The sequence below is a fragment of the Shewanella nanhaiensis genome (assembly GCF_019457885.1).
GTDB classification, from domain to species: domain Bacteria; phylum Pseudomonadota; class Gammaproteobacteria; order Enterobacterales; family Shewanellaceae; genus Shewanella; species Shewanella nanhaiensis.
This window is the reverse complement of the sequence record NZ_JAHZST010000022.1, coordinates 1-57671: the sequence shown is the minus strand read 5'-3', so window position 1 is coordinate 57671 and position 57671 is coordinate 1. Positions and strand designations below refer to the sequence as shown.

Annotated in this window: 47 protein-coding genes, 1 other RNA gene and 2 pseudogenes; 16 read left to right on the top strand and 34 right to left on the bottom strand. The window is 41.4% G+C overall.

Annotated features, from left to right (window positions below; all coding sequences use genetic code 11):
* Positions 1-163 precede the first annotated feature (163 nt).
* The gene (locus tag K0625_RS21690) at positions 164-559 is read right to left on the bottom strand and encodes a GFA family protein (RefSeq protein ID WP_220111543.1); all 396 of its coding nucleotides are present in this window, start codon (positions 557-559) and stop codon (positions 164-166) included.
* 314 nt (positions 560-873) lie between these two features.
* Here K0625_RS21690 and K0625_RS21685 point away from each other — a divergent pair, with 314 nt between their 5' ends.
* Positions 874-1569, top strand: coding sequence for a class I SAM-dependent DNA methyltransferase (locus tag K0625_RS21685; protein WP_220111549.1), 696 nt, complete (start codon positions 874-876; stop codon positions 1567-1569).
* Positions 1570-1623: 54 nt separating this feature from the next.
* Here K0625_RS21685 and der read toward each other — a convergent pair whose 3' ends face one another.
* The 8 genes from der to rlmN all read right to left on the bottom strand — a co-directional run bounded on the left by der (position 1624) and on the right by rlmN (position 10633).
* Positions 1624-3090 carry a ribosome biogenesis GTPase Der gene (der, locus tag K0625_RS21680; RefSeq protein WP_012324182.1) on the bottom strand — a complete coding sequence of 489 codons (1467 nt, stop codon included), beginning with the start codon at positions 3088-3090 and terminating at the stop codon, positions 1624-1626.
* A gap of 117 nt (positions 3091-3207) precedes the next feature.
* Positions 3208-4395 (bottom strand): outer membrane protein assembly factor BamB, encoded by a 1188-nt coding sequence (gene bamB / locus K0625_RS21675; RefSeq protein ID WP_220111542.1) that lies wholly within the window; start codon positions 4393-4395, stop codon positions 3208-3210.
* Between the two features lie 10 nt (positions 4396-4405).
* Positions 4406-5026: a tetratricopeptide repeat protein gene (locus K0625_RS21670; RefSeq protein WP_012324180.1), complete on the bottom strand. Its 621-nt coding sequence runs from the start codon at positions 5024-5026 to the stop codon at positions 4406-4408.
* A gap of 12 nt (positions 5027-5038) precedes the next feature.
* Complete coding sequence (gene hisS, locus K0625_RS21665) at positions 5039-6313, bottom strand: histidine--tRNA ligase (RefSeq protein WP_220111541.1); 1275 nt, start codon at positions 6311-6313, stop codon at positions 5039-5041.
* A 174-nt stretch (positions 6314-6487) separates the two neighbouring features.
* Positions 6488-7603: a flavodoxin-dependent (E)-4-hydroxy-3-methylbut-2-enyl-diphosphate synthase gene (gene ispG / locus K0625_RS21660; protein ID WP_012324178.1), complete on the bottom strand. Its 1116-nt coding sequence runs from the start codon at positions 7601-7603 to the stop codon at positions 6488-6490.
* Between the two features lie 79 nt (positions 7604-7682).
* Positions 7683-8690: a RodZ domain-containing protein gene (locus tag K0625_RS21655; RefSeq protein ID WP_220111540.1), complete on the bottom strand. Its 1008-nt coding sequence runs from the start codon at positions 8688-8690 to the stop codon at positions 7683-7685.
* Positions 8690-9478 carry a type IV pilus biogenesis/stability protein PilW gene (gene pilW, locus K0625_RS21650; RefSeq protein ID WP_220111539.1) on the bottom strand — a complete coding sequence of 263 codons (789 nt, stop codon included), beginning with the start codon at positions 9476-9478 and terminating at the stop codon, positions 8690-8692. Before pilW ends, K0625_RS21655 begins: the two co-directional genes overlap by 1 nt.
* Before the next feature lie 33 nt (positions 9479-9511).
* Positions 9512-10633 (bottom strand): dual-specificity RNA methyltransferase RlmN, encoded by a 1122-nt coding sequence (gene rlmN / locus K0625_RS21645; RefSeq protein ID WP_220111538.1) that lies wholly within the window; start codon positions 10631-10633, stop codon positions 9512-9514.
* A gap of 230 nt (positions 10634-10863) precedes the next feature.
* Here rlmN and K0625_RS21640 point away from each other — a divergent pair, with 230 nt between their 5' ends.
* Both K0625_RS21640 and K0625_RS21635 read left to right on the top strand, forming a co-directional pair.
* A complete protein-coding gene (locus K0625_RS21640) occupies positions 10864-11952 on the top strand; it encodes a CNNM domain-containing protein (RefSeq protein WP_220111537.1) in 1089 nt (362 codons plus the stop codon).
* A 484-nt stretch (positions 11953-12436) separates the two neighbouring features.
* On the top strand, positions 12437-14170 hold the full coding sequence (locus tag K0625_RS21635) for a bifunctional metallophosphatase/5'-nucleotidase (RefSeq protein ID WP_220111536.1): 1734 nt from the start codon (positions 12437-12439) through the stop codon (positions 14168-14170).
* A gap of 46 nt (positions 14171-14216) precedes the next feature.
* Here K0625_RS21635 and K0625_RS21630 read toward each other — a convergent pair whose 3' ends face one another.
* The 3 genes from K0625_RS21630 to K0625_RS21620 all read right to left on the bottom strand — a co-directional run bounded on the left by K0625_RS21630 (position 14217) and on the right by K0625_RS21620 (position 15530).
* Positions 14217-14714 (bottom strand): GNAT family N-acetyltransferase, encoded by a 498-nt coding sequence (locus K0625_RS21630; RefSeq protein WP_220111535.1) that lies wholly within the window; start codon positions 14712-14714, stop codon positions 14217-14219.
* Between the two features lie 146 nt (positions 14715-14860).
* A complete protein-coding gene (locus K0625_RS21625) occupies positions 14861-15163 on the bottom strand; it encodes an NrfJ (protein ID WP_220111534.1) in 303 nt (100 codons plus the stop codon).
* Between the two features lie 142 nt (positions 15164-15305).
* On the bottom strand, positions 15306-15530 hold the full coding sequence (locus K0625_RS21620; RefSeq protein WP_012324170.1) for a DUF3820 family protein: 225 nt from the start codon (positions 15528-15530) through the stop codon (positions 15306-15308).
* Between the two features lie 447 nt (positions 15531-15977).
* On the opposite strand from K0625_RS21620, the gene K0625_RS21615 reads away from it, so the two are divergent.
* The 6 genes from K0625_RS21615 (at position 15978) to K0625_RS21590 (ending at position 21978) form a co-directional block, all read left to right on the top strand.
* Entirely contained in the window at positions 15978-16721 is a 744-nt protein-coding gene (locus tag K0625_RS21615) for an AAA family ATPase (protein ID WP_012324169.1), read from the top strand.
* Positions 16681-17112: a CopG family transcriptional regulator gene (locus tag K0625_RS21610; protein ID WP_220111533.1), complete on the top strand. Its 432-nt coding sequence runs from the start codon at positions 16681-16683 to the stop codon at positions 17110-17112. The genes K0625_RS21615 and K0625_RS21610 overlap by 41 nt, the downstream gene beginning before the upstream one ends.
* Before the next feature lie 216 nt (positions 17113-17328).
* Entirely contained in the window at positions 17329-18756 is a 1428-nt protein-coding gene (locus K0625_RS21605) for an extracellular solute-binding protein (protein WP_232847233.1), read from the top strand.
* Complete coding sequence (locus K0625_RS21600) at positions 18753-20498, top strand: GGDEF domain-containing protein (protein ID WP_220111532.1); 1746 nt, start codon at positions 18753-18755, stop codon at positions 20496-20498. Before K0625_RS21605 ends, K0625_RS21600 begins: the two co-directional genes overlap by 4 nt.
* Positions 20499-20564: 66 nt before the next feature.
* The gene (locus K0625_RS21595) at positions 20565-21389 is read left to right on the top strand and encodes a M90 family metallopeptidase (protein WP_220111531.1); all 825 of its coding nucleotides are present in this window, start codon (positions 20565-20567) and stop codon (positions 21387-21389) included.
* A 52-nt stretch (positions 21390-21441) separates the two neighbouring features.
* Positions 21442-21978: a nuclear transport factor 2 family protein gene (locus tag K0625_RS21590; RefSeq protein WP_232847232.1), complete on the top strand. Its 537-nt coding sequence runs from the start codon at positions 21442-21444 to the stop codon at positions 21976-21978.
* A gap of 23 nt (positions 21979-22001) precedes the next feature.
* Here the strand turns inward: K0625_RS21590 and K0625_RS21585 are convergent, their stop codons facing one another.
* From K0625_RS21585 to K0625_RS21560, 6 genes and pseudogenes are all read right to left on the bottom strand, one after another.
* Complete coding sequence (locus K0625_RS21585; protein WP_232847235.1) at positions 22002-23405, bottom strand: HDOD domain-containing protein; 1404 nt, start codon at positions 23403-23405, stop codon at positions 22002-22004.
* 432 nt (positions 23406-23837) lie between these two features.
* Positions 23838-25112: pseudogene (locus K0625_RS21580) on the bottom strand (malate synthase); the annotation flags it as partial.
* An 877-nt stretch (positions 25113-25989) separates the two neighbouring features.
* Positions 25990-27891, bottom strand: a complete 1902-nt coding sequence (locus K0625_RS21575; RefSeq protein ID WP_232847231.1) for a tetratricopeptide repeat-containing diguanylate cyclase — start codon at positions 27889-27891, stop codon at positions 25990-25992.
* 125 nt (positions 27892-28016) lie between these two features.
* Positions 28017-29885 carry a GGDEF domain-containing protein gene (locus K0625_RS21570; RefSeq protein ID WP_220111528.1) on the bottom strand — a complete coding sequence of 623 codons (1869 nt, stop codon included), beginning with the start codon at positions 29883-29885 and terminating at the stop codon, positions 28017-28019.
* A gap of 72 nt (positions 29886-29957) precedes the next feature.
* On the bottom strand, positions 29958-30170 hold the full coding sequence (locus K0625_RS21565) for a hypothetical protein (protein ID WP_012324159.1): 213 nt from the start codon (positions 30168-30170) through the stop codon (positions 29958-29960).
* An 89-nt stretch (positions 30171-30259) separates the two neighbouring features.
* Positions 30260-31117 (bottom strand): SAM-dependent methyltransferase, encoded by an 858-nt coding sequence (locus tag K0625_RS21560; RefSeq protein ID WP_232847230.1) that lies wholly within the window; start codon positions 31115-31117, stop codon positions 30260-30262.
* A gap of 516 nt (positions 31118-31633) precedes the next feature.
* Here K0625_RS21560 and K0625_RS21555 point away from each other — a divergent pair.
* Positions 31634-32137 (top strand): outer membrane protein assembly factor BamE, encoded by a 504-nt coding sequence (locus K0625_RS21555; protein ID WP_220111526.1) that lies wholly within the window; start codon positions 31634-31636, stop codon positions 32135-32137.
* Positions 32138-32209: 72 nt separating this feature from the next.
* Here K0625_RS21555 and K0625_RS21550 read toward each other — a convergent pair whose 3' ends face one another.
* Both K0625_RS21550 and K0625_RS21545 read right to left on the bottom strand, forming a co-directional pair.
* Positions 32210-32542, bottom strand: coding sequence for an RnfH family protein (locus tag K0625_RS21550; protein WP_220111525.1), 333 nt, complete (start codon positions 32540-32542; stop codon positions 32210-32212).
* A 16-nt stretch (positions 32543-32558) separates the two neighbouring features.
* Entirely contained in the window at positions 32559-32996 is a 438-nt protein-coding gene (locus K0625_RS21545) for an SRPBCC family protein (protein WP_064791873.1), read from the bottom strand.
* Between the two features lie 223 nt (positions 32997-33219).
* Here K0625_RS21545 and smpB point away from each other — a divergent pair, with 223 nt between their 5' ends.
* From smpB to K0625_RS21525, 4 genes are all read left to right on the top strand, one after another.
* Entirely contained in the window at positions 33220-33714 is a 495-nt protein-coding gene (gene smpB / locus K0625_RS21540; protein ID WP_012324154.1) for an SsrA-binding protein SmpB, read from the top strand.
* A 110-nt stretch (positions 33715-33824) separates the two neighbouring features.
* Positions 33825-34180: a transfer-messenger RNA gene (gene ssrA / locus K0625_RS21535) on the top strand.
* 165 nt (positions 34181-34345) lie between these two features.
* Positions 34346-35539: an integrase domain-containing protein gene (locus K0625_RS21530; protein WP_220111524.1), complete on the top strand. Its 1194-nt coding sequence runs from the start codon at positions 34346-34348 to the stop codon at positions 35537-35539.
* Between the two features lie 250 nt (positions 35540-35789).
* A complete protein-coding gene (locus tag K0625_RS21525; RefSeq protein ID WP_220111523.1) occupies positions 35790-37100 on the top strand; it encodes a hypothetical protein in 1311 nt (436 codons plus the stop codon).
* Positions 37101-37234: 134 nt separating this feature from the next.
* Here the strand turns inward: K0625_RS21525 and K0625_RS21520 are convergent, their stop codons facing one another.
* From K0625_RS21520 to K0625_RS21455, 14 genes and pseudogenes are all read right to left on the bottom strand, one after another.
* Positions 37235-38602, bottom strand: coding sequence for an McrC family protein (locus K0625_RS21520; RefSeq protein WP_220111522.1), 1368 nt, complete (start codon positions 38600-38602; stop codon positions 37235-37237).
* Positions 38592-41147 (bottom strand): McrB family protein, encoded by a 2556-nt coding sequence (locus tag K0625_RS21515; protein WP_232847229.1) that lies wholly within the window; start codon positions 41145-41147, stop codon positions 38592-38594. The genes K0625_RS21520 and K0625_RS21515 overlap by 11 nt, the downstream gene beginning before the upstream one ends.
* 3 nt (positions 41148-41150) lie before the next feature.
* Positions 41151-41438, bottom strand: a pseudogene (locus tag K0625_RS21510) (type I restriction enzyme endonuclease domain-containing protein); the annotation flags it as partial.
* 118 nt (positions 41439-41556) lie between these two features.
* A complete protein-coding gene (locus K0625_RS21505) occupies positions 41557-43515 on the bottom strand; it encodes an ATP-binding protein (RefSeq protein WP_220111521.1) in 1959 nt (652 codons plus the stop codon).
* Positions 43515-44789, bottom strand: a complete 1275-nt coding sequence (locus K0625_RS21500) for an SIR2 family protein (protein WP_220111520.1) — start codon at positions 44787-44789, stop codon at positions 43515-43517. Before K0625_RS21500 ends, K0625_RS21505 begins: the two co-directional genes overlap by 1 nt.
* 33 nt (positions 44790-44822) lie before the next feature.
* Positions 44823-45389 (bottom strand): SLATT domain-containing protein, encoded by a 567-nt coding sequence (locus tag K0625_RS21495; protein ID WP_220111519.1) that lies wholly within the window; start codon positions 45387-45389, stop codon positions 44823-44825.
* A gap of 510 nt (positions 45390-45899) precedes the next feature.
* Positions 45900-46814, bottom strand: coding sequence for a toll/interleukin-1 receptor domain-containing protein (locus K0625_RS21490; protein ID WP_220111518.1), 915 nt, complete (start codon positions 46812-46814; stop codon positions 45900-45902).
* Between the two features lie 236 nt (positions 46815-47050).
* Positions 47051-47617, bottom strand: a complete 567-nt coding sequence (locus K0625_RS21485) for a recombinase family protein (RefSeq protein WP_220111517.1) — start codon at positions 47615-47617, stop codon at positions 47051-47053.
* A gap of 163 nt (positions 47618-47780) precedes the next feature.
* Positions 47781-48884 (bottom strand): tyrosine-type recombinase/integrase, encoded by a 1104-nt coding sequence (locus K0625_RS21480; protein WP_220111516.1) that lies wholly within the window; start codon positions 48882-48884, stop codon positions 47781-47783.
* Positions 48868-49359, bottom strand: a complete 492-nt coding sequence (locus tag K0625_RS21475) for a helix-turn-helix domain-containing protein (RefSeq protein WP_220111515.1) — start codon at positions 49357-49359, stop codon at positions 48868-48870. The genes K0625_RS21480 and K0625_RS21475 overlap by 17 nt, the downstream gene beginning before the upstream one ends.
* Complete coding sequence (locus K0625_RS21470; protein ID WP_220111514.1) at positions 49352-49552, bottom strand: helix-turn-helix transcriptional regulator; 201 nt, start codon at positions 49550-49552, stop codon at positions 49352-49354. Before K0625_RS21470 ends, K0625_RS21475 begins: the two co-directional genes overlap by 8 nt.
* Before the next feature lie 126 nt (positions 49553-49678).
* Positions 49679-50632, bottom strand: a complete 954-nt coding sequence (locus K0625_RS21465; RefSeq protein WP_220111513.1) for a hypothetical protein — start codon at positions 50630-50632, stop codon at positions 49679-49681.
* Between the two features lie 392 nt (positions 50633-51024).
* Positions 51025-52980, bottom strand: coding sequence for a hypothetical protein (locus K0625_RS21460; RefSeq protein ID WP_220111512.1), 1956 nt, complete (start codon positions 52978-52980; stop codon positions 51025-51027).
* A gap of 2 nt (positions 52981-52982) precedes the next feature.
* Positions 52983-56471, bottom strand: coding sequence for a hypothetical protein (locus K0625_RS21455; RefSeq protein ID WP_220111511.1), 3489 nt, complete (start codon positions 56469-56471; stop codon positions 52983-52985).
* Between the two features lie 297 nt (positions 56472-56768).
* Here K0625_RS21455 and K0625_RS21450 point away from each other — a divergent pair, with 297 nt between their 5' ends.
* Both K0625_RS21450 and K0625_RS21445 read left to right on the top strand, forming a co-directional pair.
* Positions 56769-57101, top strand: coding sequence for a hypothetical protein (locus tag K0625_RS21450; protein ID WP_220111510.1), 333 nt, complete (start codon positions 56769-56771; stop codon positions 57099-57101).
* A gap of 192 nt (positions 57102-57293) precedes the next feature.
* Positions 57294-57566 carry an SRA domain-containing endonuclease gene (locus K0625_RS21445; RefSeq protein ID WP_220111509.1) on the top strand — a complete coding sequence of 91 codons (273 nt, stop codon included), beginning with the start codon at positions 57294-57296 and terminating at the stop codon, positions 57564-57566.
* Positions 57567-57671 lie beyond the last annotated feature (105 nt).

Sequence of the window (57671 nt, the reverse complement as noted above, 5' to 3'; positions counted from 1 at the left end):
TTTTCACGTATTGGTGAAGATTTCGTTTAGATTAGCTGAACTTCTTTATAGGTTTTTGATACCGCAAAGCACTATATCGTACAAGCCATCATAAAATCATGAAGAGACTTATCAGGAATTAATTACTGTATAAAAACCTAAGCAAATAGCCTTAGTGAAAACCCTACCTGTCTGCTGGATGATTAACCCCATCATTGGTGACTACATCACCTAAGTCAAAAGGATTTACACCTTCTAAACAACCTATATTAAAGCCATATTCCTGCGGATTAGAGCGGCGCTGGTGATGAGTATAGATCCCGCAATTTGAGCAAAAATAATGTTTTGCAGTCCCTGTATTGAATTGGTACAACTTAAGAAACTCCTCGCCTTTCACGATACGGATATCATCAAGATTAACGGAGCCGACAATGGCGCCTTTTCTACGGCAAATTGAGCAATTACAACGCCTAGGGTTCACTATGCCTTGAGGTAGTGATAGCTCCAGCTCAACAGCGCCACAATGACAACTTGCCCTGTGCTTCACTTGGATCCGCGTTTCTCCAACTTGCTTTAACATATTTCCCCTTAATGGCATTGATAAAGCCTAAGGATAAGTAACCTGAAATGTCACACAAAAGCAAACTTGCAGGCCAGCCCCCTACAAACAAATGCTCAATTAGTCTCATAAGATTAAAAGCTCAAAAAGCACTATTACTTCACAATTTTAATAAAATCATCCTCTGAGTAGGCATCTATTCTCTTCGCTATTTAAGGTTATTCATTTAGTATTCGCCACCCTAAATTTTCTTGGTAAAAGCCTTGTCACTCGCTCTTCACGTCACAGCACCTTCAACTGCGTTATATACAGATCTATCGGGCTATTATGATCTCATGTGTGCAGATATCGATTACAAGGCCCAGAGTGACCATATTCGTAGGCTCAATCGACTATTTGGTAATGGCGCTAGTACTCATCTGGATCTTGCATGTGGCACAGGCCCCCATATTCGCCACTTTATCGACTATGGCTTCCAAAGCTGCGGTTTAGATATCAATCAACCTATGCTCGACTTAGCACAAGTTCGCTGCCCGGAGGCTGAGTTTACTCTGCAGGATATGTGCAGCTTTAGGGTGAATGATCCGGTCGATCTGATCACCTGCTTTCTCTACTCTATCCATTACAACGATGGGATCAGTAAGCTCAAGCAGTGTCTCTCTAGCGTCTATCACGCGCTCAGCGAGGGTGGGATATTTTGCTTTAATGCGGTAGAGAAAACCAAGATAGATAACCGCGCCTTTGTCAGACACAGCACTGAGTTTAACGACAGTCAGTTTACCTTCAGCTCAGGTTGGAATTACAGTGGCGCTGGTGAACGCCAATCACTGAAGCTCTGTATCGAGAAGAGTAACGAGCAAGAGAGTCAAGTCTGGCAAGATGAACACCCTATGGTTGCCGTGAGCTTTGATGAGCTCAAGCAGCTACTATTACCTGATTTTGAGGTGCATATCTTTGAGCATGACTACGGCAAGATAACTCCACTAGAGCCAACGTCTGGCAACGCCATATTTGTCTGCGTAAAACGATAACAATTTATAAAAATATACCAATAAAAAGGCCAGCTAATTAGCTGGCCTTCTTCTCTACTTCTTGTCTTTGATATGAGTCATCATACGCTTACGGCGACGCTCTTGGCTCACGGTTAGCTTCTTGGTGTTCATCCCTTCAAATGGGTTGTCGCCATCTTGGAAACGAACCTGGATCGGAGTTCCCATCACTTTCAATGAACGACGGTAGTAGTTCATCATAAAGCGCTTGTATGAATCAGGTAGCTTCTTAACTTGGTTACCGTGAACAACCACGATAGGCGGGTTATATCCACCGGCGTGAGCATATTTAAGCTTAACACGACGGCCATTAACCATAGGTGGCTGATGATCGTCCTGAGCCATCTGCATAATACGCGTCAACATCGAAGTGCTCACACGACGGGTTGCACTCTCATAAGCTTCCTGTACAGACTCAAAAAGATGTCCAACACCAGTACCGTGAAGTGCTGAGATAAAGTGAATACGGGCAAAGTCGATAAAGCCAAGACGACGGTCAAGCTCGCTCTTTACTCTGTCTTTAATATCCTGATCGATGCCATCCCACTTGTTAACAGCGATCACAAGTGCACGTCCCGCATTAAGCGCAAAGCCTAACAGACCAAGATCTTGCTCGGCGATACCTTCGCGGGCATCAACGATCAATAACACGACGTTACAATCTTCAACCGCTTTCAAGGTCTTAATGACTGAGAATTTCTCAACGGTTTCATTAACTTTACTACGACGACGCACACCAGCGGTGTCGATAAGCACGTATTCACGGCCATCTCGCTCCATCGGGATATAGATACTGTCACGGGTTGTGCCTGGCGCATCATAAACCACCACACGCTCTTCGCCTAAGATACGGTTAGTTAGCGTCGACTTACCTACGTTTGGCTTACCAATAACGGCAAGTTTGATCGGTAAATCTTGAAGGCGAGTCTGCTCAGCTTCCGCTTCCTCTTCGGTGTACTCACGCTCCTCTTTCTCCTCTTCATCATCACCGTCACGGTTCAGACCCAGAGCTTCAGCGTAAGGTGCTAAGGCGTATTCAATCATGTTGGTCACACCACGGCCCTGTGCTGCAGCCATCTGATAGACCTCACCCAGACCTAATGCCCAAAACTCGGCACAAGCAGAATCAGCATCGATACCATCAACCTTGTTTGCTACAACAAAGGTGGTTTTTTCACGGCGTCTTAGGTGCTCAGAGATAGCTTGATCAGCTGCGGTTAAGCCAGCTCTTGCATCTGTTAAAAATAGCACCACATCTGCTTCTTCAATCGCAGCCATAGACTGCTCAGCCATGTGGGTTTCAATCCCCTCTTCAGTGCCATCAATACCGCCAGTATCGACAACAATGAACTCATAGCCTGATAAGTGAGCACGACCATATTTACGATCCCGAGTCAGCCCAGGATAGTCGGCCACCAAAGCGTCACGCGTTCGCGTAAGGCGGTTAAACAGGGTCGACTTTCCGACATTGGGACGACCAACAAGGGCCACTACTGGAATCATTTTTATGCCTCTATCTACAAATTCTTTTAAAATATAAAAAACGAAAAAACTTAAGTTCAGTAAACAAAAAGCCCCCGGAACACGCTTCCAGGGGCTTATTATCGTTTAAACAATAATTTATGGGAGCGTTATTCTAGCAACTTTACCATTTCGGGTTTGAACGTATATGTTATCACCTACAACCAGAGGTTGGCTAAATAAGCCTGAACTGTCGACCTCTACACGGCCAACAATATTACCATTACTCTTGTCGATAAAGTGAAGGTACCCTTCAAAATCACCCACAACGATGTAGTCTTTAAACACGGCTGCAGAGGTCAAGTCACGATTTGCCAGCTCAGTATTGCTCCAGTTCTCCAGACCATTACGTCTATCTACTGCGTAGATGCGACTATGATCATCAACCAAAAACAGGTTAACACCCGAATCGGCTAACTCATGGAAACTTGAATATTTACGGGTCCAGACAACGCGACCCGATCTCAGCTCCATCGATACAAGATTACCGTTAAAACTCACTGCGTATAGGTTTTCACCAATAATGAGCGGCATCATATCGACATCGGCCATACGGGTAAACTCATTACCGCCTTTTGGCGTATAAATCGCTTGCTCCCATGCAGCCTGACCATTGTTCTTAATCACAACGGCTATTTTACCATCGGCGGTTCCCACAAAGAAACCACCCGCTTCATAGTTTGCAGAGCCTGTACCGCGTAAGGTTAATGTTGGCAGCTTTGACTCATAGATCCACTGCTGCTCACCATCTTCAACACTGTATGCCTCGAACGTTCCAGCACTGGTATTGACCACAACAATATCTTCGGCAACGGTTGGCGCAGATAAAAGCTCACCACCAGTAACAACCGACCATTCAGTTTCACCGGTTTCAGCATCGAGTGCACCAAGTAGACCACTTTCACCACCGATAAAGACCTTGTCTCGAGCGGCGGTAACGCCAGCTGCAAGTTTAGCCCCTTTATTTTTGGCTAAGATATTATCTTTAAAAGCTGAGCTGAAGTCTCTCTCCCACGCTCTTTCACCAGTGGCTTCATCAAATGCAACCACCTGACCGTAACGATCGGCAACATACAGTTTGTCATATCGTGCAGCTGGGCGTAGGCGGGAGTAATAAGGCCCCACACCATTACCAACCGAAGCACTCCAGCTTACTGTTGGAAAGACACTTGCCTCAATTTCAGGCAAAGGGCTCACCGGCTCCTCTTCTACGTCACTGGATGAACAGGCTGATAACAGACCTAAGCTCAATCCACATGCGAGCAATGTTTTGCACCAAGACTTCATGGCAGCTTCCTTATGCCTTGTTCAAATTATCTAGCTTCATCTGTAGCGCAGGACTAGCCGTTGCTCCACCGTTATCTACGGCAGCTTGATACGCAGCTTTCGCTTGCTCAGCGTCGCCTTTGCGCACTAAGAAGTCGCCTTTAAGCTCATCTCTTTGTGCTGTAAATGCAGGATCTGATACTTGCTCTAACGTGGTAATTGCAGTGGCAATCTGGCCTTGCTCAGCTTGAACACGAGCCAAACGGATAGTGGCAACCATCACTAAGCTAGTATCCGCAGCCGATGCAATCACACTTTTCAATGTAGTTTCGGCTTTTTCTAGATCGCCTGACTCAACTGCCGCTTTAGCAACAATAAGTGATAACAGAGACTGATAACCTTTTTGGCTGTGCTCTTTAGCAAAGGTCTCTGCTGCAGCTAACATGCCCGCTTCATCTAAAGCTGGAGCGCTCATAGCTTGAAAAGCTTCTGAAGCTGATTCAGCCTGAGTGATCTTATGTTCTGAGTAGTAGTTCCAACCAAAAAGGCCGCCTAAACCGACTACTGCACCAACGACAATCGAAGTTCCATAATCTTTCCAGAACTGTTTGATAGCATCTACTTGTTGTTCTTCTGTGCTATAAATTTCCACGCAATCTTCCTCTTAAATCTGCTTGGCGATATAAGTTGCTAATCCATCACGTGCAACTAATTCTTGTTCTTTTTTCTCGCGGAGATACTTGACTGCAACTTGGTTATTGGCAAGTTCATCTTCACCTATAACCAGTGCGATCTGGGCACCACTTTTATCCGCGCGCTTCATCTGTTTCTTGAAGTTACCGCCGCCACAATGACTCATAACCCTAAGGTTAGGCAACTCACTTCTTAAGGCTTGAGCAATTTTTATCGCTTCAATCTTACTTGTATCGCCCATCGCAGTCACATAAACATCGACAGTTGAAGGGATATCACTGGTTAACTCTAATGTTTCAAGCAGTAAAACGATACGCTCTAATCCCATAGCAAAACCAACAGCAGGTGTATCTTTACCACCAAGTTGCTCGACTAATCCATCATAGCGTCCACCTGCAAGTACGGTTCCTTGTGAACCTAAACTTGAGGTAACCCACTCAAAAACAGTACGATTATAGTAATCTAAACCACGCACTAAGCGAGGGTTGATGACGTATTGGATACCAACAGCGTCTAAGAGTTCACATAAATGTGAAAAATGTGCTCGTGACTCTTCACCAAGGAAGTCCATCAACTCAGGCGCATCGACCAATAACGCCTGAACTTCAGGGTTCTTAGTGTCTAAAACACGCAGTGGGTTGGTGTACATGCGACGTTGGCTCTCTTCATCAAGCTGCTCTTTAAACTGCTCTAAGAACTCGATAAGGGCTCTGCGGTATGTGGCCCGCTCAGCTGGGTCACCTAAGGTGTTCAACTCAAGTGTGACATGCTCTTTAATGCCAAGTTTTTCCCATAAACGAGCAGAAAGCATCAAAACTTCGGCGTCGACGTCGGCAGTGCCGATGCCATAAACTTCAACACCAAACTGATTAAATTGACGGTAGCGGCCTTTCTGCGGGCGCTCGTGTCTAAACATAGGGCCCATATACCAAAGACGTTGCTCTTGGTTATAGAGCAAACCATGCTCATTACCGGCACGTACCGTTGACGCTGTTCCCTCTGGGCGAAGTGTTAAGCTGTCACCGTTACGGTCATCAAAGGTGTACATCTCTTTTTCTACGATATCAGTGACTTCACCGATTGAGCGTTTAAAAAGGTCGGTACTCTCAACGATTGGTGTACGGATCTCGCTGTAACCGTAGGCGGCAACAGTCTCTCTTAATACAGTTTCTAGTTTTTGCCATAGAGGACTTTGGGTAGGCAGAATATCATTCATTCCGCGTATTGCTTGGATCTGTTTTGCCACGGTATAGACTCGTCCGATTTAACTTTTAAATTTAACAGCGCGGTGCAGTATATCTCTATACCTAAGCGACCTCAAGGCGCTCTTTATCGAGCGCGAGTAGGATAGCTAAACAGGCTGTGATTAACTCACAAAAAACGCCGAGACAGAGCTCAGCGTTAGTGAATAACTCGTTGCTTACTTATTTAGATCTTGTACCGGAATACGTCCATTGATGATTGAGGCTTTAGCCCTTATTTTAGCTTCGAGAGAATCGACGATATTATCGTTATCGAAACGCTCTTTTTGTCTTACGCCATCATCAAAATAACCGCTCTTACGATTGCCTCCAGTCAAGCCAATATCTGAAACTAAGGCTTCACCTGGGCCATTAACGACACAACCTATGATAGAGACATCCATAGGTGTGATCACATCTTCGAGACGACGCTCAAGCTCATTAACGGTGTTGATAACATCAAACTCTTGGCGAGAGCATGATGGACAGGCGATAAAGTTAATCCCGCGAGAACGGATCCGCAGCGATTTAAGGATATCAAAGCCCACTTTAATCTCTTCAACAGGATCTGCGGCCAATGAAATACGCAAGGTATCACCAATGCCTTCAGCCAGCAGCATCCCAAGTCCTACGGAAGATTTAACTGAGCCTGAACGTAAACCACCCGCTTCGGTTATGCCTAAATGCAGTGGCTGCACTATCTGTTTTGCCAGCAAACGATATGCTTCAACGGCAAGGAAGACATCAGATGCTTTAACGCTCACTTTAAACTGATCGAAGTTGAGTCTATCTAGGATATCCACATGACGCATCGCAGATTCAAGCAGCGCCTCTGGCGTAGGCTCTTTGTACTTATCCATCAGATCTTTTTCTAAAGAGCCACCGTTAATACCAATTCGAATTGGGATATTCTTATCACGGGCACACTCAACCACACTTTTAATGCGAGACTCATTGCCAATGTTACCTGGGTTAATTCGCAGGCAGTCTACGCCATATTCAGCCACTTTAAGTGCAATACGGTAATCAAAATGAATATCGGCGATCAGAGGAATATTGGTCTGCTGCTTAATCAGTTTAAACGCTTCAGCGGCGTCCATCGTCGGCACAGAGACACGTACAATATCCGCACCTACGTTTTCCAATGCACGAATTTGAGCAACAGTGGCATCAACATCAGTCGTTAAGGTGTTGGTCATCGATTGGACTGCAATTGGTGCACCATCTCCAATAGGAACGTCACCTACATAGATACGGGTTGAAGCACGTCTTTTAATCGGGTTTTCGTTGTACATCTTGTTTACTCTATATGTCTGTTACTTGCTGATGCCGTGTTAACACAGCATCATTATATCTTGATTCAGGCTTGGAGTCTTATTCGGCAAAAGGCAGGCTAAATCTAGCAACGCGCCCATTAGCATAATCGGCTAAACTGATACTCTCTTCGTTTAGCTTGATTGTCACAGCTTGAGGCGCACCTAAGGTCAGTTTAAAAGGTTCACGTCCCTTAACTTCAAGTAAGCTGCCCGCTTTCTTCAGATCATTAATGAGTACTTTGCCATCAGCATCTTTGACGTTGATCCAGCAGTCAGCCACTAAGCTCAAGCTTAATTTTGATACACCTAAGTTGTCGACAGAGTGGAGCTCTTGTGCAATCTCGCTTTGCGCTGGTGTAGGCGCTTGGTCACTGGTGACCACAGTCACTCCCAAATCACTGCTTTCATCGTTAGCAGTTTCAGGGGATAAATCATCAATATCGTTGCTGTGCACAACACCGCTATCAATCGCTGAGTTATCGGCACTTAGTTGGGTGTCAGAGCTCTCTATTCCAGAGTCGCGCTCTAGCGTCGGATCGGGTAAGGCTTTTGTCGAAAACGGCTCCTGTATTGATTCGGCCATCTCCTCCATCGTAGGTTTTGAAAAATCGACACTGGCTTGAGTATCAGATTTTTGCACCCACCATAAAACCAGTAGAGCTAATAGAATAAAGGCGATCAGATAGGTGACAAACATCAGGCGTCCATCACGAGCTTGACGTGTTGTTTTACGGGAGAAGCTTTGCATCTCAGGCGCACTGGCCTTGGGGAGTTGAATGTCGAGGCAGGCTTGTATCGCTTGCGCGTCCGCCTGAACGATACGGGCATAGTTTTTCACATACCCTTTTACATAGATGGCTGAGGCGATTTCGCCGAAATTATCCGCTTCTATGTCTTCGACGATACAAGGTCGCAAATGCAACTGCCCCGCAATATCGCCAATACTCGCCCCTTGCTCTTCACGGGCGGCTTTTAACAGGGATCCGAGCGTCATCTGTTCGGATATGTCAGGGGTCTCATTACTGTCTGCTGCATCCTTGAGCATATCGACTTTCTTATTTGTCATCAGTGCATACTGGCTCGATATCGCTTAGCCTCAATAGATGAGGGAAACTTAGCTAAAAGTAATATGCCAAACTCTCTGGCAGCCTCTTCATCGTTTAAGCCCCGCTCAATCTCCACCCCTAAGGTCAAACTTTCGGCAGATTGGGCGATGACACGATGGTAGCGTGCAAGTTGCGCACGCGCATCGAGATAGTTATGTTCCTCAATCTCGATCTCAGTTAATTCAAGTAGAGTGCTTCCACTTCTGGGATTGTATCTCAGTGCGGTACTGAAGTATTTACGCGCTTTTTCTATCTCTCCAGCCTTACGACTACAGATCCCTAAATTTTCATAACTGTCCCCTGAACGAGTATAATTGGGCATTTTAACCGCTCTAAGGAACATCTTCTCAGACTCTTTGTACTTCTCTTGTTGACAGAGAAACACACCGAAATTGTTTAGCCCATCGCCACTGGCATCTCTAGCATTAATAGCTTTACGGTAAGAGTCTTCGGCATTTTCAAGCTCACCCACAGTTTGATAGTAGTAAGCCATTGATATATGTACATCTTGAATATTCGGTGCAAAATCAACAGCTTTGTCTAAATTGTACTTAGCTTGCTGGCTGTTACCTTTACGCAAGTAAGTTAACCCGAGCTGCGCACGCTTCTGTGCGGCCAAGACATTGTCGAACTCCCTCTCTGTCACAGGAACGTCGGTTCCGCTATAGGTACTTTGTGACACGCAGGCACTTAACATACTCGAAAGAAGTATGGTAAGTGCGATTTTTTGGGGCAGTCCGTGCTTCATTGACAAGCCTATCTATCTACAATTTACAATGAGTTAGTTTATTGTGACCGATATTTGGCTATCTTGCATGCGTTTTTTCGCTAAACGTTTAGTTCTGTCTCTGATATCACCGGCTAACTGGCCACAAGCGGCATCAATATCGTCACCACGGGTCTTACGAACGATCACTGTTAGACCGTACTCCATCAATACTTTGGAGAAACGATCGATGCGAGAGTTAGAGGAGCGACCATAAGGTGAACCAGGATAAGGATTAAACGGAATAAGGTTAATCTTACAGGGGGTATCTTTCATTAACTTAGCTAATTCATGAGCTTGGTCTGTGCTGTCATTGATATGGTCTAACATGACATACTCAACAGTTACACGTCCTCGATTAGCGTTCGACTTAGCGATGTAACGACGGATCCCACCTAAAAACTCCTCTAAAGGATACTTTTTATTAACTGGAACCAACACATCACGCAATTCGTCATTAGGAGCATGAATGCTCACCGCCAAAGCAACATCCAAGGCATCACCTAACTTATCCAACGCTGGTACAACCCCTGAAGTTGATACCGTCACTCGACGCTTAGAGAGACTGAAACCAAAATCATCTAACATGATGTCCATTGCAGGGATCACGTTCTTTAGGTTCAGTAGTGGCTCACCCATCCCCATCATAACGACGTTAGTAATAGGACGCTCGCCTGTCTCTTTCACAAAACCGATAAAGTCCGCCACACGCCACACTTGACCAATAATTTCAGACACCGTTAAGTTACGGTTAAAGCCCTGCTGAGCAGTCGAGCAGAAGGTGCACTCTAAAGCACAACCCACTTGTGACGACACGCACAAGGTTGCTCTATCATCTTCAGGGATATAAACGGTTTCAACTTCCTGACCTTGGCCGACATTAATAGCAAACTTAATGGTGCCATCTTCAGACTTTTGAAAACTAGAGATTTGTGGCGCAACAATCTCACAGCGGGCGTTAAGCTTCGCACGCAGCGCTTTGTTAATATTGTTCATCTCGTCAAAGTCACTGACGCCAAAATGATAAATCCACTTCATCAATTGATCGGCACGAAACGGCTTCTCACCCATTTCAGTGAACAATGCTCTTAACCCTTTACGGTCAAGATCCAATAAATTGATTTTCTTTTCACTCATTTTGACTAACCTCAACACCTAATACACGCCACAGGGCGGCGAATTATACAGAGATACCCCAATTTTAGCTAGCAGTGATAGCACTGGCCATTAGAACCACACCTAAGATACTCCCTTTCTCAGCTCTTATCTCATAAAATATGTTTAATGCGGCATATATAGGAAAGCGGAATGTTTTAATGTTAGAATTAATGTGGACTAATATTGGTCAGCAAATTATAAACCTCTAAATGATCACCCTCATCGTTATAGTATGTGTTGCGATTGGCGTTTCTTTCCTTTGCAGCGTGTTCGAAGCCGTTTTACTCTCTGTCACTCCAAGCTATATTGCAAACTTGGCCCACACTAACCCTAGTGCGGCAGACCGTCTTAGTAAGCAGAAAGACAATGTAGAGTCACCTCTGGTCTCTATCCTAACCTTAAACACCATAGCTCACACTGTGGGTGCAGCCGTTGCTGGTGCACAAGCCGCTAAAGTATTCGGTGATGAGATGTTAGGTGTTTTCTCTGGTATCTTAACCTTCCTTATCCTGTTTTTCTCAGAGATTATCCCTAAGACCATAGGTGCAAACTACTGGCGTACTCTCGCGCCATCAGTGTCTGTAGCTCTACTATGGATGGAGAGGATTATGTACCCTCTGATCTGGATGTCTCAGCAAGTGACACAGCTTTTAGGCAAAGGCGATGAAGGTCAATATATTCGTCAAGAGATGAGTGCCATGGCTAAAATTGGCCAGGAATCTGGGGAGCTTGATGAGCAAGAGTCAAAGATTTTGACTCAGATGCTATCGGTAAAAGAGATGCCCGTCAGTGCGATCATGACGCCAAGAACGGTTATGTTTAGCTTGCCCTCCTCAATGACCCAAGAGGAGTTTGCCAAGAAGCACAAAACATCGCCCTTCTCGCGCATTCCGATCTTCAATGACGATCCTGATGATGTCATTGGTTATATCAACCGCAACGATATCTTGCTATCAGAGCGTAAAACGCCTCAAGCCAGCATAGGTGAGCTAAAGCGAAATCTGGTTGTAATACCGGAAACCGCTAAAATTCTTCCTCTGTTTCAGCTGTTGATTAAGCGTAATACCAAAATCGCTATGGTCGTGAATGAATACGGTACTGGTGAAGGTATCGTCTCGTTAGAAGATATTATCGAGTCTTTATTAGGCTTGGAGATTGTCGATAGTAACGACCCTGTCACTGATATGCAGCAACTTGCACGTAAGCAGTGGGAAAAGCGCATGACCGACAAAGGGATCACCTTCTCCGATGATGGTGAGTTTGACTCCTATGTCGAAACGCCAAAATCAGGCTCATAACGGCTAATGCTCCATCAGTATAAACTGATGGCTAAAAGGGAAACTTGAGTTTCCCTTTTTTGTTTTCTAAACCTCCCAAACGACCCCAAGATACTAATACCAATCAGTATAAGAAGTTGATCTACTCAGAGTGTCTTTTGGCAAACTAATTCAAGGCGAATGGATGATGGAATGGTTGTTCCCTTGTGAGTTCATTCAACGCAGAAGTAAGCAGCCAAAAACACTCATTACAGGCGAGTTTTAGCGGTGCTGATGCTGTGTTAACGATCTTAACCGTAGAATAACTATGCTCTTCACTCGTCGCAAACCACATGGATGTGGTGAATGTCATTAATGCAGGAGCAATTAAAGACCTTGCCTCAGGACCGCTAAACTCTCGCTGAGCGATCAAATCTTTATACTGATTGGTATAATGCCTGCGCCTTGAAGTGGCTTAGGTATCGGGTGTACAATCCTCTCCCGATTGACCTAAGAGCCAGACTTTATGCCCATCCGCTATACCCTCAAACTTGCCCATATCAACGATACCCACTCTCACTTTGACAGTAGTAGTGTGAGATTCAATTATGAAGATGAGGGAAAAAGCTACGACATTTATACCCATAGTGGCGGATATGCTAGGCTCAATTACCAGATCAACACAGCAAGAGCGCAGGCTCAAACCTCTAAGCAAGCCTTTCTGTTTCTCCACGGCGGTGACAGTTTTCAGGGATCTCTTTACTTCAATCAGTTTAAGGGCGCTGCTAACGCTCATCTCCTTAATCTATTAAAACCTGATGCCATGGTAATAGGCAATCATGAGGTCGATGCTGGAAGTGCGCCCATTCTCGCTTTCCTAGATAGTATTCAGTTCCCTCTGCTCGCAGGAAATATGGATTTAAGCCAAGAGTGCACAACAAAAAGCAGTGTCCTAAAGGGCCATAAAAACCTCTACGAATACCATCATGAAAAAGGCATAGCTAAAGTCGTTTTCAAGCCACTTCAAGATAAAAAGCTGGCTATTATCGGCATCACCTTAGATCAGATGGCAGAGATTGCTCGCCCCGATCCCGATACCCATTTTATCGATGCGATTGAAACGACTCGAAATACAGTTAACGCACTGAAGGCCGAAGGCATAGATCATATCTTAGTGCTAAGTCATCTCGGGTTTGATCAAGACAAGGTATTAGCCGAGGCTGTCGATGGGATAAGCCTGATTGTTGGTGGGCACTCACATACGCTTCAGGGAGAGTTTAAAGAGTTTGGACTCAGCTCAACGCCCTACGGAGTGAGTGTCAACAACACCCCCATATTACATGCAGGGAAACACGCCGAGACAATTGGCCTTGCAGATATCGAGTTTGATGAAGTTGGTATGGTAACCAGCCTCAAAGGCCACAACCTCTTTATGTTAGACAGCCAGTTCATTCTCGAATCTAAGCATGATATCTCTCAAGGTGAATACGATAGGGTTTATGCTCACCTAAAACAGCACCCAGGAATTACTTGGGATGATGAGGACTGTTCGGTTACCCAAGTTATTAATACTCAATATAAACCGGCTATCACGGCCCTTGAGCAGACCGTTTTAGGTTTTGTACCAAAAAATTTAGTACACACTCGCTTACCCAGTAAAGCACTGCCTCATGGTAGTGAAATCGCCCCTCTGGTCTGTAAGAGCATCTTTCATGAATCTAAACATCAACTCCCGAGAGTCGACTTTGCACTTCATAATGCTGGTGGTGTCAGGCAATCACTCAATAAAGGTGAGGTCACCCTAGCATACGTTGTTGGGCGCTTATTGCCATTCGACCTGCCATTAGTTCACTATGAGATACAAGGTACCTATCTGTTTGCCGCCATCGAATCAGCCATAAACTCAGCCACCAACAATAGCGTCACAGGCACTGGTGCAGGCAGCTTTCCCTACACTTATGGTCTTAAATATTGTTACGATGGCCGTAAAGCGTTAGGCGAAAGGGTTCTCTCCCTCGAGGTGTTAGCTGAGGATGGTCTCACTTGGCTCGTTGTCGATAAAGAGACATATTATTTTGGCGTGTCTTCCGCCTATACCGTATCTGGTAAGGAGGGTTATGGCCCTCTGCTGCAAGCTAAAACCCAAAAGCCGATAAACGAGCTTACGCTTCCCCTCGCCTTCACTCGTTATATGGAGCGACAACAAGGCAACTTAGAGGATGAGATAGCGCCTCAAGTGCATTACACCAGCCACTTGTGATCTTTATTAATAATAGAAGTGGTAGCCATTACAAAATTTGTTGTGATCACAGCAGCTTCTTCATCAGGTACCCCATGATCACACGACCACGTTTCTCTTGATAGCTTCGATGGCACAACTTAAAGCCTTGTGATAGAAACAGGGCTTTGGAGAGGCTGGAGGCATCGACCGTCAACTCTCGATAGCCTTGTTCTACGACCCACTGCTCAAGAGTTTGATACAAGGTTTTAGCAATCCCCTTCCCCTGATAGGCTGGATGAACATATAAGCTATCGATATAGCCTTGAGTATAAAACCCTGTCTCAATATTGATAAATCCACAGCACTTAGGTTGACCATCTATGAGCATGCTCTCATCAATCATAAGCCAGGCTTTTGAGCGACTCATTCGCTTATGCCAGTGGTAGGCCGATCTCGGCTTTGAGGACCAAGCTGATTTATCCTCAAATGAATAATGTACCTCATCGATAGCATGAATGGCATCGTGAAAAAGTTGGCTCACGCTAGTTGCGTAGCCTGCTTGGTAGGCAATGACTGAAAACATGGATCGCTGGCACATGAAAAAGAGATGGTATTAGTTTGCATGAATAATGGAAGATAAACAAAAATGGTGGCGATAACCTGAGCTATCGAGCCACCATTTTCAACAAGCTTTCAACTAAATCGGCATCCGAATTGGTTGAGTCATCATTACTTCTTATCGATGCGGCCAACAAATAGCAGTTCATCAAAAGTACGGTTTAAGGTTTTGCTAGTGAAATCATTCATCCACATCTGCTCTTGAACAACAACCTTGTCACCTTTACTGATCTCAACTTGTGGACCTGCCGCCCAAAATGTCTTATCAGACTCTTTAATCTGCACGTAGGTGTAACCACCGCCATTCATGGTATCTAGCACGGTACCTTCATGTACAATCCCTTGAGCCCATGCACTAGAGATCCCTAACGTTAATGTTGCTACAGCAAGCAATTTTACAAGTTTAGCTATCATTATCTGTTCCCTTTCTTTCCACAGTCATTGATATGATGAAAATCATTAAAGCACGCAGTAATGAATAAATCTCTATTAAAGAAATCAAATACAGAAGCAATGCCCATCTTTTAGATCAAGATCATAAAACCGAAGTCAGAAATCAATTTCTTGGAACTTTAGCTAAGAGAGGTTGCAGCATCCCTTCGAGTCCATTGAGCTTAATCTCATACATTAACGCCAACTGCTCACCCAACTTTCCCTCAGGGAAGCCTTTAGAGTGAAACCAAACTAAATAAGGTTCAGGCAGCTCGAGTAACTTACGACCTGCATACTTACCAAAAGGCATCTTCTGATTAATCGCCTCTAGCAATATCTGTTCATTCATATACTCACTTCCAATTACCACTTCAGTGCATTTTGAGTAGTTTAACTTAACAGGAACACAGCTAAAACTGCTCACAGAGGTTAAATCTAGTAAAAAAGTACTATATTCTTTTCTTATACTTACAACCTATTTAATTTCATTTAGAACTATAAAGTTCATCGGCACTCCTATTGAATGCTCTGTTTATCTCCGCTTTACTTTTCAACAGTTCAACAAATCCCCTCATCTTACTGATAACATTACATTAACTGAAGTCCCCCCCTTTTACTTCACCGACGTCAAAAAGGTGTCAAAAACACTGTTTTGTCAATTTTACGACGTGAGCCAAAAACAAAAAAAACGTCAAAAATCAGGTAATTGACCAGCATATAATTGTTCTCTAAATTGGTATTTAAGCAAAGAGATAGATATTGATTAACACATGCTATTTACGTGAGGGGAACAGAGATGATCATCTTAGTCGGAGGTGAAAAGGGGGGCAGTGGCAAAAGTTGCATAGCCCAAAATATAGCCGTATTTCTAACAGCAGAGTGTAATGCATCCGTCATTATGGTCGACTGCGATCCTCAAAGGACCACATCAGATTGGATCCAAGCTAGAAATAATAACCCAGAACTCGCCAGCATTAACTGCGTACAACTCTATGGAAAAATCCGTAATGATCTTCTCAGTCTAGAGCAGCATTATGATTTTGTTATTGTCGATTGTGGCGGACAAGATAACTTAGCACTCAGAGCCAGTATGTCTGTCGCCTCTCATGTATTAATGCCGCTCAGGCCTAAACGTCGAGATCTAAAAACAGTCAACCACATGGATGATATTGTTGCCACATGCATGATGATTAATCCAAAAATGAAAGCATCATTCGTGATCACCCAATGCCCTAGTTTACCAAGTCAGGCCAATCGCATCCTTGAAGCAAAAGAGGTCTGTAGAACTTACGATATTAATGTACTTGATGCCATCAACTACAGTCGCAATATCTTCGATGACAGTGAAGAGTCTGGTTTATCAGTCATAGAGATAGAACCAAAGGGCAAAGCAGCAAAAGAGATGAGAAGCATAGCTTGTGAAATGTTAGAAGCTGCAGATGCGACAGAGATAAGAAATCGGATCGCCGCAGCTAAAATGAACAATACTAGAGGTGACTATGGGACTAGCAGATCTCAAGAAAAGCTCTACGCAGTCTAATCGCGGACAAGCTCATGTAAGTCCGCATCAAGAGGTCAACATTGAGGACTTTATTGATGAAGCGACACATTACGCTGCTGGGTTTAAAAATACAGACCAAGGCATGGCAGAGGTGATCACCCTAGCCTCAATTGTTAACCAGCAACCTCAGCAGGCTACCAATAAGATAAAGGCTCAATCAGCAAAAGCAGTCACACAGATACGTAAAGGCAATGAGCCCTATCGCAAAGCCACATTCACGCTAAGCGAGTCCGCCATTTCACATTTAGCTGAATTAGCCAGTGGGTGTGACGTTGCAAAATCTAAACTAATCCGTTTTTTAATCGAGCACCATTTTTCGCTTACTGATGATGAAAGAAAAATAAAAGAGCGTTCAATTATTGTAGATTAACCCCCATTTCTCCCACCCTTTGACTGGCAGAGAAGCAGTTTCATCGTTAAGTTCCTTTATGCTGCCAGTTCTTTTTTTCCTCCATAAGAGGAACAAATCTCACATCTTCGTATGACTGGCAGACCATTTTGAAATATTACCTATACAAATGTGCAACATAATAGTATTAATATAATCTTACGGGGTGGTAAAATGGAGTAATATCACGTGCCTAAGATGTTAAATAATTTTTTTATCTTTGTGTCATTTCTTTACATCTTGGAGAGTCATGCGCAATTTTCACTCGAACAGATCCCCGAAATAGAGAATAAGAAAGCGATCACTTTAGTCGCAGAAACTGGATTTTGGACAGTACATTTAAAGGAGAAGATGCTCCCTAAATTTACGGCTCAAACAGGTATTGAAGTTAATGTCATCACCACCTCTTTGGACAAGATGTATACACTTCAAACTGAGTCTTTAATCCAAGGAGCAGGCAAGTATGACCTGCTAACCATGGAAGCGGGTTGGGCAAAAGAGTGGGCATCGAAAGGATTAACAGTGCCTCTATCGGAACTTGCATCCCTCTATGATCCCAGTGGCGAAAGAGGCATAAACAGCTATCTTGAACCATATTACTCATCACTACTCAATATCCTCTCCTACCAAGGTGAGATCCATGCCATCCCCTATAACAACTATGTGATGGGCAACCATTACAGGGCCGATCTATTTGAGCATCCTAAAGAGAAATTTAATTTCCAAGCTAAGTATGGCTATACTCTAGCTCCTCCCAGTAGCATTCAGGAGTTAAAAGATATCAGCGCTTTTTTCACTAGAGAAGCAGGTGAAAAGCTAGGCAGTAACATACTAAAGAAACCCTTTTATGGCTTGGCATTAATGTCAGGAAACCGTCCCCATATTAACGATGAATTCTCCTCCATCCTATGGAGCCTCAATGGTTACTGGATGAAACCAGAATACAATAGCAAAGAGAAGATAAAGCTCTTCCAGCTCCCCCGAGAGAATACTACACTTATTCGCACCGCTAACATTTACCAAGATCTAATGCGGTATGCTTTCCCGGCCCATGATCAGTTTGCCTTTAAAGAAGCTGCAAACACATTAGCCAATGGTGACGTTGCCATGTGGCCTTTCGCTTATAACAATCTTTGGAGCGCCTCTTTTAAAGTTGAGTCAAATATACAAGGAGCCAAACTCGGCATTGCACAAGTCCCTGGAGGCAAGCCCTACAATGGCGCCTATGCCTTTGCTGTCGCCTATGATAGCGTCAATCCCCAAGCTGCTTATTGGTTACTGAAATATATGGGATCCTTTGAAGCGCAATATGCCTATGCGCTTGGCGGAGGCAATCCTTGCCGAATTGATGTTGCAACCGCACCAGAGTTCCAGACAGAAAAATTACGACACATAGGCGGCGCGTTTAACGTCAGCCATAAAGCGAATATCGATTGGTCAGACGAGGTCCTTAAATTGGGCCACTTCACCAGCACTGCAATGGGAGATATCTATCCGGAATTGGCAAAAAGTTGCTTTAAGCTCTCTAACAGTAATGAGGATATAAAATCTGTAACCTCTCAGTTGATTAACAAGATTGAGCAGATCCAAAATCGCTCCGGTGAAGTACCAGTGGTAAGAAGATGAAACTAAAAAAGCCCTTAAGCAGCTTAAAAGAAAAGTTAAGATTACTTATATACATAATCATTATACTTACGTTAACGATTGGGCTTACGTCGATTGGCCTATCTCAGGAACTGCAGCGTAAGCTAGACCACTTAATCAATCAAGACGTGAGTAAAATAATGTATGCGCTTAAGCTGTCTAACAACAGTCAGGAGTTGCAGCTCACCACTGTCAGGCTCTCATCATTTAGCACAAACAGTGAGCGTACAGAACTACTCAATGTACTAGTGGAACAGTGGAGTGCACTTGAGAGAGGCTTGCTCTCGCTTATCGAACTTGAGGCTGACCAATCTCAGCTTGCGCAACTCAACGCTCACTTAAGTAGAATACAGTTAGCAGCTAAGCAGATCCCACTTTTAGCTCAAGTCACAGAGAGTGCCCAAGAAGCAGAGACACAAGCCAGTCGACTTAAGCTTAATATGGGACTCATCGAAAAAGGCTTCTCACGGGCAGTTTCAAATGAGCTCACTAAATTAGATCAAAAAGCCGACGGATATTTAAATCAAAAAAACTATCCCCAACTTCAAAAAGCGATTGATGAACATAGAGAGCTCACTGACTTTTTACACTTAGGTATGCAGGTATTTAGACTTGCAGCCGAAGTGGATGATAATGCTGATAATAAAACGAACAATCAGTTGCAACGAGAGGCAATGCGACACTTTTTGGCATTAAAGCAGCACCCGAGTTCATCTAAGATTGCAGCTCAATTAAAAGAGGACTGGTTATCACAAATACACCCAAATCTAATCGGTTCATCAAACCTGTTTATTTCAAGCAGAGACTCAGTAAACAGTGGCCGAATCGCGAACACTCACCTTGAAGTGCAAGCCGATGCAGCTCATCAGATCGCACTCTTCTCCTCAAAACTGGTGGAGCAAGTAAAAAAACAGGTCGACATTGAAGGGCAACATCTAAAAGATGACAGTAACTCCTTTGTATGGCTTATCTTCTTTGCCGGAGTGCTATACACATTCTTCATCTGGCTAACCAACTGGCACTTTATCTCTAAAGGGATAATACAGCCCGTTATCGCTACCAGCAATGCGATGCAAGCCATCGCCAATGAGAAACAGAACACGCCATTGCCTCAGGCTGATAACTTAGAGCTCCAGCAGATGGTGAGCTCACTGGAAACATTGAAAAGCTACGCAGCCCAGGTCAAGTCTATCTCTGAAATTGATGGATTAACTGGCGCATATAACCGTAGGTTTTTCGATCACAAGCTAAAGCATGAATTAAAATCAACCACCAAATTTAACCAACCTATCTCTGTCATATTGTTCGATGTCGATAATTTTAAACAATTTAATGATAGGTATGGTCACGTTATCGGAGATCAATGTCTTAAACGTATCTCCTACGCGTTAAAAACCTTACCAGAGATGCAAGATAAAATATTTGCACGTTACGGTGGTGAAGAGTTTATTGTTTTCTTAACCGCAACCAATAATCAAACTGCCAGTGATATCGCAGAGATAATGCGGGAAGAGGTCATCAAGCTTGCCATTCCTCATGCAGACTCTCTGCATGATGAGCTCACCACCATCAGTATAGGCGTCACCACCTCAAACTCAGAGCCATGTATCACAGCCGAAACCTTAATCCATCAGGCGGATATTGCACTTTACCAAGCCAAAGCATCGGGCAAGAACTGTATTGTCTCTAACCTTGAGTTTAAAACGGTAAACAATTTACGCTAAACTTGAATTACCGCTTAATCGACCCTATCTCATTTACATTAGTTATTGTGAATGGATAAAACTTCTATGCTGGCAATCGTTATTGTTTCACTATTGGCACTCTTCTCTATCTTCTGGATAGCTTCGCGCTCATGGCGAGTCGCTAGACATAGAGAAAGCGTCGCAGCTACGCCCTTCCCAGCTAGCTGGCGAATGATTCTTAAGCAACGTATGCCCTACTTCCGCTCTCTGCCAGCAGATCTTCAACTACAACTGAAAGATTTGATACAAGTTTTCATCGATGAAAAGGAGTTTGTCGGCTGTGACGGTATTGTGATTGATGATGAGATCCGTGTCACTATAGCTGCACAAGCTTGTTTATTACTGCTTAATCGCAAAACCGACTTTTACCCAAAACTGAAACAGATCTTAGTATACCCCTCTGTTTTTATCGTGAAGAATCATGAACTCCGTAGCGGTGGAGTCGTAGGAGATAAGAAAAGGCTACTCTCTGGGGAGTCTTGGGAAAATGGCAAAGTCGTGCTGTCATGGCAAACAACTCAAGATGATGCAGCAGCCCCTCGCGATGGCAGTAATGTGGTGATACACGAATTTGCCCATCAACTAGATCAAGAGGATGGTAACGCAAACGGTGCACCGATTTTAAGCTCCTTAGATGATTACTCAAGCTGGTCAGAAGTCCTAAGCAGAGAGTTTGAGCGACTTCAATATCAAGCTGAGCAAAATACCCCCTCCATTTTTAGCTACTATGGTGCCACTAATCCAGCTGAGTTTTTTGCGGTCATTACAGAGGTTTTCTTCGAGCAACCTCAGGAGTTCTACCAATCTCATCGAGAGCTCTATACAGAACTAAGTCATTTCTTTAAGCTAGATCCCATAAATTGGCATTAACGTCATAAACTCAAATACAATTGTCTAAAATAACAATAATAGGGGCGCCTTGATGAGATTTACCGCTAAACATTCACCTCAAACGTTACTGCTTAGAGCAGTATTTCTATTCGTCACCTCACTGAGTACAGTGGCAATGGCTGGCGTTGAAGTGGTTAGCTCTGTCACTTCTCCCAAAGACATGACTGCCCATAAGGTATCAGCAGAGGCCGCATTGGTATTAGATAGCTTACATAAAGCAGCCAGTGAAGCTGACTGGAATCGTTATTTCTCGCTTTACCTGCCCGATGCTATCTTCATCGGCACCGATGCCAATGAGCACTGGACAATGGAGGAGTTTCAGCAATACGCTCGCCCAACTCAAGGCTGGACCTACACGCTCAAAAGTAGAAAGTTAAACACGATGCAAAAGCTGAATAAGGTCATTGTATTTGATGAGCTTCTAGACAGCCAATCCTACGGTGTAAGCCGAGGAACAGGCACTTTGGTTTTAACAGATATGGGCTGGAAAGTGGCTCAGTATCACCTCAGTTTCCCAATACCTAATGAGATAGCAAAAGAGATAACAGCCACTATCAAGTTACAGTGAGACTAAGTTTACAAACAAAACCATCAATGCCCTAAAGCGGCAGTAAGGCATAGATTAGCAAGATTAGAGAAGTGGGTGAAATTATCAAATTCTGATTGACCTAAGCTTCGTGCTGAACTGGCTCTGTCAGCATAGATCATTCCAATCACCTTCTTCTCAACGATTAATGGGGCCAGCATAAAGCCCTTTGATGAGACTTTACTCTTAAGATCATCATCCATATAGAGTCGCCATTTAGCAGAATCAGGCTCATCAACAAACATGGGCTGCTTCAACTCAATACTTTCGCTAAATAGGCATTTTTTCTGTTCAAGAGAGATGATGAACTCATTTTTCATCTGCTCTTCCCCCTCACCAAGTACAACTCGGGGCTGTAACTGCTTACGATTAGGCGACAACAGCAACACGCCACAACGGTCAACGCCCACTCCTAAGAGTATTCCCTCCAAAGTAATGGTGATCACTTTATTAAAGTCTGCTTTAGTTACTGCACAATCTGTTAATGCTCGCAATTTTTTCAATTGTTCAGCCATGTTAGGTACTCGAAGCGCAGGTTTTTCTATTTCAACCTCAAGGTCTTTGGTCAATAATTTAGGGTTGGGGAGATACTCAAGCAGTACTTTAGCACCATAGGCTTCAGCAAGCTTTTTCGTTGCCTTACTGCAACGGATCATGCGCCCTTTAAGCTCATCCACCTCTATATCTAACATGGTCGCTGTTTGTTGTAACCTATGCTGTAACTCGCTGGGTGATGGAGTAGACTGAGAGAGTATTTCACAAATTTCATTGGCTAGAAAAATACTGCGGATCTCAGGCGTCCTCGCATCTGGACTACTAAGGGCTTTTTGTAACACTTCGCCTAACCCCCAGGCTCTAGCAATGCCTTGTGAGAGCATATTAAAGGAGGTGCCTAGGTTTTCACGTATTACAGCCTTCTCCTCTTTGGCATCGCTACATTCAGAGATAGAGCTATCGAGCGCTACTGCTTCTTCACTACCTGTACTCCAAAAAGCACTCTCCCCCAGATGATAGAGTAAAGAGGCGATGAACACCTCCTCCTGTAACTCCTCTTCGTGCTCCCTAAGCATCATCTTAGCTAACATTGCAGCTTGAAAAGCACGAGCCATCAACTTTAGTAGTCGTTGATATACATTAGGCGTTAACCCCTCTGACTCTAATAAGCTACTTAGCAACTTAGCCGTAATGCAAATACTACGAATATTGTCGAAACCAAGCATCACAGTCGCCCTACTCACTGTGGTGATCTGACTGTTACCTTTGCTGTAGGTCGCACTATTAGCAACTCTAAGTATTCGAGAGGTCAATGCGTTATCATGCATGACACTCTTTCCTAAGATACTTAATGAAGACACATCATCTTTCTCCAGCTTCTCCAAGGTTTTAACCGTAGAACACAGTGCTGGCATCTCTTGATCGCTAATCCGTTTAGTCCAATAATCGATTCCTTTCGATTTAGGGTGAGATAAAGTTTGGCTGGTCGATTTCAAATTATTCTCTGACAGGTAAAAGCAAGCTTGAGTAAATTGATTTAAGTATAGGTATAAAAACACATTACACTAGAGATACATACCTATTTGCTAAACATATCTTAAATCTTTAAGATAAAAAAAAGCGACTCACAAGGAGTCGCCAACACAAGCAAACATTGTCGTAGCAATGGTGCAGAGTTGAAAGGAAAGAAAAGCCCGCACAGCACGTAGGAATACCGCGCGGGAACAACCGCTGAAATTCAGCAAATTGAAACAAGTACCATCAAGTCCATCTTGCAAACTGGCTTGACAAAAAGTATGGAATTTAATTAAAGCGCATCATTAGGCGGCATTTGACTCGCTATCAGCTCTGATATCCAGCCTAACGTTAGTTGTAATTCCAACGCCTTGTAGCAGCTCTCTTGCACTAATAGGACCATCGACATCACGAGTAATATGAAGTTGGTTGGCCTGTTCTGCTCCAATAAATTGATTAAATATCTCCGTGACAGCGTCGACTAACTCTAGATGTTCAACGCAAGTTCCATCATGCCCATTTCTGGCTTGCAGCTCTTTATCGATACGAAGTTTTTCGAGCCGTTCTAAACTGATTTCATCGATTTTAGCTGGAATATAAGCTGCCACTCCCCCAATAGCTAATGCACCACGCTTATGACACGTTTTGACTAATAAACGAGAGTAGACACTTAAGAACGACTCTCCCATGTTAAGCGTCGATTTATCAATTGATAACTCATCACTTTGGTTTCTGACTGCATTCATGTCACTACAGTCTGGATCCCAGCGCCCACAATTAAGTGCCACGATATTGGATCTCAGCTCAAATAAGATCTCATCCATCTCAAAAACAGCTGGCAAAGTTTCAATCAAACAAGTGCACTTGATAGTTCCAGGTTGTAAGCAGAAACGCTCCTCAACAAAAGCGAAGACCTTAGCCCACCATCTTGCTTCTAGATGGCTCTCCATTTTTGGCAAATAAAAATAGGGACCACTGCCCTTAGCTAGTAACTGTCGATAGTTATTATAAAAGTAGAGAGCAAAATCGAATAAAGCAGCTGGAATAGCGGCCTCATCAAACTCAAGATGATTTTCAACCATGTGTAGGCCACGAACTCGGCAGCTCAGCACGGCAGGAGCATCATTTAACAGATAATATTTACCAGTCTCTGGTGAGGTGTACTCAATCTCCCCACGCACAGCATCTCTTAAGTTAACTTGCTTCTCAATCAACTCATTCCAGCTCGATGCAGGTGAATCCTCTAAATCAGCCACAAACACGTTTGCATTCGAGTTTAATCCATTAATGAGCATCAATGGATCAACAGAACCGGCAATCTCCACTCTTCTATTAATGAGGTCTGCAGGGATCCCTCTAACTTGCCAATTCCCCTCTCTAACGGCTTTAGTTTGAGGTAAAAAATCCAGAGTTCCGCCTGCATCATACTTGGCTTGTTGGCTTTTTCTATTCTCTAATAACTCAGAAACTTCAGCTGCAAACTGACGACACAAACTAGAGAGCAGGCTCAGTGCCCCCTCGTTTAACACCTTATCCTGACCATCAACAACTCCAGCATTAACCTTAAACCTCTGCTGCGTCTTGTTGGTTTTAATTGGATCACTTATATAACCTGCTTGTAGATGAGCTGCGACATCACAATTTGCATCGAGTCCAAGCTGAGCCACGTCCATAGCTCCCTGCTGTGCATTATGTATCACTTCTTGCGCCATTCGCTCTTCTCCAAAAAATAGGGTTGCTGACCTCTTACGCTTTTCCATTACATATTACATAAGCAATAAGCAAAGCTATAAAAGCCAAAGAAAAGGCCAAAACCTAAACATGTCAGGTTTAGTTCGCTAAACTGTATTTTGAACAAAAGCTACTGACATTTTTTTATATTTGCAAGCGAGTGAAATGACTTAAGACAGAGAAAACTTAGGTAATAGAATGTAGTAAAACGGTTACACACACTCACAAGAAAAACAATAAAACCATGATTAAATTAATATTTATGATATAAACCCAAACGAAAACATTACTTAATCAGTAATTTGTCAGACAAATTTACCAAAACAACAATTGTGAAAATTATTACGTAATTAAATTAGACGCAGTATACATAATGATACACAACTTAAGTCTATTATTCGAATAGGCAATATTCCTTTCCGTTTTGAACTAACCAGTTAGTAAACAGCATAAAAACATAATTTTCAGATGGTTATCTAATTAGCAATACAAGTCGAGTTTAAACAAGCGTTTCAATATTACCTTTACGTAAACTAGAGGCAAAACAAAACAACCCATTAACATATGGCCAGTTGTGTTTGTCGATCAACATAGAAAATTGATTTGGTTTTCTTGAAAAAAATAAAGAAAAATAATAAAAAATGAATTTAGTTTCGATGAAAAGCCACTCTTTCAAAAGTGGCTAATACCTTCAGAAGAGGTGAATGGGTGGAAAGGATGAGGTGCTCATGCTCAATAAACTTCGCTCTTTACTTATTCAGGAGTATAAACAGAGACACGCTCTCTAGCTTGCTGTTTAGATTGATACATGGCGATATCTGCACGTTGCAGTATAGAGTCGAGACTTAAATCTTTTTCTGTACTAGTTGAAATACCGAAGCGGGCACGAATGGTAAACTCATGGCCTGAATAGCGAGTATCAATGGCCAAAATCCGTGCTTTACATTTTTCGGCTACCTCTCTTGCTACACTTTCACTGGTGTTTGGCATAAAGAGAGCAAACTCTTCACCACCAAAACGGGTAAATATATCACTACTGCGGCACTCTTTATTGACGACTTCGCAGACTTTCTTAAGCACCCAGTCTCCCATTGCATGACCATAGTTATTATTCACCCTCTTGAAATCGTCCAGATCAAACAAAATTACACTAAAATCTATGCCCGACATAGAGTCTTTAATATATCTGTTTTCAGCTAAATCCTGGCCTGTTCCTCGATTAAAGATGCCAGTTAACAGATCAAATTCCGCTAGCCTCATATATTTACGTTTCTGTAGCGTCATATTAATAGCAAACAGGGTCAATACCACTAAGCTGCCACAGATCAGCAGAAGCATCATACGTTCATTATTGCGTTGGGATTCAGTTAGTTCAGCTTTTGCGGTATAAAGCTCACGGTCTTTATTGAGGTAACGTATCTGATGCTCTTTCTCTAGGTAATCAAGCTTTGTCGTCTCAAAAGCAATGACTGCGCTATGGTTTCTATCTAATATTTTCTCACTGTATTGCTGATGAAGCTTTAGGTGTACCAAAGCTTTATCTGTCATTCCCAGTTTTTCATTAATCTCAGAAAGTGACTTATAGACTAATAAAATCACCTCCTCTTCCTTTACTTTCAAAGCAGCCTCTAATGCATTATTAATATAGATTAAAGCCAGCTTATTATTGTTTTCAGCTCTCTCTATTTCCGATAATAATATATAAGCTCTTGCGATATCTAGTAAATAAGGGATCTCTGTTGATAGTGTGATCGCTTCATCTATTTTCTTTCTAGCATTATTGAAATCTTTTAAATAAAACAAAATCTTCGCTTGACCTAATAGGGAAGAGCTCATGATCATCTTCTCATTAGCGATAGCACAATACCTATAAAGATCCCCATAAAGAGTTTGTATTTGTAAAAATCTAGCTTCATCATCACCGTAAGCGGCATAAACACTGTCGGCATAACTATACGAGGTAAAACATTGATGTCTTGGTGATTTCATCTTATCGATTTTTGAAAATAGTTCTCGGCTATATTTGAGCGCTTCTTCATGTAGTTCTAACTTCCCAAATATTCCAGCAGCTAAAGTATATCCATGAACTTCAGCCTCTATGTCCTCAACATCAGGTAAAAGAGGGAGTAATTGGTGTAACATTTTCAAGGTATCAACATAATAAGCGAAGTGAGAATAAATATTAGTCAGTAAAATCATCATTCTAATACGATATTTCAGATTTTCCTCACTAAATGGCTTTGATAACAGTGTAATTAAGGGATCTGTAGCGCCCTCGAAATCTCCTGATAATGCATATGAGTGGGACTGGAGCAGAGTAAAGCGATATTGTTGCTCCTGGTTCATCACATCAAACTTTGGTGAGAGAATTAATAACTGATTTGAAACAACCTCAGGAGACTGAGAACGAATTAGCTCTAATGAACTTAGCGACTCATCTATAGTTTCACTATTGATTTGACTATTATGGTGAGCAGTTTGTGTAGAGTAGTCAGCCATCACACTAGCTGTACAAACTACCCATACAATCAAACTAAAATTAAAAAGTTTATGAAAATTACGGCCTAAAAAAGCGACTAACAATGGCCAATATTGTCTTACAAACTCCCCTGACTTTAACCGCATACTATAACGAAACGAGATATCAAAAGTCATACTATTTTTGAGCACAATATTGGGCATCTAAAGCTCTATTTTTAATCACTTTCTATGAATGAGAATCTCAGTTTACAAAGTACATCTATCTGGTAGCTTTCTTTAAGTGTCAATATCAATAGAATTTAAGTACACTGTCTACCTTGCTCTTTAGATTGATACATTGCGATATCAGCACGTTGCAATATAGGGTCGAGACTTAAATCTTTCTCTGTACTGGTTGCGACGCCGAAACTGGCACTAATGGTAAACTCATGACCCGAATAGCGAGTATCAATCGCCAAAATCCGAGCTTTACACTTTGCGGCTATCTCTCTTGCCACACTTTCACTGGTGTTCGGCATAAAGAGAACAAACTCTTCACCACCAAAACGGGTAAATATATCACTACTACGACACTCTTTGCTGACCACTTCGCAGACTTTCTTAAGTACCCAGTCTCCCATTGCATGGCCGTAGTTATCATTTACACTCTTAAAGCGATCCAGATCAAACAAGACCACACTAAAATCTATACCCGACATAGAGTCTTTAATATATCTGTTTTCAGCTAAATTCTGTCCAGTCCCCCGATTAAATATACCAGTTAACGCATCAAATTGGGCTAACCTCATATATTTACGCTTCTGTAGCGTCATATTAATAGCGAACAGGGTCAATACTACTAAGCTGCCACAGATAAGCAGAAACATCATACGTTCATTATTGCGCTGGGATTCAGTTAGCTCAGCTTTAGCTGTATAAAGCTCACGATCTTTATTGAGGTAACGTATCTGGCGTTCCTTCTCTAGGTAATCAAGCTTTGTCGTCTCGAAAGCAATGATTTTACTTTGAATTTCGCCTAATATTTTCTCATGATGCTGCTGGTAAAGCTTTAGGTACTCTAATGCTTTCTCACTCTCACCAAGTTCTTCGCTCAATTTAGCAAGTGGCTTATACACTTTAGAAAGCAATTTACTATCACCAAGTGTTAAAGAGATATCTAAAGCTTTTTTAAGTTCTACGAGCCCAGACTGATACAAGCTTTCTGAAATATCAATTCGAGCTAGCGTCAGATACCCTTCTGCAATATCGTGTGGATAAGGTATTGATATCGACAAATCTAATCCATGCTTAGCCAACTCTCTTGCTTCTAAAAAAGCTCTTCTTTTGATTAGCATATTTGACTGCCCTAAAGCCGACACTGCCATTATCATTTTCTCATTGGCAGTGTTACATAATTCATATGCATTCGCATATAAACTCTCGACTTTGGACCACAAACTGGGTGAAGAACCATAAACTCCCAAAAAGCTCTCCGCATAATTAAATGCCACAAAGCATTTATGTCGTGGAGATACAATTTCATCGAACTTACTATAAAGAACATTCGCATATGACAAAGCTTCATTTCTCATTCTTAATTCACCAAATAGCTCTATTGCCAAACGATAGCCAATAACTTCACTTTCAATATCATTTACTTCACTTAATAAAGGAAGCAGTTGATGAAGAGTTTTTAACGCATCAGAAAAATAATTGTAGTGCGAGTAACTGTTTGCGAGTAAAGATAAAGTACGAGCTTTATAATGTTTAAGATGAATGGGGAATTCATTTTTCAGCTGTTGATTTAAGAGTTGGAATGCATCATTAGGTTTACCAGCAATGCCGTACGAATGCGCTTGAAGAAGAACGTAACGATATCGCTGCTCTAAGCTCATTTTGTTAATTAACTTTTTTATATCTTTTAATGAATCAGATACAAATTGAGGAGATTGCGTCCGCTTTAATTCAAGTGTAACAAGCTTATCATTCAATGATGCTTCATCAAATGATTCCGCCACAACTCCTCCAGAAAAATTAATTACATATAGAAATAAAAAAATTGATTTATTTAATCCAACATGTTTACTTCTAAAGCTTCTCAGCAGCTTGTGAGAAAAAATCAAATTGCATAAAAGAATGGTTTTGGCAACCAAAAATACAAGAGAACCCTCCCCATTTTTCTTATTCATTTTGAACCCACTTAGCTAATAATTAACCAACAAACGACTTTCAAAGCTTCTCCCAGAGCTTTTTAATCGTTATTACTTATTTTTTGGGGACATAATGTGCTTTCTATAAGCTTTTTTGTCTCCAGTCAGATCACTTAGGCTTTTCTCATCACCTAAACGCATCGCTTCCTTCTCCTCTTCACTTAAACCCGCCTCCTCCATCACTTGTTCAGGGTTTTCAAGGTATCTGGCTTTAAGATCGGCATCTGAACTTAGTTTCTCTAAAAAATCATTTAAATTTGACATTAATTACATCCTTTTATGTTGTGACTATTATGTTTATTGTATTTAATCTAACACCTAGCATTTATCCCTAATTTATATCACTTGTATGCTTAGCCTAAATCCGCTTCAGTTATCCCAAGCTTTGCCAATATGACATGATTGACCTCGAGCTTACTAGAGGGGGGGATCAATAAAGTACTAATTGACGTAAGACGTGCAAAAGGTAAGTCTCTTAGAAACAACTTATCCACCCTAGCTTGGTGTATCGGTAAAGTTGGCGCTTCATAAATAGTGATTTCATGATCCAGCGGATACCACTCATTTAACTGCTCGACTAAAATCTGCAAACGATCCGATGAGGTATGGAACTCAGTCAATGTGTGCTCACCAGCTATGCCTATCTGCCAAAGTAACAGGTGGGTCGTCGGATCTGGGGTATGTTTATAAAACATAAATTGACTGGCTTCGAAACTTTGATGGCCAGACTGACCAGGATCTATGCCTAAATCAGCCCATAAACAAGCTTCAGCAGAGATACCTGGCTCCATCTTGGCGCTATAACCTTCATCAAGTGCTTGTGCAATGGCAAAGTGAGAAACACAGGCAAATACGCCAGGGTGACCATAGAGGGCACATACGACTCTCTTGTCTGCACGCACTTGTTCCAAAATAGCCTCCACCATCTGATCGTAAGTATCACGACGATTTTTTATCTCATCTCCCTGAGCATAAAATGGTTGTAGACTGCAAACATCACTATTAAGAGTTTCTAACCAGCGCTGAGCAAAGCCATCAGGCACAAGAGAGAAAACGACATCAGCATTCTCTATGTAACTTTTACTCAGCACGCTTATCTGGCCAGCTAGATTTAAGCCGGTACCAACGCAAACTAAGCTTCCATTAACTTCCCTAACCCCAGATGACAAGCAGCTATCCTCAATTGTAATTTTACCAGCTACCATCCCCATTACTAAACTTAAGCTGGGAGTAAATAGCTTTATCTCTTATGTAATAGATGCTTACCTAGCACAAAACTAGAGTAAAGCTTCAGGATTACATTCTCATAACTTTCCAGATACTTTGCAAGCGGTTATTGATGCTGTTACATGAGTGCATTCCAGCAGCAAATTTAAATTTAAATGCTTTAATTCAAATCATTAGTTAAACATTTAAAAGTAAGCTTCCTATCGACTATACTTTTCTCCTACAAAAACCTATTCAAAAATAGGCATTTTGGCTGACACTTTCGCTACATTATCCACCAGTAACGAAGCCTATGTTGAAAGTTAAGGAACAAAAAAGGCCTGATACTGTCTCATCTATACTCGAACAGTATCTTAAAAACTAAATTGACAAATAAGCTAGATACGATCCAATTTACTCAAATCAAATACTTTTCGTTAACCAGAGCAAGGATAACCCTTGTCAGCATAGGGACTGCTTGGGTATGATGACCAGCAGATTTTTAGGAAGTAGCGTATTCAATGACAATTAAAAAGAAAAGTCTTACCCTTTTGGGCGCTGCTGCGCTCTCGTTATCCATGACTGGATGTGGTGTATTTGACTGGTTGATCTATAAACCAGATATCCCCCAGGGTAACTATATGGAGACTCAACAGGTAGAAAAGCTACGTGTTGAAATGACCAAAGAGCAGGTTGAATATATTCTTGGGCGACCAGTGCTACGAGATAGCTTCGCCGATGACACTTGGTACTATGTTTACCATTATAAAAGTGGTCGCGATGCCAGTATTACTCATAAAGAGTTGATCATTCATTTTGATAATGACCAGTTAACTAAAGTTGTTGGTGATTATGAATTATCAGAGGAGTTCAATACACCTCTGGAGCAGAGTCGACTCCCTGATGCACCGCTCATCGAAGAGGTAGAGCAGCTCGACCCTTTAATTCCGGAGCAGCGCCCTGACGCAAAACCTCTTGTTGAAGAGAATGATCCCGAAGCTCAGGCCAGTAAAAAGTTCGAGTAATCGCTAAAAACAGAGCTAATAAAAAGGGGCTAATTCCTATGGAATTAACCCCTTTTTAAATTTCATTATCGGTTAAATCTTTGCACCTGTGATCTTGTTGATTCGCCCTTCATCTTTCGCTTTTTCAGCTCGCTTACGACGTACATCTTTAGGATCGGCTATCAAGGGCCGGTAAATCTCTACCCTTTGTCCTGGAACCAAGACTTCCGTATGTTTCACTAAACGGCTGAAGATACCAAGTTTTACGTTTTCTAGGTCAATATCAGGGAAAAAGTTGCTCATCTCGCTCAGCTCAACAGCCTCAATGCAGGTTGTGCCTGGCGCCACTTTAACCTGAACTCGCTTTTGCTGAGTAGGCAAAGCATAGATAACTTCAACTGAAAAATTCTCTTGCTCTATGTTCATTAGCACTTCTCTTTACTTATTGCTCACTATAGATAACTTTTGCCCTGCCAGTAAAAGCCGTTACCATAGAGGTCATAAGGTCATTAAATATTTTACCGAAAGCCATATCAACTAAGCTGCTGGAAAATTCGAAATTGAGTTCGAAATCAATTTTACAGGCATCTTCAGTTAACTCAGTAAAGCGCCACTCACCAACAAGATGCTTAAAAGGACCATTTTCAAGGGCCAACTGAATACTCTTACCTGGCACAATCTGATTTCTAGTGGTAAAGGTTTTGCTGATCCCAGCCTTAGATACATCCACAGATGCAAGCATGGTGCTTCCATCAAACTCTAATACTTTCCCACCTACACAGCCTGGTAAAAACTCTTTGTAGGACTCTACATCGTTGACTATTTCATACATCTGCATAGCACTAAAGCGTACTAACACACTGCGGGATATCTGGGGCATTTGACTCTATTACCTAAACTGTCATCTAGAAAATATAGATGCGCTATCACTTTTCAATGATCTTAACACGAACCTAGAAAAACGTATATTTTCGCCCTCTTCGCTCAAACCTTTAAGCTGCTTGAACAAAAAGCCATCAGATCCAGCATTATTCCACAAAAATAAAAAATTAATCGATAACAGGAATTCCAAAAACTCTCTCTCTGAGTATAATAGCCAGCCTATGGCTAAGAAAAATGCAAAAAAATCAAAAAACTCCTCCGCATCTATCGCACGTAATAAACGCGCGACATTCGACTACAAGTTCGAAGAGAAGATGGAAGCAGGTCTATCCCTAATGGGATGGGAAGTTAAGTCTATTCGTATGGGCAAGGTCAACTTGTCTGAAAGCTATGTATTTATGAGAGAGGGTGAAGCCTTCCTTTTCGGATGTACCATAGCCCCACTGAATACCGCGTCCACCCATGTTGTTTGTGATCCTATGCGTTCACGCAAACTGCTACTCAAACGCAAAGAGTTAGATAAGCTACAAGGACTGGTTGATCGTAAAGGTTACTCTATTGTCCCTATCTCGATGTATTGGCAAAAAGGTGCATGGGTAAAAATAGAGATAGGCCTTGGTAAAGGTAAGAAAGAGCACGATAAGCGTGATGATACCAAAGACCGAGAGTGGCAGATCGAAAAAGCACGAACCATGAAAAAAGCGGTTCAACAGTAATAAGTAACACATATGTATGTAAGAACGTACGTATAACGAACAAACGGTTGCCAATGCGATTTTTATCCTTGTTAAAGCAAGAGTTGTCGCGTTACAATCAAATTGTACTTGGGGGCGATTCTGGATTCGACAAGATTCTCGAAACCCTGGGAGCATGCCGAGGGGCGGTTGGCCTCGTAAAAAGCCGCACAGTTATAGTTGCAAACGACGATAACTACGCTCTAGCAGCTTAGGCTAGCTAGCCATCTTGCTCACGTTTCTCAAATGGGCAGAGTATTAAGATGGTCACCTTTACATTTGATAGCGAGGGAACCACGTTCAGGGGTGAACCGCGAAACAGTACTGAACTCGCCAATTGCAATCCTGTCTTTCGGAGTGTACTTGGTTAACCAAAAGAGAGACTAAGCATGTAGCGCCTTGGATGTAGGTGTTTTGGACGCGGGTTCGAGCCCCGCCGCCTCCACCAAATATAGGAACAAAGACGTCTCAGGACGTCTTTTTTTCTGCCTGTAAAAAACTAAAATCAATGACTTAGCGTCCATTGACGTCTATTGTCATTTCATAGCAGCTTGAGATTTATGTAACACCTAATGTAACATCGGAGCCAATTCACGATTTGGGTGTTACATTAATGGCCAATACTACTAAGCCTCTTACTGCTACTGCTGTTGCGAACGCAAAACCTAAAGAAAAAGAATACAACCTCTCTGATGGTAGAGGACTATCACTTAGGATCAAAACTAGTGGTTCAAAGTTTTGGCTGCTTAATTACTCACGCCCTGTCACCAAGAAAAGAGCAAACCTAGGTTTAGGCACCTACCCTGATGTGCCACTAGCTGAAGCAAGAAAGCGAAGAGAAGCTGCCCGAGAGTTACTTGCTCAAGGTATCGATCCACAACACCACCAGCAGCAACAAAAAGCTGCTGTAAAAACCGATGCAGAAAACACCCTAAGATCGGTAACTGACGCTTGGTTTGAAATTAAAAAGCAAAAGGTCTCTGAAAATCACGGCCAAAAGCTGTATCGTCGCCTTGAGCTTTACCTCTTCCCAACCCTAGGTGAAACACCGGTCAGTGCCTTAACCGCCCCACAAGTTATTCAAGTACTCAAGCCAGCAGAAGCTAAAGGCAATGTAGAAACCTGCAAGCGCGTGATCAGCTGGCTAAACGAAGTAATGACTTTTGCAGTCAATACTGGCCTAATCCACTCAAACCCGCTTATTGGCATAGCTGCAGCATTTGGCATTCCAGAAAAACGCCAAATGCCCACAATTAAACCTGATGAACTTCCTGAGCTTATGGAGGCGCTGTCCTACGCGAGTATCAAGCTAACAACTCGCTGCTTGATAGAGCTTCAATTACATACCATGACTCGCCCAGCGGAAGCAGCTATGGCTAAGTGGGCTGAAATTGATTTTGATAAGAAAATATGGGTTATTCCTGCAGAGCGCATGAAGATGAAGCGTGAGCATATCATCCCACTCACACCACAGGTTATATCACTACTAGAGCGCATGCAGAAGATCAGTGGTGACTTGGAATACATATTCCCTGCAGATAGAAACAAAAATAACCACACCAACACCGAAACGGCCAATATGGCTATTAAGCGTATGGGCTACAAAGGCCGTCTAGTGGCCCACGGGCTACGTGCATTAGCCAGCACTACACTAAACGAACAAGGCTTTGATGCTGAGCTTATTGAGGTATCACTCGCCCACGTAGATAAGAACACCGTAAGAGCGGCATATAACCGCGCCGACTACATTGAACGGCGCAGAGAGCTTATGTGCTGGTGGAGTGAGCGTATCTGTCAATCAGTGTGATTGCTAAAGTAATTATGGGATATGTCAATCATGAACATATCCTACGCAATAAAGCTTAGGTGAAGTTTGTTCATAAGGCTCTAGGGAGTTAAAAGTGTAATTTTATATTTAGTAAACCAGACGCTTACCGTGAATTGACTTTCAAATTATCTTAAAAAAGACGTGAACAAGCCCACATAGAAAAAAATTTAAACTAAGTCAATTCAACTCATGCTGTATTATTTACATAACAAGGACGAAGTGAATAGTAATGATGAAAAAAAATGCAACCTTTTCGGGCGGCGAGCCTGCTTTGGCAAACGCGTGTGTAGGGAACAATGGTTCAGTAGGCTTTGAACACTATGCTAAAGGTTTTTCTCAGTCAGCTAACATGTTAATTGATCAGGCCCTTAGTGATCTTTGCACTTACCCTGTGGACTTTTTGATTTACCCTGTATGCTTCAACATGCGCCACTCAGTTGAACTACGTTTGAAAGGCGCAATTCAATCACTTATTAACCTCGCTGCTATCAGAGGGCAAAGGCTTGAGTTCGATTTAACTGGATCTCATGACATTGGTAGGATCTGGGATTTTTTTAAAAAGAATTCAGAAGGATTCGACAATCGATACAAAGGCATTAATGACCAAGTATCTCCCACTATCCAAGATATTGCAGAGGTTGATGCTACAGGTCAAACATTTCGATACCCCTACAGCATTGAAAGCCAAAAGCACTTAGTTGACGTCAGCGTAATAAATTTCCTCACCTTGAAGACAAAGTTTAATGCTCTTGAGAAAAACCTAGATAGGTTACTAAGCCTAAGTGAGTACCTGACAGAGGAGTATTCACGCGGCTCTTTTACTAAAAATCTCTCTAGGGCCCAGCTATTTCAACTCGCATCTGAGTTGCCTACGATAAATAAATGGCGTGAACCTTCTTTTAAAGATAAAAAAAACGATCTCAGAACCCAACTCAATATATCTAACAATGAATTCACAAAAGCTATAAATATCATCAAGAACCATTATGAAATGGCACCACTAATTGGAATTTCGATTGAATTACCAGGCTTAGATAGAGACTTTTTGATTTGGTTTTTCACTCAATGGAATAAATATCATCATGATGCTAAAGAAAAGACGACTACCCCGACAGTGACAACCAGTGGATCGTTAGTAGATAACTTCTTTGAGCGCCTTGCGGAAAGCCACCAGTTGAAAGCAGCAATTTGGGAAGACACTTCAGCAATACTCACCCCAGAATATCTTGCAGGGTTAGAAACTATGTTTTATCACTCCAATGAGATATTTTCTGAAATTTTTACTTCTGGATACAAGCGGGCTCTTAGAAATGCCAATGTAATATTTAAAGCTCCCGAAAATACCAAAGGTAGTTTTATGCACTTGCTTGATAAAACTAATTGTTTTAGCAACATACTCAAGGGCCTGTTCTTTCTGCATCATGAAGGATTAGCAATTGAATTAATTGAGCGCTTCGACTTCGAGGGTGTATATCATTGGCAAAAGAAAGCAGAGACAAGAGAGTTATTCGAGCTACCAGCTTTTGCTTACTTAACCTAGTTTCTGCCATGAACACAAATTGTTGGACTGCCCCGAGTCTTATGGACAAATCTCACCTAAGCTTGGACTAGGAGGTGTCTAGTAAAGAGGTATCGATTCAGTCTTAGTAATAGACAGGTGCTATGATGACTAATTCAACATAGCACTTTATTAACTTCCCTAGCTCTTTGAGGCCAATTAATACCTGCCGCTTTAGTATTAATAATCTCAAACGGTACAACCCATAACCTATGCCCGTCACCCAATTCAAATGGACTCGATAACGGTTCACTAAAGTTATCTTGGCTTGGATAGATAAGCACAACATCTTGTCCCTCATTATCAGCCCCAAGATACTTTTTCGCATATGCAAATAGCTGATAGATATCTGATTGTGAGATATTTGAATTACTTAACGTGGTATCAAGAAGCTTCCACTTGGTATCAAGTACAATTTGATTACTCTTCCCATGTTTAACTACCAAATCTGGTCGCAGGCTAAACTTATCTCGTCCATCATAACTAGCCAGATACTCACCAGTAACTTGCGAACTAATGGAAAGTTCAGGGTGAGTCACCGCTAGCTGATCTTTTAATACCTTAGCAACGTAGTCTTCAAACACCTTCTCCATAGGGAATAGCAAAGAAACTGCATGTGATTCACCTTTCATGCTTTGTGGAGATAAGCCCTCTAATATCAGCTTACACCACGCAAGTGGCACCTGATAGTAGCTCATCCCTCTATCGAGCTTCACATTAGTAAAATCCAACTTGTAGTCACTGCTTTGAGGCACCTCATTAAAGACAAACTCTAGTTCTTGAAGAAGCTTTTGATTCGCAGCACTACGACTGATAGTTTTCACTTTCAACAGAGCTGAATGAAGTAAGCGATTGGCAGGGCGATCAAGTAAAAACTCATCATATTCACAGTAGAATTTGTGTTTGTTGATGTAATTACGCTTAACCTGTTTACCTACATTGAGTTTCCCCTTCAAGAAGGCTAGGTTATCTTCGCGACGAACATAGTCACTCCTCAAGCCCCTCTTCACTAGTACATTAACCGATTTTATAAACTGGCTAATAAACACTTCCAGCAGTGGCATTTTCTGGCTTGCAATATTCGCACTTGAGGTTTGAATATGAGAAAAGCCCTTTAAAGCTCTCAGCATAACTAATAATGATTTTCGGGCCTTTTCATAAGCACTTTCACTATTGTCTGCCCCCTCCCCTTTAAAACCCTTACCAACTTTAGGTAGTACTTCAATTTGGGTTCTATCCGGTGTAAATATCACCCCTGCGTAGTTTTGGACTTGCAGGACTTCCATATTACGGCGACGACGTAGCTGCAACAGCTTACTTTCACTCTCATCACTTAAACAAAGGGATTTTAGGTACTCAAAAGCTTTATTTGAGACCACCTGAATATGCGAATAATCAGTTGAGTCATAACCTGACTTGGCTGCATTGTCATCACTGACTAAACAATCAAATTCAAATAGGGTGATTTCTTTCTTAGCCCTCACTGGTTTCACTCATCATGGCTTTAGGTGAATAGATACCAATGTAAGCTTCCGCTCTACTCCATACTGAGTCAGTACTTTCAAACGGTTTAACCTGATAGGTAATTTTAGCTTCCTCATACAACTCTAGGCCGTGATTATCCCCAAAGAGATCTAAATATGAGTCTTTTTGCACCTCAAGAAACTGGAGTTTTTTATCATCTTTCAAGCTATCACCAAGCACCAAGCGTATTTTGTTCCAATCTTCGTAAAAGTACTCTTCAAGCAGAGGGATGATCTTGTTCTTAAATGCAGCCTGTAGCTCGACAAATGCCTTGTTTTCATCATCCTCATTAAATACAGGAAATAAGAAGGCATGACCTAAAGTATGTTCACGATCGTAGAGCACTTCAATGCGTTTATTTAATGCTCTCAGTAACTGGGATATATTGATTCCTTTAACTTCTCTACCTTCAAACACGTCAGGGTTAGGCATCATCTCTTTAAAGTCGAAGCGACGACGCAGCGCTGTATCCATCATGGCTAAAGAGCGGTCGGCGGTATTCATGGTGCCGATAATATGAAGATTGTCTGGTACAAAGAAAGTGTCCCCTGAATACGGTAGAATCACTTCTAGCTCTTCATTTGCACCTTTACGTTTAGATGGTTCGATAAGCGTAATCAATTCACCAAAGATCTTAGAAATGTTACCTCGATTGATCTCATCGATAACTAAGACGTAGTTTCGTCGCTCCGTTTTCACTTCACTATGTGCCTGGGCAAGCTGTTTTAGATGTTTTATCAGTGCTGAATAATAAGGGTTCAAACCGCCTTTAATTTCACGCTCTCCGTTAAATATCGCTTTCAACGTTTTTACACTCAATGAGTGAGTCGAATTCCCTTTATCTTTTTCGAACCGTACGGTGTTGTTATCAACATCAGTAACCATGAAGAACGTACGTATCGTATCAACCTTTACCCCTTCTTCAGAGGTTGATAACTTTTCTATAAATCGGTTCCATAAGGTATCGAAATCGTGTTTTTCGTCCGTCGTTCGTGTCTCCTGCCTTTTTTTGGCTTCTTCTACTATGCTCTTAAAAACACCATCTTTCTCATAATAAGAAATGTGACCGTTTTCGGTTTTCGCACTCACCCCTTCAACAAACTCTTCATAGCCATAACTTTGATGGAAGGTCACAAATCGAATTCGACCTGCATCACTCAATGTTCTGTACATTTCAGTAAGTAATAGACGCTGATCTTCATTCGCGCCCAACTTAGGTTCAATACCAAGACCAGCATACTCATCAGGCTCAGCTGCTTTTACCGCGGCTTCAATGGTATGGTAAGTTTTACCTGTTCCAGGAGGTCCATATAGAATTTGATTTAGGGGTGATTTCATAACTTTTTTACCATATTTAGATGCGGGTTCTCGGACTTCAAAATTATCGACTGAACTGGTTTTACTTAAAGATTCATAGATGTACCAAAGCGTCACATTAATAGCATCGGTATCCATTACATCTTTTAACAGTGGTTGAATCGTTTCGAGCAGCTCTTGGTTAAGCCCATACCAATTTATAGAACTTGGATTCTTTAGCCTTAGATAAAACCTAGCATCTAGATACTGGTAGACTTTTCTTAACGCATCTTCCGCTACAGTTGTAGATAGTTCGGTCGGGTGCAATGAGGCAAAAACACGGTTCGTCGTTGCCCAATATCGACGGGAGATTTTGCCTTCGTTAAGCAGGCGGTTTAGTAACTCAATGGATTGCTGGTAAAGCTCCGCTGAAGTGCCCTCGATCAGCATGCGAGTGAATTCGATTAAGTCAGGCTCTGATTTACGGTAATCATCGCCACTCATAATTCCGTTTTTAATTGAGGCAACCCATGTTGTGCCTTTGGTCCATAATTCCTTAATAGCCTGATCATCTGAAGCTTTCTCTTTGGCTGACAACTGATTGTAGTTACGGTATTCACCGACCCACTCTCCATCATTACCACCTCGGCTTTCAAAGACATCAAGGAAGTATTCTTGAAGAGACATTGAAGTACCTGAATCGCTTCCTTTAACACCGTCTAACCACTTACCCAATAACTTTTCGAGTACGTTGTCGATGTCAGGTCGACTCATTTTCACCCAAAAGTATTTAGGTGTAGGCTTTTCATTTTCATCAAAAAAGACATCTAGTTGTTGCGCCAATAATGCCAATTCATCAGTTGCAAGCTGCCAATTTGAGAAAGAGCTCAGAGCTGGGTTTATTTTCTCTGGATTTAGGCGAGTCCCAGCAAATTCAAATTCTTGCTTATTACCATTAAATCCACCTATAACGGTATTTCGTACCGCACTTCCCGATACTTCAAGTTTAAAAAGCAAGCACTCTCTATTGCCAGAATAAGGTGTTAAATGAAATCTTGCTGCAAACTCTACAAATTTCCGAATACTTGGCTGGTACTGCCAGCTCTCGATGAGCTCTATTAATTTAGGGTCATTAAACTTTACGTCAGTCCTAGTTATGAACTCTTCCGTATAACCACAATCGATTAGAAACTTCTTTATTACATTCATGAGTTAGTTATTCTTCTTATAGTTCTCAGCCTGCTCTAGCACGCCTTTGTATACGTCATCGTTGGCTACTGGTGGGAAACCGTATTTGTGTAGTAGTAAGATTAAGTCCACTTTCAACTTGGCTTTAATGTCATCACACCCTGCCCAGTCTGGATATTGAGCTACATCATCGACGGTGACTTTCATCTCTTTGGCGAGTTCTAACTGCTTGTCATCATCGTAGGTGAACTCATATTTCTTGCGCATGTGCTTCAAGATATCGAGGAATGCCTTCTCTTCTAAGTTGATACCTAAGTCTTCAAATAACCACTATTATGGGTGACTAATTAAATTGCCAAAAGTTCTATATTGTTAGGGGAAAATCAGTTATGCCTATTTAAGAAAGGCCCCCTATTCACAATATGTCCAATCAGAGCTCTGGTGGGGGTGGCGGAAATACTTTAAACCACTCTTCATGCACTTTACAGTTCTCACTATTTGGCTCTGGAGATGCCAGCTTGATACGTACATGTAAAGGCATTGAAACACAGTTTCCAAAGATCAGCGCTTCACCTGGAGCTGACTGTTTGATTTTGTTTACAAAATCATCCGAGAAATAAGGCAGAATAGATTGGACATAGTTCATATCGACTTCATTTTGAATACGATGAATTATGAAGTTAGAACACTGTGATAATACTGTTCCAGATAATTCTGACGGACGCTGTGAAGAAATCAATAGATACAGAGCGTACTTGCGTCCTTCGCGAGCTATTTGCTCAAAAATATTCTCTCTCAGGAGATACTTTGAATCCTTCTTAATATAGCGATGGGCCTCATCCAAGACCAAATGGACTGGTTTCTCACGCCTTTGAGAACCTTTAAGCTTTTTCCTGTAAGTAAAATGTAGTCTAGAAGCTACTGAAGTTAACGTTTCAAGTGCATCTCTGGACAGTTCACTGGTATCAATAATAATCATGTTAGTCTGCGAAGGAACTGCACATTTAGACTGCCAAAGCCAATCAAGGTAATCCTTCATCTTCCTAACATTTGGGGGGCTTTCTCTCATGAATAAGCAATTATCATTATCAAGGAAAAAATCCAATCGAGTCATCATTGTGGATGTGTACTCTCTAATTCGACCGTTACCTCGGGCATCCTCTTCGAGTAGAGCCATATTTGCCGCTTGTTTTAGGAAGCGGTAGTCGAAGAACTCCTCATTCGTAGCACGGTAATCCATAACCTCACGTACACACTCATCGCTCACTTTCTGACGAACAGCTTGTAAAGCCTTTTTAAGCTTGCCCTTATTCTCACCGTAATCAATAGTACAATTACGGAATAATTCTCTCAGATCGGAGATAATACCTTCTTGTTGACAAGCTTTATCTAAATCAGCATCTGATTTAATCAGTTCAACTACACCATAGATAATGCTCTTTGCTGCGGTAATAATAGTTGTTTCGTTGTCGCCTTGAGCATGTAAGGTTTGGAGCAGGTTGCAAATTTTAAATCTAAAATAGTTAATTAACTTTTGACGTTCATCCCCTTCACGAGTTGAAATCATGTAGAACTTATAGCTCTCCTGTAGAACCTTATCCCAAAATGGACGCTGAGTAGCATCCGTTGCCATTAGGAAGGCACTCCATTCATCTATATTCATCAGGAAGTGGGGAAGAGCGAATGGCTCATAACCATCCTCGGCGGCTTTGATGTTTGGTTTAAGAAATCGGACTTTTAAGTTTTGGCACTTTTCATGATCCGCAAAAGCATTGCGGTACTCGCCATTCACGTCAAAAATCAAGATTCTAGAGCCAATAGCCGAGTTGTCTTTTTTCTTATGAATCTCTTGAATAATGTGAGCAATAGTATTCGATTTACCACTACCAGAGTTGCCAAGTATGGCAGAGTGAATGTTGAAAAATGAATTGATCGATATATCGATGGGATAGTTGATTAAGTTCTTACTCACTCCCAAATGAAAGCTTTGGTGCACCTTCTCGCACAACTCGTTATCCTTGTTGTTTTGAAGGATTAATTCCATATCTTCATGAGTTACAATGTTCACCTCGCTGTATATAGAAGGAAAGATTCCTACCCCTAGATTAAAGCGTCCGTCACGCGTAATAGTACCTATTGGCTTTAGAAGTATCTCTCTGCTGCTATCTACGTCATAAGCAGCTGTATCAATCTTCATATCACCGTCAAAGATAGAAACCACTTCACAGATTAGTTGCTCACCAATCGAGTTAGTAGTTTTAAGATAACTACCAATATTACCGAAGTAGTAGATAACACCAGCAAGATTGACAGAGTTCCCCCTAACTTCTGTTGAGGCCTTAGCTTTAAACTGGTTAAAGTTAACAGAGGTGATTTTTCCAACTCTCATTACTCTCTCCTCGCCTTCTTAAGTGATCGCATAAAGTCCTCAAGTAAGTCACTGTCACGGTTCCTATCCAGATCAGGTATCAGATTGTTAACTATGTATTCAAAATAGTGTATCTTTACGGCCTTTTCTTCCCCATCAATATTCTGAACTATCTCACCAGAAACTTGATAAATACGCCTGTCTGTTAGCTTTGTAAGGTTTTCTGAAGGGTGGTAGTCTCCAAAAATTATTACGCTTAAGCTTGAGTTCGATGCGAGTGCAGCGTAAATAGCATTGTTAATGTGTTCATCACTAAAGCTGTAGCCAATTACAATTAACACCCCATGCTGAAGCTGTAATTTGTTTTGAAACTCCCGAATCAAATCAGCATAAGGAGATCCCAAACTTTTGTTTTGCTTTAGAGGAGTTGGGTAGATAAGAATATTCTTTTCAGGTGGTGCTTGAGTTGGTTCAACATCGACCTCCTTTATATTGAAAAAGGAGTTATCATCAGACTCAATCCAGCTAATTGATCCATGCAGCTTGTATAGATAGACCATGTTCTCTAATGGTTCGTACTTCTCCATGTTAGAGTCAACTTTACGGGAAAAAGTGTAAGAAAAACGCGCAGGATTGAAGGTTCGAGTTAAACCACTACTGAACCCATTGTTGTAGTTGACATTCTGATAGCCGAGGGCTGTTTCACTTAATAGATCATTGTTTGTAGTGAATACATTAACCCTAGCAAGATCCTTGTTTCTCTGTGAAAGTTTTTGATATAGCTTCTTATATAAGCTAAGCGATTTTTCAGCACTCTTTGCATTGCAGTCGATATTGATAGAAGTATAAATCTGAGATTCGATTAAGTTAATTAAGTAATCGTTAACTTCATCAACTTCTCCAACCCCATTCTGGTAGGAACGCTTTGAATAGAGCGTTCCTAATATGTTCTCAAGGTTTTTAGGTGAATGTTTCTTAACAACCTGAAATCCAGCTTTCAGATCATGATGACTAAAAGTGCATTCCTCTCGTATTATATCGGCTTCAGTATTGTCACTATTTACCTTTTCCTCAACAATTTTTATCAATGGCTCCATTGCTGGTATTGCATCAGCACTCGCTCCTGCACCTAAGAGGAAGTGAAGGTTTTTGATGTTAGTAAGATCAGACACCTTACTTCTAATCTTCTCAAGCTTCACCTCATCTCCATCAGAATCACCAAAAAGTGAGTCCTGACCTTGTTTGAAAATGAGCAGGTCTTTCGTGAGCAGCTTCTCGTCTGTACAATCACACATGACTAGAGATTCCTATACTACGATTTGTCATCATTAGATAGCGACAAAGAAAAAAATGGTGATGAACGATATCGCTATCAGGATGTGATAAGTTTGTTTTGTATGAGTTTTGTTATTCGGAGTTAACAACGAGACTTCAGATAAGTTATTCCATTCTTTGATGATTAAGCGGGTTTGAATAGATAGTGCATCATCGACTATGAGGCCGGCATTAATATTCATTTTCAGCTCTTCAATGTCTCTAGACAAGTTAGCATACCGGGCAGCAGATGAACGATGCATTTCAGCTCTTTCACCAAATCTTGATTGAGTCACTATCCCTGATATAACTGCTGCAATACATCCAAATAACACCACAACATGTTGTTTGTTGATACCAAAGATAGTATTTGTAGCGTCATGATCAGCAAACGAGAATACTGTGACAAAAACAGTTGAATAGATGAGTACATAACCCATCATTTGTGACAGCTCAAATAGCTTTTCTGCTCTCTTGTAATGGCCATCACGCGCATCACGACAACGTTCAAGCCATGAGTGTAATACACTGATTAATTCAGGGGGCGTATATTCAGTATCTTCTTGTATTCTTTGATTCATTAATGCTAAAAATTGCGGGTTGAGACCTTGTACTTTACATGTAAATCAATAGCTTGAATATGATTTTGATCGTAAATAGCAAAACATATAGATTGAATTTTCGTAGCTCTGTTTACGCAAAATCACATAACGAGGTATAAAGGAGTATTTTCTCTAACTTTACATTATGGAACTTCTAACCTATTGGGATACTGCCGACTTATCAGTACTTGACGACTAAAAGCTATAAAATGAGCCTTAAGTTAAATATTGGATAATGAACTTCGCCTAAATCCAGATAATTTAAAGCAAAAGTTGTTAAAAAACTGACGTCTATACTGCGTATATTTACAAATAGATGTCATTAATTTTTCAATCCATTTTGTTAAAGCTAAAATAGGTTAATACAGATCAAGTTAATGATGTACTTCCTGGGGTTAAATTGGACAAAATTAGTGCATTTGTTACTCCAATTTAATTTATGAGTATACAAAACGAGCATCAAGGGAAACGACAAACCTCTCCCTAGACTTAATGGTGCACTAATACTTCATAAGTGAACGTCACATGCTCTGGAACATACTCTTTAGCATTGACCTCGCACTGCACCTGTTCAATTGATATAACACAGAGAGCTCCGTAGGAGTTAAGGAGAACTGCTCTCTGCCCCTCAATTGGTGAAACAACACGACCCAATGTTAGGAAGGACTCGACAGTAAGAGGATCAAAATTAGGACCAGTGATCAACCCGACAGCTTTGAGACCACCATCTATATAGATATGAACACTATTCTGAGAGCACCCACTGAATTTTATTTTAAACTGGTACTCACCGTTGCCAACCGTATAGTGAGCATAATCTTTATAGCAAAAAGTTACACGCCCATTAAGGGTTGGATTCGTATAATGCCCAGGGTCGCGCCGAGCATTAATACGCTCAAGCCGTCCGGCACGGTTACGAAGCACCGATAATGGAACCGCATGATTCTTATCAGCAGGCAGATCCTCAACCCATCGCCAAATTGCGTCGATCTGGGCAGCTCCTGGAAACTCATTATTTTCAGGACTGGAGTTAAAGTCGAACCCCTTTGGATTATGAGCATTAAGCCAATTAGGTAACTTACGTTCAGGATTTCGAACCAAGACAACTGACAACCATGTGGCAGGTTTGCTCACAAAAGTTTCGCTTATCCATTTGGTCTCAATGCCAACCCCTGAATCTGGTTTATTATTAGCTCGTTCTACATAATTTTCGTCAACAATCAACAGTACATGAGAGGCTTCGGTAACCTCTTGCATGAAGCCGCTTAAGCTTGCCCCATAGTCAACAGCTTCATCGATTTTGACTACGTAACCAATTAGGTGAAGCTGGCTCGCGAGTAGGCGAACCCATTCCCGGTGGGCGTTTGATGTCCACGCGTACGAAATAAATAGGTCGGTTTTCATGTATTCATTTCCAGTTTAGGCTGCGCTCTATAAGAATTGTTGAAAGTTACACGAGCGTCCAATTTATTGCCATTCTTTCAGTTTGAGCTTTCACTAAATTCTTAGACATATTTCTAAAGGTAATATACAGTCATTTTAAGCCTAGCTCTAACACGCTTTAGGGCAGAAATGAGTTAAGCCACAACCTTAAAAATAGATAATTGAATCAAATGAACAGCGATTCATAAATTAATGTTTTACTTGTTCCAATGCCTTTTCACTGTCGCAATCCCCAAGCCTAATGCTTCTGCTGCTTTAGATTGAGATAACCCCTCAGCTTTTTTGGCTTGCACTAAAGCGGTGGTGTTATGCGCTGCTGGTCTACCCAGCTTCTTACCCTGAGCTTTAGCTCGCTCAAGCCCTTCTTTTGTACGCTCTCTAATCCGGTTTCGCTCGAACTCAGCAAAGGCCGAGAACATCTGTAGCATCAACTTACCCTCAGCGCTTGATAGGTCGGCTACAGGTAAATCTAAGCAAACAACCTTGATACCTTTATCTGTAAGGAGGTTAATGGTGTTTTGTACGTCAATGTTATCTCGACCTAATCGGTCTAGCTTTAAGACCACCAGCATATCGCCACTTTCCATCTGGTGATTGATAAGCATCTTAAACTTTTCACGCTTCATCGCTTCAACAGATCCAGAGACCGTTTCACTGATAGTACGAGCATCATTCACTTCATAGCCTTTTTGTCGGATAGCAAGAATTTGATTCTCGGTTGTTTGTTCTGTTGTAGAAACACGACAATAGGAAAAGATACGCATGGGGCACTCACTTTATGGAAGGTATCAAATATTGGGGTATCATATAATTAAAGCATCATTAAAGCCATACCCTAATTTTATGATACCGATATTAAGTTAAGATAGCTGGTATCAATATACGAATGTTTTTTGATACCAGCTGTTCAGGTCAATTTGATGGATTTTATTTTTTCTCCATCATTTTTTGAAATTGTTTAAATTGCATAAATTGCTCTTCCATATCTGAAGAGGTACTTTCAGCTGGCTTGGATAACTTACGCAATAGTTCGGCTTGTTTGTAATCAGGCACATCACCGTAACTATAAAAGCTGGTCAACACGCTTTCATGCCCTAAGTTTTGGCTCCATGCTTTAAACTCTTCAGGCGTTTGACAAAGATTTTCACCTAGCCTTACCAAAGTATTACGGAAGCTGTGGGGATTAAAATAAGGTAAACCAACAGCTTCAAAGGCTTGTTTAAAGACCTTGCGGATTGGAGTTGCATTACTCCAATGCTCTTTTAGTAAACCAGCTACCTCAAATTGCTGGTTTTTGTTATGTGCCAACTTAGTTTTTGGGAACAGGGGATCATTTTGCTTATACCCAAGCTCTTTAATCAAATACTCAATCCATTCCGTCAAAACCTTAGGTGGCAGTTCACCTACTGGAAAAAAGTAAGTGGTGAAGGTTTTACTAAACTTTGTATTTACGTCCCTTGCATCCTGATAAAAACTTTTCTCAGCCAGATCAACATGCTTGATTTTAACCGAAGCAACAGCCCCATCTCTTGCACCAGTAAGGAGAACAAAAGCAAGTAACGCTCTATCACGCATTTCTAATATTGTGTCACATGGCATAGATCCCAAAGTCTGCAAAACTTGCTCAACAGTCGCCACATTTCGTTTACGCTTGGTATTGGCAATACGGGTATCTTTTTCTGAGAGGTTGAAATACTCAATATCGCTATAGTTAATTTTGGCTCGATAGCCTTTTTGCGTTACCAGAAATTGGAAGAAACCTTTCATGTGTCGCATGGTTGTCAGCACCGTTGCCTTGCTCAACTTATCGCCTGTCACCATTGATTTACTATTAAGAAGCTGTTTCTTAAAAGCGATAACATGCTTATCCCGAAACTTCTTAAAGTCGAGATAATTTGTTGCCTCTTCAAATCGATTAATTGATTTCATTACACCATCAATCGTTGAGTCATCCAGCTGTTTTGCTTCCCTTAAATACTTTGCATACTCGTACAGTATTCGTGCGTTTTTTGTACTACTTTTTTTCATCATCAAATACCTTAGCTAAAGGATAATTTAAGGGCTTTTGACCCCTTAGGATTAAGTGTTTCTCTGCTATCGGTAATTTCCCCCCTAGTTCCGTCCAAATTTGGTTAACGTCACGCCAAGAAACGTACTTATTTGCCTTGCCTCTACACTCATCACAACGGCCTTTCATATGCGCCATGCCAGCTGGCATTGCAACAAACTGAAGTGATTTGATGTCTGGTGCTTTGGGTTGTTTGCATTTGAAGCAGTACAATTCATTCGGTTCACATTGCTGCATGTATGTTTTGCGCTTCTGTTTTAAATGCCGCTTCAAGTCAGCACCTTGAATTAGTAAAGGACGGGTTTCATCGATAACTGACAAGCCAGCATGAATCCAGTTACGCACAGTTTTGGGGTGGACCCCCAATGTTTCGCTAATTTCAATAACGGTATAACTACGGTGAATTTTGATTCGATTAGGGTTGTTACGACTACTCATCGTTAGCCCTCTTAGCTGCAGCAATTCGATCATCTAGCCATTGCTCAACATCAGACTCAAGCCAACCGACCGCCCTATCACCTAATGAGATGCTTTCAGGGAACTCCCCTTTAGCAATACGTAAATAGATGCTGCTACGCGATAGACCTGTTTTATATTTAACACTTGGTAGTCGTAAAATTATTTTGGACATAAAAAAACCTCTTAACTGTTCATGGGACAGCGAAGAGGTTATGCAAAAGAGAGGTGTAGAAAACGCAATTGCGGAAAGCAAAAGCGCAATTGCGTTTTTATTTTTCTCTAAATCAGTTAGGTCATATCAACTTTTAATCTCGCGCACCTCATTGATTATTTTTAGAATGGTTTTCTCCGATATTGACATACCAGCTTTATCGGCCATTAGTTTAATTGGAGATGTGAGACCTTTAAGGAAAGGGTTTAGCCCCTGCTCTTCGAACAATACACTGATGAGAGTGAGGTAAGAGTTTCGTTCTCTTGTGCCCAATGGTTTCTCTGTTTGAACAGGCTCCAAATTTTCTTCGTCTAGCGATTGCACAAAGCGTGTGAGCTCATTGGTTCTAATGACAAATTGATAGCTATGCTCCTCAAGAGTTATCGAATCTTCAAATTTCTCACAATCAGGAAGCCCATCTTGCATAATTTCAGACAGTTGCTCTAAGGAGTCGATTTCGGCATTGCTTAAGCATTCTGATATATCATCACAATTTAAATAATCATCTAGTGTTAGGCCTTTGGGGTGTAAGAATCTTTCCAGCTCCTTTTGTAAAGCGGCCCGGTTTTCATCTGTAGGTTCAGGGGGGAGGCTCTTTTGAAGTTTACAAACCAGTTCTTCTTGCTTAAGAAAGACCCCTTTTACTGGAGCGACCAATGGTTCGGATCCACCTAACTCTTTTTGATATTGGTGTTCGACATCTAAAGACTCCATACCAATCATGGTTAAATCCCAAATACCATCTATAACATGCACCTTTTCATCAAATGCAAGCCACTTATTCTCTTCTACCTGCAAGGCACTATCTAAAGGAATAATGTATGGTTCATCTAAAGGCTCGTTCGTTGCCAAGTCATACTCTACTGGGTAACAGTTAATGTCACTATATGGTGGAGTAATAAACTGTCCGCCTAACGCATATGCCTGATTAAGCAACCGAACTGACAAGGTTAGATGCTTATCCAGTACAAACCTATAGAGTGTTGCCAAAGAGACTTGCTCTTCCAAAGAAGATGACAAGTAATCCACAGCCTCTTCCATAGTGAAAAACTGTTTTAATTTAAGTAACTTACTCATTGAAAATTAACTTCACACCTTTGTTCCAATAGTAGAAAGTGATTTGTTTCTACTGACTATGAATAGAAAATAACTAATATGAAGACCGGGGGTAGGTTGTAGTCTCGCATCCGGATATGGTGGCATAGAAACAGCCCTATTAATGTGAAAAGCCTACTAGTTTGGGAGGTATCGCTGATATCTAAGAGCATAAATGTTTAACCCTACTACATTTATGCCACCATCGGACCAATCCTTCAACATAGACTCACAGTACACCCAAGAAAAACAATAACTTACCAGAACTTCTCATTCTAAAACATTTTTAATCACTAAAGCACTGTAGCTCTATGGCTAAATCTACTAACCAAGACTTGTTAACTGTGCCACTTTTGATTGTCTTTGCATTGTGCTAAATACTTGAAAGGAAATGGCCTTACAGTAGCTAGTTTGTTTCGAATAAAATAGCTCTTGGTCAACTCTAAGCACTTTTGTTTTAAGCAGTCAGGGCCTTCAAGGTACCTGATATGATTGAATTGACCTCTACTAAACTTAAATCCGCCTTTTTCACTGCCAACGAAGTAGGCAGAATGCTCAGCATCGTAGAAATGGCCTGTAAGGGCCTCCAAGTACTCGTTGTGTTCTCCCTTCAGAGAATAATTGAACATAATCCCCGTTTGATCGAAATAATCATTAACTAATGCTTTTTCAGCATTAGACCGATAACCGATTTTAGCTAGCTTAAGGTCTTCTTTATAAAATTCTGTTTTGAAAGGTGCTCTCTCCAACATAATTAGGAGCTTATCCACTATCGGATCATCCGACCTACCAAGAGAAGAAAGATACCCATCGATATATTCCCTGCTCATACCTTGGTTGTCACTTCTCTCCAAACGTTCAAGTACAGCAAATAACTTATCTGCATCAGGGATTACCGCGATTCCCTCATGCACTATTGTGCAAACTTGTGGCTCATCACCCGACATATCAATGACATACTGAAGTGTTTCAAAAAACCTTTGTTTCTCTGGTAAAACTATATTTAGCTCATCAAAATAATACTCATCATGTTCTTCATACTTAAAATGACCTTCTTCACACTTTAATACATGATAGCTGAAAGTCTTTTTATCAAGCTCGACAAACCAGTAACCCTCAACGAACTCTTGAATTGAAAACTGTCCATGCAAGCATTCCTGCTTTATGGCCAATTCTTTAACCCAGGTATCGATAAGAGGTTGAAGCTCTGTACCATTTTTATTTGGTCGTTGTGAGATAATGGTTGAGTTGTAAACACTCTGTACAGCAGTATCTTTTGAATAGTAACTCTGCTTGGGATCTACCTTTCCAGCGCCTTCGTATTCTTTAGCAGGGTCCAGTACAACCAATGTCGGCTTTGTTTTATCAAAGATATCCCCATCAACAAACTCAACCTTCACAGGACACTGTTCAGCTTTCAATCTTTCGAAGCCATTAGAATGCATCGATGCATTTACTACCTGACAACCACCAGCCAAATCAATAACGTCATAGATTTTCCGATAAACTTTTTCAATATCTTTCTTTTGATAATGCTCACGCCAATCAGCTTCTATTGGCTTAAGTTTCAGCTCAAGTACATCACAAAAGTGCTTGTTCATTAACTTAACAAATTGATAAATGGCGCCAGTTTTAGTCTTCAGCAATGAAATTGGCTTTTGACCAGAGATATCTATTGCATAAGTAGTAAACTTCTTATTTCCAGGACTATAAACCATCAGGTTGCCCTTTGGGTTTCTGCGTAGTAAACCAGTGGAGTTTTGAAATTCAAATTTCGGTGCTTTATCGATTTGATATTTAGCTTTATAAACAGCCTCAATAGGAGAGAATGTAACTCCTGCCATGTCAATGAACAAAGAATCAAATCGCACGCTTTCCATAAGATCAAACTTCAAGCACTTATAAACGATATGCTCGAAGAACTTATCCGGCTCAACAAACAAATATGTCTCACCTAAGCCAGAGAAAAACTCATCAGGCGCGACCTTCCCTAATGCCCGAATGAGTAAGCGGCCTAGTGACAGAGTATCGCAATCTTCAAACTTTACTTGTTCAAAAGAAACTTTCGCTGAAGTTGAACTCACCTTCTTGTCTATATCTACAAGGATCCAATAATAACCTGAGTGACGAATAAGAGCTTGGGGCGATACCTCTCTGTCAATAAAGCTAAGCTGGCCAGCATAATCTTGTTTGCCGTTTTTTTTATCTAACGAAACTCGGTATATCAAATACCTAAGATTTAGGGCCGGATAATTAAATTTAAGATCAACCAATGTTGTTAAACTTCTGCTCATTATCATCTCTCCGCCATATCACTCAGTAAATCACATAGATGCAACATAGGAGGGACATTGTTAGCACCCGTTGCCTTATCTATAATTCCTGGGACCTCAATGACATCAGCATCAAAAAGGTTTTCATGCTCTACATACATGTCTTTAACTTCTGAAAACTTCCGACTAATCAATACCGTTGCATCTTCATAAACGGTATTAATGTACAGAGCTTGAATAGTTTTCCCCAAGAACGCTTCGGGAGGAGCTTGTCGAATTTTTTTCAGCTTATCTCGACATTTCGCAAGAGTATTATCATAAATCAAACACCCATGACTAAGGTCCCAATGTTTTACATCTACAAGTAATATTCTATTACCAACGGCTAGGTACCCATCAAACCATTCAATGCAACCTTGAGGCATCTCTTTTAGCTCATGCTCAAAATAGCGCAATACAGCCGATACAGCTTCCTCACCCAGTGCGCCCATATATATGTCAAACATAGCGGGGGCTAAGATGTATTTCCCATCATGAAATGAACTAGCAAAGCCTTCATTCATAAAGTGTTCACTAACAATTGGATTACGCAGTAAGGTTGATAATCTAGCTGAGTTTTCAGATACTTCACGCAGGCCAGATGTATCTGAAGGGTCAACAAAAATCTCCGTGATACCTTTTTCATCAGAATAATTTATCTGGTAATGATACTTGCCAAGTCGAACTTTCGGTTCAATATAATAGCGAACCATTTCTCCCTCTGGAGCACGGTCCATTGCTGGTGCCTTAAGCATCCATTTTCGCAGCTTTTGATACTGTCCTACTGCATTCGGGTTCTGGTCTTCGTATACATTGGTTATTAATCGTTGAATATGAGCATAATTTCGGGATGCTCGTGGGTTGTATGAGATGCTTTGCTTTTCTTGAGCAGCGACTTTAATGTTTTTCTTAACTTCCGTTATCAGCTCTTGATACTCAAATGACAAATATGAGAGATCGCGGTTGTCCTTTGCTAAGGTTTCGGCAAAGTCCTCCTCGGCATCATACATAATTGAAATCTCGTCTTGTTTCCACTCAGTGCGACACATCCTCCCAACAGCTTGCTCTATAAATCGATACACTGAATATCGATAATCTTCACTGCCTTTATAGGTTTTTATCATGGAGCTAACAGCCCAGCTGTTGACTGTTGGAGAAATAAACGACCTTAGCTGACGTTTTACTTCGTTCGCTACAACAATCCCTTTTTCGTGCATCATCAGCGCATCATGAATATTTCTCTTGATTGCGAGGTCCCTATCACTTTTTGCATGGTCATCATAAATATGACTCCCAATTAGGCTTTTAGGCTGCTCTAAATATATAGAGTCAATATCTGTCTTATTCTGGATCGGCTTACTGTCTTTAGGTCCAATAAAGGTCAAGCCATGGCCTTCCGTAATCTGATATGACGGTGATAGTCCAGCCCCTGTCGCCTGATAGTTAGTAATAACAACTACTTTTCGTGATGTTTTTTCAAGTTGGTCTAACACACCTTGAAACTGATCATTTCTAAAGGACGCCGCATTAATATTCTCAAAAATACTGACACCAAACTTCTCGCTAACAAAAGCCATAAACGAGTGAAATTCTTTACTTTTGTAACTATTGTTAAGCATGCAAAAATGATAACGATTGCAGGGATGCTCAGAGAATCGCTTAATAGAATCCACGAGCTTGTCCACTCTGCTGAGCGCAAACGGTAGGCTCTCAGGTGTATTAATACCAAGTAATTGACACAGTTCCATGTCTAATATCTGAGGATAATATGCAACGCCTTTAAACTCTTGATAAAGTAATCCTACACCACCCCAATCAACTCGCTGAGAGATGCTCTGTACTGCAATCTTGATCCCATTTTCCTTATACCTTCGCTTGAGACAATACTCTTCTTGAATCGAAGCTTTTTGAACCTCATTAAGCAAAAGCAAACGCTCAGAGAGAATGTCCTGTAAATATTTGAGATCGAAATTATGAATAGCTGTCTCGCTGGTGGCTGTCGCACTAATACCAAGTACCTTGGCGCCAGATAATACCCAATGTGCTAACAACCCAGTTGACGTCAATGCCAAATCAAATGTCGAAGCAGTTGTAGTGTCATCGGTTTCGCTATACTTTGAAATATTTGCAATCTCGTATCCGCTATCATGAAAGCTGTACGATTTAAACTCACTCTGAACTTTAAAGCTCAACCTCGCCGATATCAGAGACATAATGCTCTTCGTCAACTCAGGCAAGCCAAGATTGTTAAGGATTTTTTCGACCAAATTTTCTGTAGTGTACGCTCTAGTATCTCCAGACTTTTCGATGTTTGTCTTAAGAGTTAGCACTGCACTTAGCATTCCATTACAAAATGCTCTCACTAGCTGGGCGCCATTGTTCACAAACTGAATAGCACTATCTTCCCCGTTTGGCCCAATTTCGTGACTACCATTTACTAGGTCAACTTTTGACCTCAACTCTTCATGTTTGAAGTTAATCGCGTGAATGGACATTCGATCCGATAAAAGAGTAAAAATACGATTATGGTATTCGCTGCCTTTTTGAACCGTCGCATTAGTAATATATGGCCTGAGATTAACCTTCCACTTGCTTTTGTGATTTTGGAGCGACAACCGAAAGCTATCGAAGCACTTATCAACCCCTTTAAACTCAGGTGAGCCCTGGATCTTGAAGCTATCGAAACTAGCGTAAAATTTTCGAGTCAAAACGATAATGTCGTAATCAGAAACTGTATTAATGAGATGGGTTAGGAATTCACCTTGTTGACGGTCAAACTCATCCAAAACTAACAGTGAATTTTCAAGAAAATCACTAATCCTATAAGTACTATGAATCCCATGCCAAGGGTAAAGTAGCTTAGAAGTTGTCATAAAGAGTACTTGAGTTTGCCCTTTATCTATCATTCTTGCCGGGAAAATTCGATTTAGGACGTCATTCACATCGTCACCACAATCGCTCTTTTTCCTCAGGTATGACTTCAAGGAAGTAAAAATAGCTCCATATCTATTTCGAAGCTCATCGTCAAATGCGATAGAATTACTACCCGCTTTTGCCTGCTCAATTAACTCGACTTTATCTAGGGCTTTCTTAATTTCTCGCCGCTCATGAACGTCTAAGATATTGAAAACGATATTCCAGTCATCACAGGTCAACTCTCTAATACATGTTTCTTGAGCCGGAATTAGGATGACATTACGTTTAAGTCTGGCCTTTTGCTTTTTACTTAAAGTTTTATGATTATCAATCCGTTGACTCAAATCTTCATATGCCTCTTTTACGTTCACTCTTAAGTTAGTCGCATAAATCAGAGTTTTCGTTGAATCGGATATAAGGTGCTCAAGTTGAAGCTCAATTACCTGATAAGTCTTACCCAAGCCTGTTTGTGCATCAACTAAAGCCAGAAAACCTTCATCAAGCACGCAAGCACTTGGGCCAGCCATTTCAACATAGGTATTAAACAGAGCACTCATACGCGAATCCTTATTCCATTAATTAAACTGCATACTCTTTATGAATTGCCTAAGCAGACAAAGTCCTTTTCAAGAGGTTACAACCAGTTACGCACAATTATCGAGCTATAATTCTGCCATAAAGGAATATTTAAACACAGGGTTTATATCAAGGAATGAAGAGAATTTAGCTTAACTAACCAACAAGATTATTTAGCTTTGTTATTCGCCCATCTATCGAACAAGTAGCAATAATCTTTGATAATCCTCCCCTAATCACCTTTACTTCAGTTACGCCTATCAAACATGGTAATTGTAATGACCGAGAGTGAGTTTGTATCAGCTGTGTTCGAAAATATACGAGTCGGTGACCCAGTAAAGAAACCAAGATCTACTTCAGAAATATTGGCGATTAAATACCAAGAAAAAATTTACTATAGGATAGGCAAGTCAAATAAAAAATTCGTTTCAAAGGAAGAGCTGACGGAAGTGTTTGCGGTAATCAGCAGCGGGGAAATCAGTATCAAGGCTATCCGCAAAATTATTCCTGATTCTAAACCGTGCAATTCGACTACTATTCAGTGGTTGCTAACAAATGCTAAGTTAGCAAACCGAAGCTCAAAAGGAAGCTTCACAAAGAGCTGGAACTAGTTTTATTCCTTCCTAGAGTCCAAGGTCCCTCCACCAGCCTATTCGCATAGGTTACCGACATTCATCTTGCTTGAATTCTCACATCATACTTAATCTAGCTAATCCAAAATTGAGGTTGCTTCGGAGAAGCGACTCATGTAGAAATATGTTATATAAATACTTTTATAACATAACCTTAGGAATAGGTATCACATGGTAAAAAGTGTAATAGCTAGACTGACTCCAGGGGTAAAGCTAAACAACCAGCAACTGTGTGATACATTTGGCTGTAGCCCTCAAGGTGGAATGAGAAAGTCTAACTCTACTCGTTCACTCGTTATAGTTTCAAATCACATCAAATCTATTTACGATGATAGATGGGACATAGATACGCTGCATTACACAGGGATGGGCACTAAGGGCGATCAAAGCCTGAACTTTGCACAAAATAAAACGCTTAATAATGGTAAGCCCCTAGAACAGTAGACACTTCATAGAGTTATAATGAACCAAAAATATGAGGTGTTACATGCGCGGAAAACGATATCCCGACGAGTTCAAAATCGAAGCTGTTAAACAGGTCACAGAGCG

Excerpts from the sequence above, each read along its gene's own strand:
- K0625_RS21445 (WP_220111509.1), top strand. The coding sequence starts at position 57,294 with ATGGTAAAAAGTGTAATAGCTAGACTGACTCCAGGGGTAAAGCTAAAC.
- K0625_RS21630 (WP_220111535.1), bottom strand. The coding sequence starts at position 14,714 with ATGTTTTCAGTCATTGCCTACCAAGCAGGCTACGCAACTAGCGTGAGC.
- K0625_RS21610 (WP_220111533.1), top strand. The coding sequence starts at position 16,681 with ATGGGACTAGCAGATCTCAAGAAAAGCTCTACGCAGTCTAATCGCGGA.
- K0625_RS21570 (WP_220111528.1), bottom strand. The coding sequence starts at position 29,885 with ATGAATAAGAAAAATGGGGAGGGTTCTCTTGTATTTTTGGTTGCCAAA.
- K0625_RS21690 (WP_220111543.1), bottom strand. The coding sequence starts at position 559 with ATGTTAAAGCAAGTTGGAGAAACGCGGATCCAAGTGAAGCACAGGGCA.
- K0625_RS21560 (WP_232847230.1), bottom strand. The coding sequence starts at position 31,117 with ATGGGGATGGTAGCTGGTAAAATTACAATTGAGGATAGCTGCTTGTCA.
- K0625_RS21590 (WP_232847232.1), top strand. The coding sequence starts at position 21,442 with ATGAGATTTACCGCTAAACATTCACCTCAAACGTTACTGCTTAGAGCA.
- K0625_RS21565 (WP_012324159.1), bottom strand. The coding sequence starts at position 30,170 with ATGTCAAATTTAAATGATTTTTTAGAGAAACTAAGTTCAGATGCCGAT.
- K0625_RS21505 (WP_220111521.1), bottom strand. The coding sequence starts at position 43,515 with ATGAGAGTTGGAAAAATCACCTCTGTTAACTTTAACCAGTTTAAAGCT.
- K0625_RS21685 (WP_220111549.1), top strand. The coding sequence starts at position 874 with ATGTGTGCAGATATCGATTACAAGGCCCAGAGTGACCATATTCGTAGG.
- K0625_RS21465 (WP_220111513.1), bottom strand. The coding sequence starts at position 50,632 with ATGGAAGAGGCTGTGGATTACTTGTCATCTTCTTTGGAAGAGCAAGTC.
- der (WP_012324182.1), bottom strand. The coding sequence starts at position 3,090 with ATGATTCCAGTAGTGGCCCTTGTTGGTCGTCCCAATGTCGGAAAGTCG.
- K0625_RS21475 (WP_220111515.1), bottom strand. The coding sequence starts at position 49,359 with ATGAGTAGTCGTAACAACCCTAATCGAATCAAAATTCACCGTAGTTAT.
- K0625_RS21625 (WP_220111534.1), bottom strand. The coding sequence starts at position 15,163 with ATGATAGCTAAACTTGTAAAATTGCTTGCTGTAGCAACATTAACGTTA.
- K0625_RS21490 (WP_220111518.1), bottom strand. The coding sequence starts at position 46,814 with ATGAAAACCGACCTATTTATTTCGTACGCGTGGACATCAAACGCCCAC.
- K0625_RS21530 (WP_220111524.1), top strand. The coding sequence starts at position 34,346 with ATGGCCAATACTACTAAGCCTCTTACTGCTACTGCTGTTGCGAACGCA.
- K0625_RS21485 (WP_220111517.1), bottom strand. The coding sequence starts at position 47,617 with ATGCGTATCTTTTCCTATTGTCGTGTTTCTACAACAGAACAAACAACC.
- K0625_RS21605 (WP_232847233.1), top strand. The coding sequence starts at position 17,329 with ATGTTAAATAATTTTTTTATCTTTGTGTCATTTCTTTACATCTTGGAG.
- K0625_RS21550 (WP_220111525.1), bottom strand. The coding sequence starts at position 32,542 with ATGAACATAGAGCAAGAGAATTTTTCAGTTGAAGTTATCTATGCTTTG.
- K0625_RS21495 (WP_220111519.1), bottom strand. The coding sequence starts at position 45,389 with ATGAATCAAAGAATACAAGAAGATACTGAATATACGCCCCCTGAATTA.
- K0625_RS21470 (WP_220111514.1), bottom strand. The coding sequence starts at position 49,552 with ATGTCCAAAATAATTTTACGACTACCAAGTGTTAAATATAAAACAGGT.
- K0625_RS21545 (WP_064791873.1), bottom strand. The coding sequence starts at position 32,996 with ATGCCCCAGATATCCCGCAGTGTGTTAGTACGCTTTAGTGCTATGCAG.
- smpB (WP_012324154.1), top strand. The coding sequence starts at position 33,220 with ATGGCTAAGAAAAATGCAAAAAAATCAAAAAACTCCTCCGCATCTATC.
- K0625_RS21525 (WP_220111523.1), top strand. The coding sequence starts at position 35,790 with ATGATGAAAAAAAATGCAACCTTTTCGGGCGGCGAGCCTGCTTTGGCA.
- K0625_RS21620 (WP_012324170.1), bottom strand. The coding sequence starts at position 15,530 with ATGAATGAACAGATATTGCTAGAGGCGATTAATCAGAAGATGCCTTTT.
- K0625_RS21575 (WP_232847231.1), bottom strand. The coding sequence starts at position 27,891 with ATGACTTTTGATATCTCGTTTCGTTATAGTATGCGGTTAAAGTCAGGG.
- K0625_RS21500 (WP_220111520.1), bottom strand. The coding sequence starts at position 44,789 with ATGTGTGATTGTACAGACGAGAAGCTGCTCACGAAAGACCTGCTCATT.
- K0625_RS21480 (WP_220111516.1), bottom strand. The coding sequence starts at position 48,884 with ATGATGAAAAAAAGTAGTACAAAAAACGCACGAATACTGTACGAGTAT.
- K0625_RS21455 (WP_220111511.1), bottom strand. The coding sequence starts at position 56,471 with ATGAGTGCTCTGTTTAATACCTATGTTGAAATGGCTGGCCCAAGTGCT.
- K0625_RS21635 (WP_220111536.1), top strand. The coding sequence starts at position 12,437 with ATGCCCATCCGCTATACCCTCAAACTTGCCCATATCAACGATACCCAC.
- K0625_RS21655 (WP_220111540.1), bottom strand. The coding sequence starts at position 8,690 with ATGACAAATAAGAAAGTCGATATGCTCAAGGATGCAGCAGACAGTAAT.
- K0625_RS21640 (WP_220111537.1), top strand. The coding sequence starts at position 10,864 with ATGATCACCCTCATCGTTATAGTATGTGTTGCGATTGGCGTTTCTTTC.
- K0625_RS21595 (WP_220111531.1), top strand. The coding sequence starts at position 20,565 with ATGCTGGCAATCGTTATTGTTTCACTATTGGCACTCTTCTCTATCTTC.
- K0625_RS21600 (WP_220111532.1), top strand. The coding sequence starts at position 18,753 with ATGAAACTAAAAAAGCCCTTAAGCAGCTTAAAAGAAAAGTTAAGATTA.
- K0625_RS21450 (WP_220111510.1), top strand. The coding sequence starts at position 56,769 with ATGACCGAGAGTGAGTTTGTATCAGCTGTGTTCGAAAATATACGAGTC.
- rlmN (WP_220111538.1), bottom strand. The coding sequence starts at position 10,633 with ATGAGTGAAAAGAAAATCAATTTATTGGATCTTGACCGTAAAGGGTTA.
- ispG (WP_012324178.1), bottom strand. The coding sequence starts at position 7,603 with ATGTACAACGAAAACCCGATTAAAAGACGTGCTTCAACCCGTATCTAT.
- K0625_RS21615 (WP_012324169.1), top strand. The coding sequence starts at position 15,978 with ATGATCATCTTAGTCGGAGGTGAAAAGGGGGGCAGTGGCAAAAGTTGC.
- bamB (WP_220111542.1), bottom strand. The coding sequence starts at position 4,395 with ATGAAGTCTTGGTGCAAAACATTGCTCGCATGTGGATTGAGCTTAGGT.
- K0625_RS21555 (WP_220111526.1), top strand. The coding sequence starts at position 31,634 with ATGACAATTAAAAAGAAAAGTCTTACCCTTTTGGGCGCTGCTGCGCTC.
- K0625_RS21460 (WP_220111512.1), bottom strand. The coding sequence starts at position 52,980 with ATGAGCAGAAGTTTAACAACATTGGTTGATCTTAAATTTAATTATCCG.
- pilW (WP_220111539.1), bottom strand. The coding sequence starts at position 9,478 with ATGAAGCACGGACTGCCCCAAAAAATCGCACTTACCATACTTCTTTCG.
- K0625_RS21515 (WP_232847229.1), bottom strand. The coding sequence starts at position 41,147 with ATGAATGTAATAAAGAAGTTTCTAATCGATTGTGGTTATACGGAAGAG.
- K0625_RS21585 (WP_232847235.1), bottom strand. The coding sequence starts at position 23,405 with ATGCCAGCACTGTGTTCTACGGTTAAAACCTTGGAGAAGCTGGAGAAA.